This is a genomic window from Gracilibacillus massiliensis (assembly GCF_001458115.1).
Taxonomy (GTDB): Bacteria; Bacillota; Bacilli; order Bacillales; family Amphibacillaceae; genus Gracilibacillus; species Gracilibacillus massiliensis.
Genome location: NZ_CZRP01000009.1, coordinates 1 through 57671, shown reverse-complemented (window position 1 = coordinate 57671; position 57671 = coordinate 1). Strand labels below are relative to the sequence as shown.

Below are 57671 nucleotides of genomic sequence, written 5' to 3'. Positions count from 1 at the left end.
CACTGGCTCTTTTTGCACCAATGATTGCGACCATGGATGTAAAAAAAGATAATATGTATGAAGCAGTTGCAGAGGACTTTTCAAATGCAACCGACTTAGCAGATTATTTAGTGAATAAAGACTTACCATTCCGTGAGGCACATGCTGTTGTTGGTCAGGTTGTATTACACTGTATTCAGGAAAATATCTATTTATTAGACTTAAGCATTAAAGATTTCCAAAGCTTTTCAGAGTTAATTGATGAAGATATTTATGATGTATTAGCACCAAAATCTGTTGTCAATGCTCGTGATGTTGTCGGTGGTACAGCTAAGAACCGTGTCAAAGATCAAATCACACAAGCAACTAGCAGGTTATCGGATAGCAAAGAATGGATCGAAGTTCATGCAGAAAAAGTAAATGTCTTAAAATAAAGAGTAAAACGCAACTGATTGGGATCAGTTGCGTTTTTGAATTTTTAAGCAAGGAAAATATATAATCCGTAGTATCAACGCATTTTCAATCTAACCATTTTGAAATGTAGTGTATAAAAATCCATCGTTATACCTATTTTTCATTTCAAAATTACCACTAAAAGGACCGGGTGGGCATTCTCGGTTTCTCATATGGTCAGGCATTGATTTTTAAAACTTAAAAATTTTTAGCAAAATTAATGCATAAATATAAGTTTTGTAGTATAATTATAAACAATTAATAAAAAATTAAACGAAATCAATATAAATATTGCTAGATACTGGAGGAGAAGCAGAATGCAAGGATATCTTGTTTTAAACACGGGCGATGTATTAGAAGGACAATGGTTAGGTACACCTAAAGAGACAGAAGGAGAACTTGTTTTTAATACAGCAATGACGGGTTATCAAGAAGTGATGACGGATCCTTCCTATGCAGGTCAGATAGTGACAATGACATATCCGCTGATTGGGAATTACGGATGGAACGGGATCGATTATGAAAGCATTAAGCCATCACTAAAAGGCTTTATCGTATCTACTCCAAGTCATAATCCAGAACATTATGAATCAACCAATACATTAGTAGAAATGTTAGATGAGCATAATATCCCTGCTCTTTCACATATCGATACAAGAGCATTAACCCGTATTATTCGTGAACATGGTGAAGTTTATGGAAAAGTCACAACAGAACCTAGTGAAAAGCCTACGAATACTTCAGTGAACTCAGATATTGTTTCTACGGTTTCAGTAGCCCAAAAAGAAATATATAAAACGCAAAATCCCGCAAATCATCCTACTCCCCATGTAGTTGTGATGGATTTTGGTTATAAGCATTCTATTGCACATTCATTATTAGATTTAGGTTGTGATGTGACAGTGGTGCCATACAATACAACTTTTATTGAGATACAATCGATCGATCCAGACGGTGTATTATTATCAAATGGACCTGGAGATCCAAAAGCATTATCCCATCTGTCCAGTAATATTAAGAAAATATCGGAAAACTTTCCAACGATGGGGATCTGTTTAGGTCATCAGCTTGTTGCATTAGCACATGGTGCTACAACAAAACGTTTGCCATATGGTCATAGAGGAAGCAATCATCCTGTTAAAGACTTACAGACAGGAAAAGTAATGATTACCTCGCAAAATCATGGTTACGTAGTTGATTATGACTCCGTGAATATGGAAAATTGGTATGTTTCACACGTTAATGTCAATGACAAATCAGTAGAGGGCTTAAAGCATAAAAATTTAGCCTTAATGACGGTACAGTTTCACCCTGAGGCACATCCAGGCCCTATTGATACGCATCATTTATTCGTAGATTTTATACAGCAGTTTATTACTAAGGGAGAGAAACAGCATGCCTAAGAAAGACGACATAAAAAAAGTATTAGTAATTGGCTCCGGCCCTATTGTTATTGGGCAGGCAGCCGAGTTTGATTACGCTGGAACACAAGCATGTCTTGCCTTAAAAGAAGACGGCGTAGAAGTTATTTTAGTAAATAATAATCCAGCGACAATTATGACAGATGAAAATATAGCAGATAAAGTGTATTTAGAACCACTTACTTGCGAGTCAATTACAAAGATAATTGAAAAAGAACGTCCTGATGGGATCTTACCGACACTTGGAGGTCAAACAGGTCTAAATATGGCTGTTTTATTAGATGAAGCAGGCGTATTGGAGCAATATCATGTTACATTACTTGGTACTCCGCTTGAAACGATTCAAAAAGGGGAAGACCGTGAAATTTTTAAATCGATGATGAAGGATATCGAGGAACCTGTAGCCGAAAGTTTGTCTACTTCTTCCATCGATGAAGCGGTCGACTTTGCTAGTAAAATAGGTTATCCGATGATCGTTCGACCTGCCTATACTTTAGGGGGAGCTGGTGGAGGTATTGCGGATAATGAAGCTGAACTGCGTAAAATTGTTAAGAATGGCCTCCATTATAGTCCGATCAGTCAAGTTTTAATTGAACAAAGTGTAAAAGGCTGGAAGGAACTCGAATATGAAGTAATGCGTGATTCCAATGATACCTGTATTATCGTTTGTAATATGGAGAACTTTGATCCAGTTGGTGTCCATACAGGAGATAGTATTGTTGTTGCCCCATCTCAAACGTTAACAGATCGTCAGTATCAGATGTTGCGTACTTCTTCTGTTAGAGTGATTCGGGAGTTAGGTGTGATCGGTGGATGTAACATTCAATTTGCGCTTAATCCGGAAAACGATGATTATATTATTATCGAAGTAAACCCACGGGTAAGTCGTTCCAGTGCCTTAGCTTCAAAAGCTACTGGCTATCCAATTGCGCGAATTGCAGCGAAAGTCGCATTAGGTTATCATCTTGATGAAGTAATTAATCCAATCACTGGTGATACATATGCTAGTTTTGAGCCTGCCATTGATTATATCGCAGCTAAAATTCCGCGTTGGCCTTTTGATAAATTTACCCAAGCTGATCGTTTATTAGGTACACAGATGAAGGCAACAGGTGAAGTGATGTCTCTAGCTCGTAATTTCCCAACTGCCATCAATAAAGCGATTCGTTCATTGGAAATCGGTCTTGATTCGTTACACCTGCCAGGAGTCGAAAAGTTATCAGAAGAAGAGCTCCATGAGGCTCTGGACAAGGCAACAGATGAACGGTTATTCGTCGTTGCAGAAGCTTTACGACGCGGAATGACAGTAGATCAGATTCATGATATTACACAGATCAATAACTACTTTTTATATGAACTAGAAGCAATGATTAACAAAGAAAAAGAAATCCAGGCAAAAGACTGGAACGACATCGGTGCCCAAGAGTTAAAGGATGCTAAATCGTTTGGAATTTCTGATATTACGCTATCCAAGTTATTAGAGGTTGACGTAGCGGATATCCAGAAAAAAATAAAATCAGAACAATTGGCACCTTCTTATAAAATGGTCGATACATGTGCAGCAGAATTTTCTGCGGAAACGCCTTATTTCTATAGTTCATGGAATGAGTGGGATGAGGTAGAGGCCTTAGAAGGCAACAAGCGAATGGTTGTTTTAGGGTCTGGTCCAATCCGAATCGGACAAGGGGTGGAATTTGATTATTGTTCCGTGCATGCGGCGAAATCTCTGCAAGGTCAAGGGATTGATGCAGTAGTCATTAATAATAACCCAGAAACAGTGAGTACGGACTTTAATACAGCAGATCACTTATATTTTGAGCCGCTAACTGTTGAAGATGTGTTGCATGTCATCGAAAAAGAGAAAGCACAAGAAGTACTTGTTCAATTTGGTGGACAGACAGCCATTAATCTAGCAGATGGATTAGAAAAGGCTGGTGTCAAAATAGCCGGAACTGAGCTTAAAGCGATCGAAGCTGTTGAAGATCGAGATCTATTTTATCAACTTTTACAACGATTAAATATACCACATATCCCTGGTGATACGGTGATGGCGGTGGAAGATGCAAAAACAGTGGCTAAAGAAATCGGTTATCCAATCCTTATGCGTCCTTCTTATGTAATTGGTGGTCAAGGAATGGTGATTTTACACAATGAAAATCAACTTACCGAGTATCTTGCCAATTTAGAAGCAAATGCACAAGGAAATCGAATCTTCCCATTACTTATCGACCGTTATATTGAGGGATATGAAGTAGAGATTGATGCAATTTGTGATGGATCCGATATATTAATTCCAGGAATCTTTGAACATGTTGAAAAAGCTGGTGTGCATTCAGGAGACAGTGTTGCTATTTTTCCAGCACCAAATTTAACGAAAGAAATCAAACAAACAATCGAACTGTATGCTCAAAAAATCTCTAAAGCATTAAATGTTAAAGGGATTATGAATATCCAATTCGTATTAAGTGAAGATCGCAAAACGATTTATGTATTGGAAGTAAATCCACGTGCATCTCGTACGGTACCAATTGCTAGCAAGGTAACTGGTGTACCAATGGTTGATCTTGCAACTCGTGTGCAAATGGGAGAAGCCTTAGGTAATCAAGACTGGAAACTTGGTTTGCATGAAGATGTTCCATATTATGCAGTTAAAATGCCTGTCTTTTCTACCAATAAATTGCCTGGTGTAGACCCGATATTAGGGCCGGAAATGAAATCAACAGGAGAAGCAATTGGGTTGGGTTCAACGGTAGATCAAGCGATGGCAAAAGCGTTCGGCTGGAAAGAAGACAGTCTGAAAAAATTAACAAGTCAAGATAAAATTTTCTTATCCCTAACCAAACTCGATCCTTCACTAGTACACCAATTACGAGCATTGAATGTATCTATTGAAACAGATGTAGAAACCGCAAATTTATTAGCTGAGCATGAAATAACGGTTACGGAAACAATCGATTTAGCTACAGCAGAGCAAAACTGTCTCGATGAAAAATATGCATTTATTGTCGATACACATCGTACAGGTGAAAAAGATCACCATGTCACTTTGAGAGAAGCGGCATTACGTTCAGATACGATTCATTTTACTGCGAACGATACGTTAACATCCTATTTGACGTCAACAAATGTTTTATTAGAGTCTCCTTTATCGATTCAGAGTCATCGTAAAGGACAAACCGATTTGAATAAAAAGGAGCATACAATGCCATGAGTTTTAAAGAACAATTAAAAGGAAGAGATCTATTAACACTTGCAGATTACTCTAAAGCAGAAATAGCTTATCTTCTGGAACTTGCAACGAAAATTAAAAATAAGCGTAAAAACGGTGAAGTGTACCAACCACTTAAAGGCAAAACATTAGGAATGATCTTTGAAAAATCGTCAACTCGTACCCGTGTTTCTTTTGAAGCTGGCATCTATCAATTAGGTGGAACTGGATTGTTCTTAAGTTCAAACGATATTCAAATTGGACGTGGAGAGCCAATTTCGGATACCGCAAAGGTCTTATCAGGTTACTTAGATGGTATTATGATTCGTACCTTTTCTCAAAAAGATGTGGAGGATTTGGCTGAAAATGCATCGATCCCAGTCATCAATGGTCTAACAGATGATTATCATCCATGCCAGGTTTTAGCGGATCTCCAGACGATTAAAGAGAAAAAAGGCGAATTAGCTGGTTTAAAACTTGCTTACATCGGTGACGGGAACAATATGGCACATTCCTTGATGATCGGCTGTGCAAAAATGGGTATCGATGTTGCGATAGCTGCTCCTAACGGGTACCAACCGAAAGCTGAAATTACAGAGCATGCCAAAAGTTTTGCAGATGGTAGCGAAGTGCTGATTACAGATGATCCGATCGAAGCAGTAAAAGATGCCGATGTGATTTACTCTGATGTATGGGCAAGTATGGGGCAAGAGCAAGAACAAAAGTTGCGTGAAAAAGCTTTTGCAACGTATCAAGTCAACACAGAATTATTTTCTCATGCACATGATGAAGCGATTTTTATGCATTGTCTGCCGGCACACAGAGGGGAAGAGGTTACAACTGAGATTATAGATGGTCCTCAATCTGTGGTTTTTGAAGAAGCAGAAAACAGATTACACGCACAAAAAGCGCTAATGGTAGCACTTATGGGTTAATTGTTAAAGTTAGATCTCTTGGTAAAAGAGATCTAACTTTTTTTGCGTTTGCAGTTCATATTTTGTTATTGCTATAATAAAGATTAATTGTGTGCCATAAAAATTAAAGGATTGATCTTAAATGAATAAACAACTGATCTTAAAAGAATTACAACAAATTATAAATCCAGAACATATTTTAATAGATGAATATTTAAAAAATCATACGTATACCAAGCTTGGTGGGAAAGCTGACTTTTTCGTAACGCCCGCTAATATCGAAGAAGTACAAGAGCTGATCCGTTATGCTAATAAGACGGAGATTCCATTTACCTTATTAGGCAATGGTTCGAATGTGATTGTTCGAGATGGTGGAATACGTGGGATTGTCTTGAGTTTGAAACGATTTTTGAATATCCGTAGAGAAGGAAATAAAGTGGTTGCAGAAAGTGGGGCGCGAATCATTGATGCCTCTCGCTTTGCTTTGTCTGAAAAATTAACAGGGTTAGAATTCGCATGCGGCATTCCAGGAACCGTGGGTGGTGCGCTCTATATGAATGCAGGTGCTTACGGTGGGGAAGTGAAGGACTGTTTAGAAAGTGCATTAGTTGTAGATTCTACAGGTGATGTGCATCAATTGGCAGCGGCGGACTTTGACTTGGATTACAGAACAAGCAACATTGCAGAAAAAGGTTATATCGTTTTAGAAGCAACCTTTTTCTTAGAAGCGGGAGAGTATGATGACATTAAGGCGATAATGGATGACCTTACCTATAAACGCGAATCCAAACAACCATTAGAATATCCATCTTGTGGCAGTGTCTTCAAACGACCACCAGGTTATTTTGCAGGGAAGTTGATTCAAGATAGTGATTTACAAGGAAAAGGTATTGGTGGAGCAGAAGTATCAACAAAGCACGCCGGTTTTATCGTCAATAAAAGTAATGCTACTGCAACAGAGTATATTTCTGTAATTGAAATGGTGCAAAAGACGGTAAAAGCGAAATTTGATGTTGAATTAGAGCGAGAAGTACGAATTCTAGGTGAAGACGAAATTCTTACGGACACAAAATGATAAAAGTGTCTCTCATAAGCGAGATGACGGACAAAAAATGCGAAAATCCATCAAAAGTGTCCCTCATACGCGAGATGAAGGACAAAAAAGGCGAGAATCCATCAAAAGTGTCCCTCATACGCGAGATGAAGGACAAAAAATGCGAGAATCCATCAAAAGTGTCTCTCATACGCGAGATGAAGGACAAAAAGGGCGAGAATTCATCAAAAGTGTCCTTCATACGCGAAATGAAGGACAAAAAATGCGAAAATCCATCAAAAGTGTCCCTCATACGCGAAATGAAGGACAAAAAATGCGAGAATTCATCAAAAGTGTCTCTCATACGCGAGATGAAGGACAAAAAAAGCGAGAATTCATCAAAAGTATCCTTCATTTATGTGTATAATAAGTCCATTGTTTTGACCCTTTTTTTGAAAAGTGATTTACTAATAACCTTTGAATACTTTTCCTAGAATATTCTTTCCCACACCAGTCATAAACGATATTAGTCGTCACTTTTTCATCAGGAAAGAGAAGTTGAAATTCACGAATATTCCTTAACACCGCTTCATGTACATGTTCATTGCTGTGACACTGTAAGCAAACAGCGCTTCTTCCTTCTACTTTCATAGCCAAACTGCTGCACTTAAAACACCGCAATCCTTTTTTTAATTGATCATACGGAAAATTTGGAATCTGTGGATGTGGATAGGCGCCGATATCTAAGGAGATGAGTTGTTGTGCCAATTTTAACTGTGAAGAGTTTGCTGGTCGTCTTTTATTTAGGGATGAGATAAAACGAGATATTTGAGTAGGAAAGATTAAGTGCTGATTAATTGGAGCCTGATAGAGGGTGAACTCTGGATGGGTAAAAACAGTATAACTTTCCACTGGAAGGTTGAGTTTGAGTTTTTCCATTAGTTGTCGCATTAAAGTTTCATGCCGCTTTAGTTGTAAAAGAGGATTGCTAATTTCCTTATTCGGAAGCTTAAACCAGCGCTTGTCTGAAATATGATAATCACCAGGAAGATTTTTAGCATCCAGCACAATCAATTCTTCTCCAGTAAATAGAAGCGAATCAATTTGAAAGGAACTAGTGCCAATTTCGAACCGCAAATCACTTAATACATAGAGGGAATGTGTTAAACCTGTTTGTAAAGCTTGTTCTAATCTTAATTCTCCTTCATAACCGAGCTGAAGATTATGATAATATGTTTCTTCTTTCTTTGATAAGCTGATTCTCAAATGCAAAGCATCAAAAATAGTTAATTCGTAAGGTTTCTTTAATTGTTTTATAATCATCGCATTGCTCCTTTTTATTACAAGGTTTCTAGGCTAATAACCATACTTCAGTTATTGAAATGCTTACCCAAGAATGAATTACTTCCTCTCCAACCCTGATTAATACAAATTTTAACATATAATGATAAAAAATCTCAAAACTAATATTTTGCAAATCCAACAAAAATTCTATATACTTTTACATATAATTAAATAACGATGTATATTCCTTTGGGGCAGGGTGTAATTCCCGACCGACGGTGATAAAAGCGTTGTAGCTTTTTTAGTCCGTGACCCGGATCATTTTAAAAATGTGAAGGTGGATTTGGTGTGAATCCAAAGCCGACAGTGAAAGTCTGGATGGGAAAAGGAATTGGTGGAGTAGTGGCTTTTCTATACAGAAAGGCGTACTTTGTGTATTCGGCATTTTTGACACTACAAAACCAAGTTTTTCACTATGAATTAATTCAACCAAGCCCTAGGTATATGAACCTAGGGCTTTTCTGATTTTTGAGATAAAAGGTGATGATTTTGTGAGAACAAAAGAAGAATGGATGGATCTTGCATTGAATGTAGCAGAGGCAACGATCGGGCAAACTAGTCCAAATCCTTCTGTAGGAGCAGTCGTTGTAAAAAATGGAGAACTGTTAGGAATCGGTACACATCTGAAAGCTGGAGAAGCACATGCAGAAGTCCATGCTATAGCACAAGCGGGTGAAAAAGCAAAGGATGCAGAAGTATATGTCACGCTTGAACCATGTGCCCATTTTGGCAAAACGCCTCCATGTGCAGAGCTCCTAGTCAAAAGTGAAGTGAAAAAAGTATATATTGCCTGTCTTGACCCAAACCCTAAAGTAGCGGGAAAAGGGGTACAAATCTTAAAAGAGGCTGGAATAGAAGTAGAAATTGGTATCGGGGAGCTGAGAGCCCATAGGATTAACCAACACTTTTTTCATTACCAGAACAAAAAGCGTCCATTTATTACATTAAAAGCAGCGACTACGTTGGACGGTAAAACAGCAACCGTTACAGGTGATAGTAAGTGGATAACTTCTGAAAAGGCAAGGGAAGATGTTCATAAAGAGCGCCATAAACATGATGCAATCTTAGTAGGACGTCGAACTATCGAAAAAGATAATCCCAGCCTGACAACGAGATTGGCCCAAGGCGGAAAAAGTCCAATTCGGATTATTTTAGATACGGATTTAACGATTCAAGACGATTCCAACGTATTAAAAAATGACACCAATACATGGATTATTTGTGGCAAACAAGCGGACAAAGCAAGTTTTCAACAAGCTTATCCACAAATTAAAGTCATACAAATGGCGACCGATCAAATCATTCTAAGCGATTTAATGGAGATTTTAGCTGAAGAAAAGATTCAATCGCTTTATGTCGAAGGCGGTGCAACCATACATCGGTCCTTTCTAGAAGAGAGCTTGGTCGATGAATGTCATTGGTATATTGCGCCTAAACTATTGGGTGGGCAAGATGCACGTTCTGTTATTGGTGGTGAATCGCCGACATGGATGAAATCAGCGCTAGAACTCTCATTTACTGATATTAAGCAGATCGGTTCAGATCTTAAGATCATGGCTACACCAAAGGAGGATGGCTAATGTTTACCGGAATTGTTGAAGAAAAAGGGAAAATTGAATCGATTAAACAGACAAATCAAGCATTACAATTAAGAATACATGGTGAAAAAGTGACGAAAGATGTAGCGAAAGGTGACAGTATTTCAGTGAATGGTGTTTGTCTAACCGTTACAGACTTTGGTGCAAATTGGTTCACAGTCGATGTAATTCCAGAGACCTTTCGTGGATCTTCATTAGCAAAGCTCGTCAGTCAATCATCTGTTAACCTTGAAAGAGCAATGCATGCTAATGGCAGATTCGGAGGCCATTTTGTCTCAGGTCATGTTGATGCGGTTGGAACCATTGAACGAACATGGCTAGAAGATAATGCGAAATATTATTATATCAGTGTCAACGAAACACGCTATATTTCATTAAAAGGATCGGTTTCAGTCGATGGTACTTCACTCACTGTATTTGGTGTTGATGATAATGGTTTTACGATTTCACTGATTCCAGAAACGCAGCAAGCTACTATACTAGGAACCAAGCAACAAGGAGATATTGTGAACGTTGAATTCGATATGCTAGCCAAATATATGGAGCGTCTCCTTCAATCAAGCAATAACCAACCATCAGCTATAACTGAAGAAAAACTAAAACAGTACGGATTTTAAGGAGGTGCTGACAGTGAAAAGAACAGTAGAAGAAGCAATTCAAGCACTAAAACAAGGGGAGATCGTCATTGTCGTTGATGATGAAGATCGGGAAAATGAGGGCGACTTTATCGCTTTAGCTGAGCATACCAAGGCAGAAACGATTAATTTTATGGCAAAAGAAGGACGTGGGTTAATTTGTGCTCCAATGACGAAAGCATATGCGGACCGCTTTCAACTTGGAGAAATGGTAGCTCGCAACACAGATGACCACGGAACTAATTTTACAGTAAGTATTGATTTTCATTCAACACACACAGGTATTAGTGCACAAGAAAGAGCGCTGACGATTGAAAAGCTGGTAGACGAGACAACGACTGCTAATGAATTCAAACGACCTGGTCATGTCTTTCCGTTAATCGCTAAAACCGCAGGAGTATTGGAACGAACAGGCCACACGGAAGCTGCAATTGATCTAGCACGTTTAGCGGGATCGAAGCCGGTTGCTGTTATTTGTGAGATTATGAATGAAGACGGAACAATGGCACGCCAACCCGATTTAGAGAAAATAGCTGAGCAACACGATATGCCGATGGTTACGATTCAAGAGTTGATACAGTACCGCAAGCGTTATGATCAATTAATCGTAAAGGAAACGGAAATCAATTTACCGACGTCTTACGGTGATTTTAAATTAGTAGCATATACTGAAAAATATACGGGGCAAGAACATATCGCACTATATAAAGGGGAGTTAACACCAGATCAACCGACACTAGTTCGTGTTCATTCCGAATGTTTAACAGGCGATGTATTTGGCTCGGAACGCTGTGATTGTGGACCACAATTAGAAAAGGCATTAGAAGAGATCCAAACAGCAGGTCGTGGTGTCCTTGTATATATGCGTCAAGAAGGCCGAGGTATCGGTTTAATTAATAAAATGAAAGCATATAAACTACAGGAAGAGGGCTATGATACGGTAGAGGCTAATCATCAGCTCGGCTTTCCTGATGATTTGCGAGACTATGCAATTAGTGTCCAAATTTTACGTGATTTAGGAGTAGGTAAAATTCATTTGTTAACGAATAACCCTCGTAAACTGTCAAGTGTTGAAGAGTACGGGTTAGAGTTAGTAGGGAGAAAATCAATTGAGATACCAGCCAACAAAAATAACGAAAAATATTTACAAACAAAAGTGGACAAATTAGATCATTTATTACATGTTAACCATCAAAATGGGGGAGGAATTTAGAAATGACAAAAACATATGAAGGAAATTTAGTTGGTACAGGTTTAAAAGTAGGGGTAGTCGTAGGAAGGTTTAATGAATTCATTACAGGAAAATTATTGAGTGGTGCAGAAGATGCATTTCGTCGTCACGGTGTAGCTGTTGAAGATGTAGAGGTGGCATGGGTACCAGGTGCCTTTGAAATTCCACTTGTAGCCAAAAAAATGGCAGAGACAAACAAATATGACGTAGTAGTTACATTAGGTACGGTTATTCGTGGTTCTACCCCACACTTTGATTATGTAAGTAGCGAGGTTTCCAAAGGTGTGGCAAGTGTTTCAATGGATGCAGGCATTCCAGTGATTTTTGGAGTTCTTACGACTGATACGATTGAACAAGCAATCGAACGTGCAGGGACAAAAGCAGGTAATAAAGGGGCAGAAGCAGCTGTTTCTGCGATTGAAATGGCTAACTTATTGAAGGACATTGGCTGATACGGATAAACGTGAGAAAGTGGCGGAATTATATATCCGCCACTTTTTGTATTTAAAAAAGTATACTCTCGAAACCTCAACTAGTTTTAAACTGATGCACTTTTTGTGATAATGATAAGCTTTGATCTCTCATCGTGGATATTCTATTCGTAATATCTTCAATCGAAGCATCGCTTTCTCTCATCTGTTCAAAAATGGTTTCGACTTTATCGCACATCATTTGAAAGCTTAACTTTTGCTCTTGTTTGCTTTCTAGCATATGGGAGGTATCTTTACTCATGTGTTGTAAATTCTCATTAAATTCAGTCATAATATAATCGATTTGTTTTACTTCACTATCAATAAAATTAAATGTTTTGGGCATATTTGTTAACTGTTCAGATAGTGCGACTAATTTAGAAGAAAGCGTGGTGAATTCTTCTTGTCCCTCTTGTATGGTATCGACAGTACCTGTAATAATTTCTTCTATCTCTGTTGTTGATTGTTTGGATTGTTCGGCAAGTTTGCGAATTTCTTCTGCTACCACTGCAAAACCTTTGCCATACTCACCAGCATGTGCTGCTTCAATTCTTGCGTTTAAAGCAAGTAGATTAATTTGTTCCGCTATATCTTTAATGACTTTCATGACGGCGTGACTTTGGCTTGAGAATCTTTGAACTTGTTCCGTTTGCTGCTGATAGTTATGCAATGTCGTTCCAACATCCTTATTCATGTTCGAAATATCGCTTATAGTAGTTTTGATCGATTCCATTTCTTCTGTTAAATAAATGACTTTGTCACCAACTTGTTCGACAGAAGAAAAGAATTGTTGAATGGTTGCAATCACCTCATTTTCACGTTCCAATTCCTTTTCTAGTCGCTGATCAGATTCCTGAAAGACTTGATGCGTTATTTGAATCGTGTCCACTTGTTCCTTACTTTTGTTCTTTAAGCTACTCGTTATTTTGAGTAAATCATCAGCAGAATTTTCTACATAGAAAGATGCACCTTTCACTTCACTAATTAGTAGATCTAATTTTCTTACTACTTTATTAAAAGCTAGGTTTAATTCATATGTGTCTTCACCAGGTTCGACTTTAATCATATGTGTTAAATCCCCTGCTGAATTAGCGATATCATTCATCGATTGAATCGTGTCTACCATAGCAATGGAAGCATCATGTTCACTTACATTCAGTCCATCTATTTCTTCTTGGTGATCTGGTCTGATTTTCATTACAAAGCTAATACCTTTATAGACAATAAACCCGAGTAAAAACGCCCAAAGAAAGGCGACAAGTACACCTATCGATTGAATATAAATTTGCTCTAATCTTGTCTCGGCAGGGAGTAAGGACATAGTACCAAACAAACCAACAGCAATGGTGCCCCATGCGCCGCAAACCCCATGAACTGAAACAGCGCCGATCGCATCATCCACTTTACACACCTTCTCGATAAAAACAAGAGAGAAAACAACGATAATTCCACCAATAGCTCCTACTAGAATAGCTGTTAGGGGAGTTAAGACTGCAACGCCAGCTGTAACAGCTACTAATCCTGCTAATACCCCGTTTAATATATCTTCTACTTTGGGTTTTGAATATAGTATCCAACTGACGACCATCGCGAACAATCCACCCGCAGCAGCGGCTAAATGAGTGTTTAGTGCAATCATTGCAATCGAGGAATCCCCGCTTGTTGTCGAACCAGCATTAAAACCAAACCATCCTAACCATAATATAAACACACCGATTGTTGCTAATACTACATTAGAGGGTTTCATGGAATGAGCTTTTCCATCCTTGAATTTACCAATACGCGGCCCAACAACAATAGCTGCTGCGAGTGCGACCCAGCCACCGATCGAATGAACTACCGTTGATCCAGCAAAATCAACAAATCCGATGTTTTCTAACCAACCTGCTTGCTCATTGTTTAGTAAACTTCCCCAAGCCCAATGACCGAAGATTGGATAGATGATTAATACGATAAAGAATGTTCCAACTAAATATACGCCAAATTTCACACGTTCAGCTATTGCACCAGAAACAATCGTAGCCGCCGTGCCAGCAAAGACGATTTGAAAAAATAGAAACGCCCAATTCCAAGGATCCTCTTCTAATCCTTGAAAAAAGTATAAACTGGTACCGAACCATCCGCCTGCTGTATTACCAAACATAATAGCAAAACCAAAAAGTGAAAAAACCATCGAAGCTATCAAAAGGTCACTCATATTTTTAATGGCAACATTAATAGAGTTTTTTGCTCTTACAAGACCGGCCTCTAATGCTGTAAATCCAGCTTGCATAAAAAAGACTAATATGGAAGCTAAAATAATCCAAACAAAATCAATATTTAACTGCACAGTATCCATTCTCATCATCCTTTTTATAATAGTAGTTGTAAGTATGCGATGATGTAGTAACATGAAACAACGGATGTTAATAAATGAAACATCCGTTGTTATGAGTAAATAATACTATTTGATTAGAATAAAAGTCATGTTTGTTGTCAGATTATATAACAAGGTTTATTTGCTTTCTTACAATAGAAAAAGGAGATGTGAGGATTCTAATCAAAAAAATAGCATGCTCGAAGTGAACATGCTACTTTCTATTAGCTTTTTTGCAGTAATTTTTTAATATCTTCTTCTATGTCTTTAGGTTCTGTCTTAGGTGCATAGCGTTTTACTACGTTACCCTCTTCATCGATAAGAAACTTGGTGAAATTCCATTTAATCGATCCGGAAATTATACCTGGTGCTTCTTTTGTTAGGTGTTGAAACAGAGGGTGTGCATTTTTTCCGCGAACTTCTGTTTTTCCAAACATAGGGAAGCTGACTCCATAATTAATACGACAATGTTCTTCCGCTTCTTCACTTGAACCAGGCTCTTGATTCATGAACTGATTACTTGGAAACCCGAGAATTTGCAAACCATCATCTTTGTATTTTTCATATAGTTCTTGCAATCCATCAAATTGTGGAGCAAAACCACACTTACTTGCTGTATTCACAATGATCATTGCCTTGGCTTTATAATCATTTACTAATTTTTCTTCGCCTTTAGGTGTCTGGACTTTTAAATCATAGATTGACATAACACCATCACCTCCTTATCAAGAAGGATAGCATAAAGTCAAACAATGTCAGAAAAATATGCTCAAAAAATTGGAAACTACTTTATACCCATACACTACAAACAAAAAAGAGCTAGCATAAAGCTAACTCTTTCATCTGTTCATTGAATTATTTATTGCACTACGCCGTCTTCTTCCGCAATACGATCTAACCTTGCTTGTATCTCTTCTTCAGTTAGATCATGCTCTTGCACATATAAGTTACGCGGGCTAACACGACATTCGTGTGTACATCCTCGCATGTATTTATGTTCATTTTCTTCTGAGCAAAGAATCTGCTTATTACATTCAGGATTGGCGCAATTGGCATAACGTTCACATGGCTCACCGTCAAAATAATCACGACCAACCACTACATGCTCTTTACGGTTCACAGGGACAGAAATACGCTCGTCAAAAACGTATAATTGACCATCCCACAATTCACCTTGTACTTCATCATCTTTTCCATATGTGACAATCCCGCCGTGAAGCTGTCCAACATCATCGAAGCCTTTTTCTTTCATCCAACCACCGAATTTTTCACAACGAATTCCGCCAGTACAATACATTAATACTTTTTTACCTTCTAATTGTTCACGATTATCTTCTATCCACTCAGGCAGATCGCGAAAATTATCTATATCTGGATTGATGGCACCACGGAAATGACCAAGTTCATATTCATAATCATTTCTAGTATCGAGAATCACTGTGTTCTCATCTTTCATTGCTTCATAAAACTCTTTTGGATTTAAGAAGTCGGCATTCTTTTCGCGTGGATCGACATCTTCTTCACCTAAACGAAGTGTGACAAGTTCTGGTCGATGACGACAGTGCATCTTTTTGAATGCATGACCATCTGCTTTGTCAATTTTAAATACCATGTCCGCAAACTTCGGGTCATTATTCATTGCTTCCATATACTTATTTGTTTGTTCAACGGTTCCAGAAACTGTTCCATTTATGCCTTCTTCTGCAATCAGGATTCGTCCCTTTAGACCTAAGTCTTTACAAAAATCCAAATGTTCTTGGGCAAACGTTTCTGGGTCTTCGATTGTTACAAACTTATAATACAATAATACTTGGTACGTTTCTTTTGTCTCCATTTTTCTACCACCTATCAATTCATATTTGCAAGATATAAACGTGTTTAGGTTGGATATACATATAACATTGTCTCTTGCAAGCATATATTGTAACAAACTTTTCCTATTAAAATCAATAGAAACTATTACAAATCCCCTTCAAACCACTTGACCAAAGCTTGTGTACCGCGGTCTTCTAATCCTTTGTCTGCTAATTCTTCATATAATTCAAGTGATAGAGCTAGACCAGGCGTTTGAATTCCCATGTTTTTAGCATTGGTAAGGGCAATTTTCATATCTTTAATAAAATGTTTGATATAAAACCCTGGTTCAAAATCGTCATTGATCATCCGTGGTGCTAATTTAGATAAAGAAAAACTCCCTGCTGCTCCAGTGGATATGCTTTTTAACACACGTTCAGGGTCTAATCCTGCTTTTTTTGCATACATAATTGATTCTGATACACCGATCATGGTGGAAGCTATATTAATTTGATTCGCCATTTTGGTATGTTGCCCCGCTCCAGCTGGCCCTTGCAATACAATATTTTCTCCCATTATTTCAAAGAGAGGTAACATCGTATCGAAATCCTGTTGTGTACCACCCACCATAATGGCTAATTTCCCACTTTTAGCGCCAATATCACCACCAGATACAGGGGCATCTAAGCTGTGTAACTTTTTAGTTTCAGCAACTTTTGCTATTTCTTCTGCTAATTGCGGGTCGGATGTTGTCATATCAATTAAATAGGAGCCTGGTTTGGCGTTATTAATAATACCATTCTCTTCAAGGTAAAGGTTTTCAACATCAGAAGGATAACCAACCATGGTAATGATAATATCTGATTTAGTTGCAAGAGAAGCTACTGTATCTTCCCAAATGGCTCCTTGATTTAAGAGCTCAAGCGCTTTTTCTTTTGTTCTGGTGAAAAGATGTACGTGATAACCTGCATCAATTAAATGGCTCGCCATACTTTTTCCCATTACACCTGATCCAATAAAACCAATAGTTTTTGTCATCACAATTCTCCTTTTTTCTTTTACTGTATCAGAAAAAAGCGATTGAGACTAATGGTTGTTTTTATTTATTAAATAATGGGAATAAGTGGACTAAAAGGAGGATAAACATGAATCAAGAAATACTAGAGCAATGTCAAAGTTATTTAAATGAAAGAAAAGAGAAATTACAGCAGAATAATGCAGAGAGTGTCAATGAAAATAAAGCATTGGATGCAGAAGTTGGAGAATTATCAACAAGTTTTGACAATCATCCTGCAGATATGGGAACTGAATTATATGAGCGGCAAAAAGATCTGACTATACAAGAACATGAACAACAAGAATTAGAAGAAGTTGAACATGCATTAAAAGCAATTGAAAAAGGTACTTATCATCTTTGTGAGGAGTGTGGAATAGAAATTTCAGAAGATCGCTTATTAGCTATTCCAACCACTAGATATTGCATCAATCATGGTAAATAAAAAACCTAGGCTAGAGCCTAGGTTTTATTTGTCTCACTTTATAGATCTTCCTGTTTATCTAATGTCATGGTTGCAGTTTGTACGTTTCCTTCACGATAGAAGGTCACTGTAATTTCATCACCGATTTCGGTCTCGCGGTATAAATACGTTTTTAAATCAAGCATTGAACTGATTTCTTGATCATCGATTTTTGTTACGACATCGTATTGTTGCAATCCTGCTTCACCTGCTGGAGAATTCGATTCTACATCGGCAATGACAATACCGCCCTCAACACTCTCTTCTAATTTCAATGTTTCTTGAACGTGGCGAGCTGGTACTGTTGACAAGTCGACAGCGCTAATACCCATGAATGGTCGAACCACTTCACCATCTGTTTCTAGTTGCTCAATAACAGGTTTTGCATCACTAACTGGAATCGCAAAACCGATACCTTCTACTGCAGCCTGTGCAATTTTCATCGAGTTAATTCCTATTAATTGGCCATTCGTGTTAATTAATGCGCCACCACTGTTACCAGGGTTGATCGCAGCATCTGTTTGAATAACATTTGTTGTCCAGTCTGCTTGACCATCACTATTTAAATCCATATCGACTGCTCGATCTAAACCACTAATAATACCTTGTGTCACCGATCCGGCAAACTCGGTGCCAAGAGGGTTACCGATTGCAATCGCTGTTTCACCGACTGTCAATTCATCGGATGAGCCTAGTTCAGCTACAGTTGTTACTTGATCATTTGGAATTTGTAGTACAGCAAGGTCAGTTAATGCGTCTGTACCTAAGACTTCTGCTTCAACATGTTCTCCGTTCGTTAAAATAACTTCTACTTGCTCGGCTCCTTCTACTACGTGATTATTGGTTACCACATATGCGTTCTCACCATCGCTTTTATAAATAACACCAGAGCCAGTGCCCGCTGCATCTGATTCTTCCCAGAGACTAACTTGTTGCACATTCGAGATACCAACTACGGCATCTGATACTTTTTCTACCGCTCCGCTAATTGAGTTTGTATTCTCGTTAGATAGATTCGAAGTGGTTACTGCTTCCTGATCAGTAGATTGCAAACTTTCTGCTGTCTCTTCCGTCTCTACTGTATTTTCCAAAGCAACGTCTTGATTATCATCTAATTGCGTCAGAAAAATTCCTCCTGTAAATAAAGCCGCAATGACACCTCCGGCTACACCACTCATTAACATTGGGAAAGTGTTTCTTTCCTTTTTTGGTTTGGGAGTGTGTTCTTGATTAAATTCTTGATTCATATCTATTCACACCTTTTTAGAAAATTTGTTATTAATAACTTCACTTACTATATTACCCACCATTTACGGCATATTAACGGGATAAGTGTATAAAAAATGTGTAAAATGAGCTAATTATATAGCATTACTTAATTTTTTTAGATAAATGTGCGAAAATATGATAAAGCGAGACTTCAATCAGCGGAAGTTTTAAACTTTAGCTGATTGATAGCGAAACTTATCAGGAAGTTAGCGTCCGTTCACCTTTTTGTTTAATAAGAAATCTTTCAAGGGTATTACGGACGTTTACACTGTGATAAAAGAAAGATGCGGAGAGGTGGAAGGTAACATGAACCAACAAATATATATGGTAGAAGATGATCCAAATATTCGAGATATTGTGAATGCTTATTTAAAAAAAGAAGGTTATCATGTGACACTATTGGAAACAGCTGAGGACGCATGGGACTTAGCAACTAAAGGCCAGCCAGATATGTGGATATTGGATATTATGCTGCCAGGGATGGACGGGTATGAATTATGTAAAAAAATCAGGCAAATAAGTGAGGTTCCGATTATTATCATCTCTGCAAAAGATGAGGAAGTCGATAAAATACTTGGTTTAGAGTTGGGTAGTGATGACTATCTAACAAAGCCATTCAGTCCAAGAGAATTAGTGGCAAGAATAAAACGTCTCTTTAAACGAGCGGAATCACAGCCAGTACAAAAGAGCGATCAATCCAGTGTGATAGAACTTGGTGGACTTGAAGTTGATAAAGCGGCACGTATTGTTAAATGGCAACAGCAAGAAATTGATGTCACTTCAAAAGAATTTGAGATGCTAGAAATTTTTGCCAAACAACCAAATCGTGCTTTTTCAAGAGAAGAATTATTGACATTAGTGTGGGGCAACGATTATTTCGGAAGTGATCGAGCAGTAGATGATCTTGTGAAACGATTAAGAAAAAAAATGGAGAGTTTACCGATTGAAACCGTTTGGGGACACGGTTATCGCTTAGAATATGACGGAGACCAAACATGAAATTACAATACCAATTAACGATCGCTTTTACGACTTTATTAGTTATTATTATGACGGTGGCAGGTATTACGATCTATTCACAAATGTTGCAGATGTTAATTAAAGATGAACAACGTCAGTTAGAAGATAAAGGGGAATTGATCGTTAACTTTATTTTGTCACAAGACTTAAATAGCACGACAAATGTTCAAAGGTTGCTGCAAATGTTAGAACAATATAATTTACAGGTCTTTGCTTATGATGAAGGGAATGAACGTGTGATCTTTTCATCAATTCCAGATATGGACAAATTAGATGAGTGGATCGCACAGCATGATCTGACAAATGAAGAACAACCATTATGGCAAGGGGAAGATGATCGTTATGTAGTCTCTATTATCCCTTTTTATTCACCTGTTGTTACCCAACAATTAGTGTTGTTAACACCATTGGATGATTTGCAAGAAGTTCAAAGAAGTTTGGTGAATCGTCTATTTATCATCTTTTTAATCGGAATAGCAGTAGCCGTCTTATTAAGTCATTACTTAACGACCAAATTAGTGACACCTTTAACGAAATTGCGCCATCAATTAAAGAAAATTGAGAAACGCCAATTTGATGAAATGGAAGAAATACAGGCAACTGGCGAGATCAAAGAAGTAGAACAAAGTGTTGTCGAAATGGCTAATGAATTGAATAATTTTATTCAATCCCAGCATCACTTTTTCCAAAATGCAAGTCATGAATTAAAAACGCCTTTAATGACCATACAAGGTTATGCGGAAGGTATTAAAGACGGAATTTTTGAAGGTAAAGAAGCAGACCGTGGTTTAGATGTGATGGTTGCTGAGATAAATCGTCTTAAGAAAATCATTAATGAAATTATTCTTTTAGCTAAACTGGACAGTGAGGCAGATATTTATAAAGCAGATGCCATTCGTATCAAGCCATTTATAGAGAAAGTGATGGAACGCGCCATACCAATTGCAAATGATAAAAATATTACAGTGACCTTAACAAAAGTAGAGGATAGGACGATCACTTTTGACGAAGAAAAAATGTTACAAGCAGTCATGAATATTGTGACAAATGCGATCCGGCATGCAAGCAGTCAGGTAGAAATAGCTGTTATTACCGAGAATAACGAGCTTCGGTTAGAAGTTTTAGATGATGGAAAAGGAATTGATGAAGACGTCATTAAAAAATTATTCCATCGTTTTGTAAAAGGAAAAAGTGGTGAAACAGGCCTTGGTCTAGCAATTGCCAGAGCGATTGTGGAGAGATCTGGTGGTACGATAAAAGCAGAAAATGGAATACATGGTGGTGCGAAATTTAGCATATTATTTCCCGATCATGAAAAAAATAACGATTAATGATAACATTTAATGACTATTATGGTATACTAGATAAGTTGTAAAAATTGAACGTATCATTAAGAGGAGAGAATGAAATGACGCAATTAAGAGAAGACCTTCGCAATATTGCGATAATTGCCCATGTTGACCATGGTAAAACAACGTTAGTTGACCAATTACTCCATTACTCAGGAACATTTCGGGAAAATGAACAAGTAGCAGAACGTGCAATGGATTCCAATGATATCGAAAAAGAGCGTGGAATCACGATTTTAGCGAAAAACACAGCCATTGATTATAAGGATAAACATATAAATATATTAGATACACCTGGCCACGCCGATTTTGGTGGTGAAGTAGAACGTATTATGAAAATGGTAGACGGTGTACTACTTGTTGTGGATGCTTATGAAGGATGTATGCCACAAACACGATTTGTATTGAAAAAAGCTTTGGAACAAAAATTACAACCTGTTGTCGTGTTGAACAAAATTGACCGTCCTAATGCACGACCTGATGAAGTTGTGGATGAAGTATTAGATTTATTTATCGAATTAGGTGCAGATGATGAGCAATTAGAATTTCCAGTTGTTTATGCTTCTGCATTAAATGGAACGTCAAGCTTTCCAGATGAAGAGCAACAGGACACAATGGAGCCGATTTTCGAAACAATCATCGAAAAAATTCCAGCTCCTGTAGACAATGCGGAAGAACCACTACAATTCCAGGTAACGATGCTAGATTATAACGATTATTTAGGACGTATCGGAGTTGGTCGTGTATTCCGTGGATCGATTAAAGTTGGACAGCAAGTATCCTTAATGAAAACGGATGGTACGGTTAAAAACTTCCGTGTTAGTAAATTATTCGGTTTTATTGGTCTTAAGCGAATTGAGATCCAAGAAGCAAAAGCAGGTGATATTATTGCGGTTGCTGGTATGGAAGATATCAACGTTGGCGAGACCGTTTGTCCAACCGAACATCAAGAAGCTTTACCAATCTTACGAATTGACGAGCCAACTTTACAGATGACTTTTGTCGTCAATAATAGTCCATTTGCAGGTAGAGAAGGTAAATATATCACTTCTCGTCAAATCGATGAACGACTATTATCACAGCTGGAAACAGATGTGAGTCTTCGTGTAGATCCAACCGATTCACCTGATGCATGGACTGTCTCTGGTCGTGGTGAATTACACTTATCGATCTTGGTAGAGAATATGCGTCGAGAAGGATTTGAATTGCAGCTTTCGAAACCACAAGTAATCATTAAAGAGATTGATGGTGTAAAATGTGAGCCTGTAGAAAGAGTACAAATTGATGTACCTGAAGACTATACAGGTCCTGTTATGGAATCCCTTGGAGCGCGTAAAGGGGAAATGATGGACATGGTCAATCATGGAACAGGTCAAGTTCGTATGGAATTCAAAGTCCCTTCTCGTGGGTTGATTGGTTATGCAACAGAATTCATGACCCAAACGCGTGGATACGGAATTATCAATCATACATTTGAAGAGTATGCACCATTTGTCAAAGGTCAAGTAGGTGGACGTCGTGAAGGTGTACTTGTTTCCTTAGAAAATGGAAAAGCATCTACTTACGGTATCATGAACTTGGAAGACCGCGGGATCATTTTTGTCGATCCTGGTACAGAAGTATACGCAGGTATGATTGTTGGTCAACATAATCGAGAAAATGATTTAACTGTAAATATTACAAAAGAGAAACATCTAACTAACGTACGTTCAGCTAATAAGGATCAAACATCTACCATTCGTAAGACGCGTAGAATGTCGTTAGAAGAAGCGATCCAATATTTAGATGATGATGAATACTGTGAAGTAACACCAGAATCGATCCGTCTTCGCAAAAAAATCTTAAATAAAAATGAACGTGAAAAAGCATCTAAAAAGAAAAATGCTTAAAAGCGTGATTAAGCCCTGTGAGTTTCACCTCACAGGGCTTTTATCTTGCAAATTTGATCTTTTTCTTGCAGATTGAGCGTCTTATCTTGCAGAATTAGTCTTCTTCTTGCAAATCGAGCATCTTATCTTGCAGAATTAGTCTTCTTCTTGCAGATCGAGCATTTTATCTTGCAGAATTGATCTTCTTCTTGCAGATCAAACAGTCTATCTTGCATATTTAAAATATTCCTTGTTTAGGAGGTTACATTCCAATATGTAAATATAGATATGGTTTCTTTTTGTAGGCTAAGGGTATTATAATACTAGAAGTTGTAAAGAGAAGAGGTTTTCATTATGCGTTTCTTTAGCAGATTAAAATTTTTATTTCGATTTCGTAAATCGCTGCCATTTTTCAAAGAATTCTTCCTCTCGAAACAAGTGAGGATCACAGCAAAAATGGCATCATTGTTATTAATATTTGGCTATATCATTTTTCCATTTGATTTAATCCCTGATTATTTACTCCTTTTCGGTATATTGGATGATGTTATGATTGCAAGTTTAATATTACAGCAAATGGTCAAAATGGCGCCACACTCATTACGAGAGAAATATGATATAGAGAGCTAAAATTTCTAGCTCTCTATATCTCTCTTCTCATTGCCTTTAATACATCAATTTGAGTTGCCCGTTTAGCTGGTTTTAAACCAGATACGATTGTGACAAGTAAACAAATAGTAATTGAAATTAGAATTAGTGACAATGGTATGCTTGAGAATTGAAACCCTTCAGGTAACTGTTCCTCAAATGCGGACTCAATAATGATAGGTAGCGTTATATTGAGTAGGATACTAATGATAAATGCAACAACTGTACCTATTACTGCACCAATCAAACCAATATAGCTACTTTCTAATAAAAAGATTTGCTTTATCTTTTTGGGATGTGCTCCAATTGCTTTCATGATACCGATATCTGGTGTTCTTTCGGTTACCGCCATTGTCATCGTATTGTAAATGCCAATCGAGGCAATGATAATCGCAATAGTTCCAATGAAAATCAATCCGATCTTTGCTATCGTAAAGACAAGGTTGATATTCTTAATTTCATCTGCAACAGAATATACTAAATAGTTTTGTTCTTTTAATATCTCTGATATATTATTTATTTCATCCATACTATCTGCAAAACCATATACCCTATCATAACCTTTTGGATTCGATGTAGGTTGTGACTGGTCAGGCATGACAACTTCCCCACGAGGGGTATTTGTAAAGGATTCAATTTCTTTTAAAACTTCTTCTGAAATATATACTTGTTGATCTTGCATCCATCCTTTGGCAGGAGGTTCTACAATTCCAGTGATGGTTAGTGTGATCGACTCTTTTTGCTCTTTATCCTCAATATATTGGGAAACTTCCATTTCAATTTGCTTTCCTATTAAATTGTCTTCATATTGATATTCTTCTTTGATAACATTATTTTCATTATATACATCTTCTTCTTCCACATCGTTGGGAGCGAGATGATCCAGAAAATGTTGACCGACTACAATTTCGTGTGATTCTTCTGGAAGTCTACCTTCTGTTAACTCCAACCCCGCTTCAATTTCAGATGGAAAATGAGCAACGACGGTCTGATTTTGAGAAGAGTAGTTAGCTAAAGTATAACTGGGTGTTTGATAAAGGTTTTGCTGCCTTGTTACAGCTTTCACTTCGTCTAGTGCTTCTAATTCCTTAATTTCCTCGTCTGTTATAGGTTGGAAATTACCATCCTTCTCAATACCGGCAACTTCTATTTGCGTGACAGTTCGGTCTTCTAGCAAATCTTGAATAAAGGTGCTATGGAGACCAAATCCAACGGAAGCTAAGACAATAAGGAAAGCAACACTCATTGCAGTTGCCAGTACTGTCATAAAAACACGCGACTTACTTCGTTTCATATTACTTCTGACGAATCTCCATTGATCTTTAAGGTTCATAGATTCACTTCCTCCTTTACGATACGGCCATCATGGATGTGTATTTGCTTCGTTGCAACACGAGCGACTTCTTCATCGTGGGTGATAATTAAAAAAGTAATGCCCATCTCTTGATTTAAATCTTTAATTAACTTTAATATGTCCGCCTCTGTTTCACTATCTAAGCTCCCGGTAGGCTCATCTGCCAAGATAATAGGAGGTTCCATCACTAATGTTCTAGCAATACTAACTCGTTGTTGTTGACCACCAGACAATTCACTCGGATAATGATTTTTATAATCCAATAACCCCACCTTTTGTAATGTTTGTTCCGTGATATTTCTTCTTTCCTTTTCATCTAGTCCTTTCAAGACTAATGGCAGCTCGATATTTTCAAAAGCTGTCATACTAGGGATTAGTTGAAAGTTTTGAAAGATAAAGCCGATGTTTTGTAATCGGAAATCGGCAAATTCACCTTCATTAAACGTTGTAACATCGGTATTTCCGATATTAATCGAGCCGCTTGTAGGTTTCATAAACCCGCCAATAATATTTAATAATGTAGATTTACCTGATCCACTTTTTCCAGTTATAGCAACTATTTCTCCTTCTTCTATAGATAACGAAACATTATTTAGAACATGTAGATGTGTTTCGTTTTGCTTTTTTCCTAAAGTAAATGTTTGGTGTATGTTTTTAATTTCAATCATTTCAATCTCCTCCTTTTCTCTTCCATTATTAATGACGATTAAAAATAAGAAATCATTTCATTTTTTTGACAATAAGTATAAAAAGTTATGATAGAATAGAGGAAGCTTTTTAAGAGGAGTCGCATAACAATGAAGTATCGCATCTTGTGGTTCATAATAGTTATTCCAATGTTGACAGGGTGTTGGATGTCGAATCAATTGGATAGTCAAAACCATCACAACAGTGGAAAAGATCTTTCACCGAAAGAGGTAGAAGGTCCGTATCTAAGCTCTTTAAATAAAGAGATCACGGTCGCTGCGATTGGAGATCTTTTAATTCATTCGAGGGTATATGATGATGCTTGGAATGGTGAAAATTATGATTTTACATCTATGCTTGAACCGGTAGCAGAATATTTAGAACAACCAACAATAACCATGGCAAACCAGGAATCAATAATGGGTGGGGAAGAGATCGGTTTATCGAACTATCCTCAATTTAATAGTCCATTTGAATTGGCTGATAACATTAAAAAAATGGGAATTGACATTGTCACCATGGCCAACAACCATACATTAGATCGAGGCGAACAAGCGATTGATAATGCCATTGAACATTACGAGAAAATAGATATGATGTATACGGGAAGTTTTAAAAGTGAAGCTGATAAAGAAGAGATACGAGTGATCGAGACAACAGAAGGTATCTCCGTTGCCTTTCTAAGTTATACATATGGGACAAATGGGATTCCAGTACCGAATGGTAAGGATTATCTGGTAAATATGATTGATCGTAAAATAATAGAAAAGGAAGTAAATAAAGCGCAAAATTCAGCAGATGTTACCATCGTCAGTTATCATTTCGGACAAGAGTATCAACGAACACCTAATCAAGAGCAGAAGGATTTGGCGCAATTTACGGCAGATCTTGGTGTAGATGTTATTGTTGGTCATCATCCCCATGTGTTACAACCAATTGAGTGGTTGGAAGGTAAGGATGGTAATCAAACATTAGTGGCTTATTCATTAGGGAATTTCCTGTCTGGACAATATGAATTATATAGAAGAATTGGTGGTATTCTTGAATTCAAGGTCTCAAAAGAAACAAAAGGTGAATCTAATATAAAGATTCATTCACCTTCCTTTTTGCCGACGTTTGTTTCATTTGAGAGATCAGGAGAAATGTTAAGCAACATTGAAGTGTTACCTTTAAAAGATGTGGATGATAATCAACTCTCAAACGCATCAGGGTATTTTGAAGAAATGAAGAAACACCTTTCACAGAATGTAGATCATTTAAAGTTTATTGAATAAGGAGAATGAGAGATGGAATGGCGCAATATTTACCGTGGTATGTTAATGGGAGCAAGTGATGTGGTTCCAGGTGTAAGTGGTGGGACTATTGCAGTAGTTTTAGGGATATATGATCGCTTAATTGAAGCGATTAATGGTTTCTTTAGTAAAGATTATAAAAAGCATTTAATGTTTTTGGTGCCACTAGGCATAGGAGTTTTGACTGCTATTTTTTTGTTAGCAGGTCTGATTGAATGGTTATTTGAACACTATCCTAAGCAAACTCAATTAGTCTTTTTAGGTTTAATTATAGGTGTGCTACCTTTTCTTTTTAAAAAATCAGAAGCGAAAAGGACGTTTAAAACAAATCATTTCTTATTAGTCGTGATTGGCATGGTTGTTGTCGGGTCGATGGCTTTTTTTCAAACGGGTGAGCCTGCACCAGTAACAGCCTTTTCACCAACCACCTATCTTTGGTTATTTGGTTCTGGTTTTATCGCAAGTTCAGCCATGATTTTGCCTGGGATTAGCGGATCTTTTCTTTTATATGTAATCGGCTCATACACAACCATTATTAGTGCTATCAAAAATCTTGATATCATTGTTATTGCAACGGTTGGTGCAGGTATCTTATTAGGTATTCTATTAATGAGTAAAATAATTCATTATTTTCTTGAAGCATTTCCGATCGCAACTTATGCAGTAGTAATTGGAATGGTGATCGGTTCTGTTTTTGTTATATTTCCAGGTTTGATTACTATTGAAAGTGGTAGCACAATGATTAGTATGATCATGACGTTAGCAGTAAATATTATTCCTTTTATTGCTGGCTTACTTTTTGCTTATTTATTAGGTAAAATAGAGTATCGTTAAACAGAATAGTTGCGCATGCAAACAGTTCATGCTAATTTTAATGCGAAGAACAAATAGACATAAAGGAGTTATCTCAGATGAAAGCAATTAAAACAGTAGATCAATTTAATGACATTATCGCTTCTGAAGAACCGGTTATTATTAAGTTTTATGCTGATTGGTGTCCGGATTGCAAGCGAATGGATATGTTTATTGGTGATATATTAGAAAAATATAATAAATATGATTGGTATCAGGTGAATAGTGATGAAGTGGAAGGGTTGGCGGAAAAATATGAAGTAATGGGGATACCTAGCTTACTCATATTCCAAAATGGTGAAAAACAAGCACACCGTCATAGTGCTTATACGAAAACACCTGATGACGTAGAAGAATTCTTACAACAAGAGCTAGGGTAAGGGACAGTATAACAGCTGTCTCTTTTTTATGTCATTTTAGAAATTCAATCAAATGTGAAAAAATGGTTTTCTTTAATGAAGTAAGGGAATAAATCTATAGTTATCAATACATTAGGAAATCTTATCTATAAATTAATCAATATATAGAAAGGAGAGACTAAAACGAATGGAAGAAACCATACACACTTTAGGCATCGTTACACCACCGTGGTATACAGAGGCGATTGGGCAAAAATTAAAAAGGACACTGCCTAAGTTATTGAGTGCAAAAATAAATGATACCCCAAAATGGGAGATCGAATATTTGGCAGATCCCTTAACAGGTTTAACGGAAGAGTCCAATGATGTAATTGACTCTTTGAACGAGAAAAAAGAAGAAAAAGGATGGGATTTCGCTGTTTGTTTAACAGATTTACCACTTTTCAAAAATAATGATTTAGTTGTTGCATCAGCGAATAGAGAAAAAAAGGTATCACTAATTAGTATTCCCGGACTAGGGGCTTTCCCGCTAAAAAAACGAATAAGAGAATCCATTTTACAATTAGTATTAGAAATGTATGGTGAAAACCAGCAAGAATTTGAAGGTTCTGCTTCTGAAAAATGGAAAAGAAAATTACGCGTGGATCGCTTATCCCCTATATTAAAAGAAATTACAGAAAAAAATGAATCGAATATCGGGGTGCGGTTTACTGTACAGTCAAGAATAAGAGGTAGTATTAGAATGATAACCGGAATGGTGAGAGCAAATCGACCATGGCTTTTGTTTCCATCTTTTCTAAAAATCCTAATTATTGCGTTTACCACTGGGGTCTATGCCTTAATATTTCCAACACTTTGGATGTTAAGTCATAGTTATGACATTAGTCGAATGGTGATTGTATCATTCGGAGCCATTACCTCATTAGTAATGTGGATTATTGTTGCACATAAGCTGTGGGAAACTCCAAATGATGTATTCAGTGATTATTCACGTAAATTATATAATACAACTACGATTTTAACCGTTCTAACAGCTGTTATCTTATATTATACGTTTTTATTTTTCTGTTTTTTGGCAGCAGTTACCTTATTAATTCCAATCGGGATGTTAGAATCGCAAATAAATAAGCCTGTAGGTATTAGTAGTTATTTTATTATTGCTTGGATGGCAACTAGTTTCTCCACTATTATTGGTGCTGTTGGATCAAGTTTAGAAAAAGAAGAAGTTGTCTTATCAGGTACGTATGGTTATCGACAACGAGAACGATATGAGTTGATGAAGAAAGCTTCACAAGAAAAGAAAGAAGCAGCGGAAGAGAAAAAAGAAGCTGCAGAAGAGAAAGAAAAAGCAGCAGATAAAAAGGAAGAGGCTGCTGAACAGAAAGAGCAGGAAGAATCATAATGATGATCTAATATGTCGCTACTTGTGAAACCTAATCATTACTTCTTACGTATATGATAGAGAGAGGTGAGCTATGTCATGTTAGAGTTAAAACAAGTAACTGTTGAAATCGGTAAAGAACAGATCCTAGATAATATAAATATAAAGGTCCCTCAAGGCAGTATAGTAGGGCTTATCGGTCACAATGGTGCAGGTAAATCGACCGTTATGAAAACGATTATGGGATGGCAACAGAAAAAAGAAGGTTCGATTATACTAAATCAGGTAAATCAAGACCAGTCTTTTATAAAGTTTAAGAAGCAATTGTCCTATATACCTGAGGAACCTTTTTTATTACCAGAATTAACCACGATGCAACATTTTCAATTATATGGTCAAAGCTATCAGTTGGCAGAAGATACGTTCACAGACCGGGCTATACGGTTGGCAGAGCAATTTGAAATTGCAGATAAAATGGATGAATATCCTGAGTCGTTATCGAAAGGAATGAGGCAAAAGGTTCAAACTATTTGTGCCTTGCTGCCAGACGTGCCCCTTTTGCTAATTGATGAACCATTTATGGGTTTAGATATTCATGCGTCACAAGATTTACAAGAAATTTTAATAGAAAAGTCTCGAAATGGCACAAGTATCTTATTAACATCACATCAACTTGATAAAATGGAAGAAATGGCAGATTCCTATATTATGCTTCATAAAGGGAAGGTGGAAGAAGAAGGTTCCATAAAGGAGTTCCGATCTTTATCAAGGAGAAACGTCACATGAAAGATACGATTAAAATGATGAAGTTTATTCGTCAAGGGCGATCACGTAAGAAACAAAAATTATATAAACTAGCATTTGGTGTTGCTTTTGATTGGACAATAGCGATCTACACAGGATTCTTTCTTTTTATGGTATTGTTTATTTTCTATGATGTGATGAAGCAGATGGAAGCTTTATTTTTGGAATATCAAGATATTGTTGATCCATTTCTACCATTAATGATCTTTGGTCTAGTGATTGGAATGCTCATACAATCTTTTCATTTTCCAGGGGTCAAGGTTACAAGTGCAGAGTGGAAATTAACTTCATTGCCTTTTCAAATAGATAGAATCTGGCGGTATCAGTTTTTTAGAGAATTATGCAAACGGTTTGTGATCATTTCTATTATATTTAGTTTCATCTTTCTTATTACGCCGTTAAGTAATTTATTTATATTAAAGTGGTATCTTCTAATTACGGTAGTTTCTTTATTAACCATATTGCCTCAATGGTTTTTTTACCAGATTGATGGTTTCCGAAAATTGTTTATCTATCTTACAGGTATTTTTAGTTTAGCACTGATTCGAATTTTATTTTTATTTGTCGAGGAACCTACTATTTTTCTCTATGTTTTTATACTCTTATTAGTCCTTGTTAATAGCTGGATGTGGAAAAGAAAGTTAATAGATGTGAATTGGGGAAAGGTTATTGAAAAAAGCGATGAAAAAGAATGGAATATGTTCTTTATTAATCGGATGAGCAGAATGGATCAAGTAAAAAAACCACGAAAGCATTATTTTGTACAATCGCTTTTTAAATCAAAAAAAGCAAGGTTACCTTTTCCATATCAAGAACCAAGCATTCTCATGCGGAAATTATGGTTGCGCAGCATCAGACAAGAGATGGAGGGGCTAAGAACAACTATTTTCTCTATCATTGCTTGTGTGATCATATTGAGCTTGCGTGGTCCTTTACTTCAAGGGATCGGTATCATGTTATCGGTATTTATGTTTGTTCAAATGATGGTAAGTTATTTTGGTGAGATATTTAAGGATAAAATGATCCATAGTCTTCCGTGGAATATGGCTACGATGACAAAATCGTTCTGGCTTATATTGAAATGGCTCAGTATTGCGGTGCTAACCGTTATAACAAGTGTGATGATAATTGTGCAAGGGTTGAGCCTGTTATTAGTAGTTCAATTAGTATTCGTATATGTTTCTCTATTCTTTTTACTTGATAGAAAATTAGAAGAACGGGTGAAGCATCTAAACGAAAAGTGGTATGTACCTAATCCTATAGAACAAATTATGAGTATTTTAACCTACGTGACTTTAACTGCATGTATATATTATCCTATTGTAATGGTATTTTTAGTTGTAATTATCATGTATTGGATTATAAAAAAACATTATTTTCCATTATTGATTGACTAGTACTTATTGTTTGCCTATAATACGTTTCATACAAAGAATATTGGAGAAGAGGGTGAAGAAATGGATCAGGAAAGAGATCATTATTTAAATAAAAAGCAAGATCCTTCCTTAAAGTTATTCGTCGTGCTATCAAAAGCATATCGTTCTGTAGCAGATCAGGTGGCTAAAGATATAAGAAACCATGGTTTAAATACAACTGATTTTGGTGTAATGGAATTACTATATCATCAAGGGGAACAGCCATTACAAAAAATTGGCGATAAAATTTTATTAGCAAGCGGAAGTATTACATACGTTGTTGATAAATTAGAGAAAAAAGGACTAGTCAAAAGGACACCATGTCCGAACGACCGGAGAATTACATATGCATCAATTACAGAAAGTGGTCAGGAATTACTGAATGATATTTTCCCGGAGCATTGGAAGCAAATTGAGGCTATAACGGCAGGATTAAATGATGCTGAGAAAAGAGAAGCGATACAGTTATTAAAAAAAATGGGAATGTATGCAGATGATTTAGTAACGAAATAATAGAAAATGTTTGTAAGTTAGTTGGAATGGGTATAAAATACTACATAGATTAATTTGTAGGAGGATACCCATGAAACAACAAATAGAAATTTTCATTAGTGACAACTGCGCAGAATCTACGCAATTAATCGACTTTCTAAATAAAAAGAGCATTGATTTTTTTATCAAAAATACGACAGATAATAAAGATTATTTATATGAATTACACAATCAGAATATATATATAACACCAGCACTCATTATAGATAAATATTATCAAGTAATTGGCTTTCAACAGAATAAAATCGAAAAATTATTAAGAATTTGAGTTACAAAATCTTCCTTCTTGCATAGGCTGTTAGTAGATAAATTCATCCATGGAGGAGGAAGGAAATGGATTACAGATATAATGGTTATCAATACAATCCCTATCAGTATCAGCAAGAAATGTTTCCATATCAACCACCAACTTATACATCACCATTGCCGATGACGCCATTCCAGTATTACCAAAAGCCGATTGTGCCAAATCCTTATGAAGGTTTTCAAAACACTACTCCCTCCAATTTTGGTAAACAGAATAATCCGATGTTACATTATTTTCAAAATAAAAATGGTGAAATGGATTTCGATAAAGTCTTTCAGACAGTAAACCAATTAGCGAATACGTATCAACAAGTGTCTCCACTGGTGAAAAATGTAGGTAATTTTCTAAAAGTATTTCAAAAATAATAACTTGTTCTCCTTGTCGAATTAGGCAAGGATTTCTGTTTGTAAATAGGTGTAGTTTATCAAAAAAAAGGTAATATAAGAAGAGAGAAATGATTAAAACAGGGGGGTCAAACATCAATGACTGCATGTCTGATTATTCATGGTTTTACAGGAGGACCATATGAAGTAGAGCCTCTTGCATTACATTTAAAGGAAATGACCGATTGGCATGTGGTAACACCAAGCTTACCGGGACATGGACTAGGTGATGATGGAAGAGACTTGGACTTATTAGAAGTCACCTATAAAGATTGGATCGATGAAGCCGAACAAGCCTACTTGAAATTAAAGAAGCAACATCAAGATGAAACCATTTATTTGATCGGTTTTTCCATGGGTGGAATGATCGCAGCTTATTTAGCGGCAAAGTATACATGTGCAAAATTGGTATTATTGTCTACTTCACGAAAATACATAAGTATTCCAAGGATTACGATGCATTTATTCAATTTTGCTCAAAAAGCGGTACGTAAAAAATTGAAAGACGATGCTTTATATAATCATTATATGAGCAAATATGGTGCGGTGCCAATCAAGGCAACAAGAGAATTCTTAAAATGTATGAAATTCACAAAACCCTATTTAAAAGATATTTATTGTCCTGTATTTATTGCACAAGGAATCCAGGATGGGATGGTACCTTATAAGTCTGCCCATTACCTTGATAAAGAAATACCGGTTGAAGCGGAAATCATTTATTACCATGATTCCAAACATTTAATCTGTCTTGGGGAAGATAAAGATGTCGTAATCGAAGCTGTATATAAGTTTTTAACAAAAGCAAAAAATATATCATAAAACGAAGCAACGAGGCTGATTACAAATAGCTTCACGGGAATATAATTGCTGTTTACGGGAATTATTCTTCGCTAGACGGGAATTAATATTTTTTCCCGTCAAGAAGAACACAATTCCCGTCTAGCGCGTGTAGATTCCCGTGAAGAACAAAGAATGTTACTTTTCACTGATTGAAGTCTCATTTTGATTAGCTGTGGTCAATTGTTATTTTCATTTTTCTAGTTCTTCTGGTGCTAGCGATGAATAGTAATAGTCCGAATATGACAATCATGCCACCAAGCCATTGTGACCATGTAATAAATTCACCTAGAATAAAAAAGGCTAGTATAGAAGCACCTACCGGCTCAAACAGGATACCCATGGAAATGACCGATGTACTTACCCATTTTAATGCCCAATTTAACAGGTTGAGCCCCAAAATAGTAGGTACGATAGCTAGAGCTATAAAAAGTATCCACTGATTTGGTTGGTAGCCCACTAGTGGATTTGCCATTAGCAGATTATAAAAGATGATCACGATAGCCCCGATACCATAAGCAATGAATGTATAGCACATCACAGAAACCTTTGTCCGTACACCTTGACCAAGTAAAAAATAAATCGTTATGAAAATCGCACCTAAAAATGCAAGAAAATCTCCATAAAGAGCCTCGTTTGCAATTTGGAAATCTCCCCATGCGATAATGATACTACCGAATATAGCAATCAACATACTGATTATGGTTCCAGCTGAAAACTTTTCATGAAAGAAAAAGTATGTTCCAAGAAAAGCAAATATAGGCTGCAATGTTACGATCACAACGGAACTTGCAACAGAAGTATACTGAAAGGATTCAAACCAAACAATAAAATGTATGGCTAAACTAATCCCGGCTAAGATCGTAAATACCCATTCTCTACCTCCAAGTTTTTTTAATTCATCTCTTTTTTTAAACCATACATACGGAAGTAATAGGAGGCTTGCAAAAAGCAAACGGTAATTTGCCGTTACAGCCGACGGTACGTCTCCAGCTAGTTTAACTAAAACGGCTGCTGTAGAAACTGATATTACTCCGATGATGATGGCTATATATGGAATATATTGTTTGTTCACGTCATTATCACCTACATCATGATTTTGCTTCAATCGTTTTCTTTAGTATAACAATTATTTAGTTAATTCATAATAATAACTATAGAATCAAAATAAATTGTTTGAAACGATCTGAAATATTATATAGAATAATGTGGAAGAGTGTGTTATGATGTAGTAATCCATTGAGTGGTCATTTACAAGCCTCTTCCGACTTTGGAGGAAGGCTTTTTTCATTGTTATTCGTATGTATCTTAGTTTACAGAGCAAGATCTCTACGATGACGCCATAATTAATAGATAGCTTATCCTATCTTTGTGCATATTTTCTTTATGTAAATAATGAAACTTGGATACACTGATAATAACGACGAAAAAATGATAATAGATGAGATTTATATAGCAAAAAGGAGTAGAAGTTAATAGTGACAAATTTTAATGAGTTAGGTATTTCAGCGACAATTATGAAGGCATTAGAAAAAATGGGCTTTGAAGAGGCTACGCCGATTCAAGCACAAACCATTCCATTAGGTATGGAAGGAAAAGACGTTATTGGTCAAGCCCAAACAGGTACAGGTAAAACTGCAGCATTTGGAATTCCAATGATCGAAAAGATTAATCCAAAAGAGCGTAAGATACAAGGATTAATTGTAGCACCAACGAGAGAATTAGCGATTCAAGTATCTGAAGAGATGCATAAATTAGCTAAATTCAAAGGGTTACGTACACTTCCGGTGTATGGTGGACAACATATGGAGCGTCAAATTAGAGCTTTAAAGGATGGTCCACATATTGTAGTGGCTACACCTGGTCGTCTTTTAGATCACTTGCGCCGTCGCACGATTCGTGTCGATAATGTACACACAGCGGTATTAGATGAAGCGGATGAAATGTTAAATATGGGCTTTATTGATGATATCCGTGATATCTTAAAAGCTATTCCAGAGGATCGCCAAACATTACTTTTCTCTGCAACAATGCCGAAAGAAATTCGTGATATTGCATCAACACTTATGAAAAATCCGGAAGAAGTAAAAGTGAAATCAAAAGAAATGACGGTATCCAATATCGATCAATTCTTTGTAGAAGTACATGAAAAACAAAAATTCGATACATTAACGAATTTAATGGATATTCATGTACCTGAATTGGCTATTATCTTTGGTCGAACGAAAAAACGAGTAGACGAATTGACTGATGGATTACAAGCACGTGGTTTTCGTGCAGAAGGTATTCATGGGGATTTAACACAAGGAAAACGTAGTTCAGTTTTGAAGCAATTCAAAAATGGACGTATTGAAATCCTAGTTGCGACAGATGTTGCTGCACGTGGATTAGATATTTCGGGTGTGACCCATGTATATAACTTTGATATTCCACAAGATCCAGAAAGCTATGTCCACCGTATTGGTCGTACTGGTCGTGCTGGTAAGATGGGTGAGGCAATTTCTTTCATTACACCAAGAGAAGTACCACATTTACATTTAATTGAAAAAGTGACAAAAAGTAAGATGAAACGAATGACTGCGCCAAGTTACGATGAAGCTAAGCGCGGCCAACAACAACTGACTGTACAAAAACTAATCAAAACCATTGAGAAAAAGGAATTACAGGATTATCGTGAAACAGCTAGCGAAATCTTAGATGAATATGATTCCGCAACGGTTGTCGCAGCAGCATTAAAGATGTTGACGAAAGAAAGAAGATTAACACCTGTAACACTTTCTTCTGTTCAACCGGTTAGTGTGAAAAAAGGCGGAAAAGGCAAAGGAAATAGTAATAAATTCCGAAATGATAAACGTGGTGGTGGTGGATATGGCCGCAAAGGAAAACCACAAGGTGGCAGAAACCGCAAATTCCAAAACAAACGTAACAACAAAGGTAACAGATAAAAAATAAAACGTCTGTGCTAAAATATACTGTAATTAAAAAATCCAAACGATTTCGATCGTTTGGATTTTTCTGCTAGTAGGAAGATACTACGCAATAAACTGTGTGGTAATTTTGAAATAGTTTAAACTGGTTAACATCCGCTCCGGCTGTCCACTTCCCTTTTACCACGGGCACAAGTGCAACATCTACTCAAGCAAGCTTTCGTAGTGTTTTCTATGCAGTGGTTTTTTACCTTCAGCTAACTTTTTCAAGCAAAGGTCGCTCGAAAAAGTGGATCTTCAGGTAAAAAGTTACCACAGGAGTGAAAGTGGACGGCCTGCGCTATAAAAATATTCTACAATTTTTGCAACAGCTAGCATTTTGAGCTGTTACTCCAATCAACGAATTTTTTACATGAGAGGAATAGCATAATCTACCTCATACTAGCGTTGTAAAATATCAAATTAGCGTAGGCGTCCGCTTCTACTCCTACGGGATGTTTTTTCCACGTTGCCAACTGACCGTAATCCCATTCTTGAAATTTTCGTAAAGCCAAGAAATTAATCGATGGGATACGGTCAGTAACAACCTGATAAGTTTCGCTAACAATCAGTGAAAAAACCCCACTGATTGAAGTCTCACTTTATCCGAAGATCCACTTTGGTAAGCGATCTTAGCTTACCAAAGTTAGCTGAGGAGAAAAACCCGTGGAAAGGGAAGCGGACAAGCTGTAGCGGTTTCTAAGCACACACATCATGTCAAAATTACTACATCATTTGTTGCGCAGTATCCTGTTATTGCGCTACACACAACACAGCATATTTTATCGCTTGTGATTTATGTCTGAGCCCCTTATGTGAAATATCACTACATTAAAAATATCGCGACGATTGCTAAGATTGGGATGCCTAGGATGGTCATATATCCAATCAAAGATAGTGACCTTACGTAACTTTGCTCCTGAGGATTTAGTTTCTCTGCTTCTGCTACTACTTCACCTTTAGCCTTTTTGATCTCGATAAGACTGTAGATAATTACAGCCAATATAATGAGTAATGGAAATACTAGAGAAATAATTGAAGTATCCGCCTCTTCCATAAACGTAAATCCTAGGATAATTAAAAAAATTGGGATAGCTTCAATTAATGCAATTTGAATAAAAAAGCGAATTTGATCTTTTTGTAAACCTTTGTAATGAAATTCATTACGTTTAATTCGATAGGTTAATCCTTTCATCAATCGTTTAAATGCAAATAAAATTCCTAAGCCAGCAACCAATGCTGAGATCGTAAACAACCATACTGCTATCATTACCTCTCCTCCATTTCCCTAAAAAAAGTTCGATAGTAAGCCAAGTAACACCAGGATAATAAATGCCCCCAATATAATAGGTCTTAGATATGGCTTATAACGATACCTTTTTTTATTCCAACGATTGGGGTCAAATCCGATGTCGTCATCATATGTTTTTCTTCTTCGTTTATTTTTCCAAGGTGAAAAAGGTTCGACATTTTTTAACAATAGCGGTCCAAGTGCAAAACCAGCAATGAAGCCAAATAAATGTCCTGCGATATTAATGTTGCCGCGAAAAAACGTCATTACCAAACTAATCACAGAAATAATAAGGATTAATTTAGCGTTTTGCGGATCAATTAGTCGTTTTTCGAAAAATACCATAAACAAATATAAACCAAATAAGCCAAATATAGCACCAGATGCACCGACATGGGTGTACGTAATAGGTTCAACGATATAGGTTAAAATATTTGCTGCAATTCCTGCGAAAAAATAGACAACTATAAATCTTATTTTGCCTAGCATTTGTTCCAATGCGGGGGCAAATAATACTAAGGCAAAGGAATTAAATACGATATGTCCAATCCCTGCATGAAGGAAAATAGGTGTAACCAGTCGCCAGTATTCTCCTTGGCTAATTCCATAATTAAATCCAATTCCTAGCGAATAAATTACTTCGCGTAAATCAGGTATTAAACTAGTTAGTAACCAAAGACCAATTTGTATCGCAACTATAATGGATACGAGTGGGTAAAATTGCAGGAAATCTTTAAAGCTTTCAGTTCGTATAAACATAAGATTCTCCCTTTAAATGTTAATTGATTATATTTTAGCATAAGACAAATCTAGAAGGATAGTAAAAGTATCCGTTTCAATTATCATGAAAGTTAAGATATACTTGCAATTAATGGGAGTTGATTAGATGATAAAGGGAATAGGTATTGATATAGTGGAATTAGATAGAATAAAAGAAATACTAGAACGACATCCGAAAATGTTGGATCGTTTATTGACGGAAGCAGAAAAAGATAATGTAGATAAATTAACCGCACCTCAAAGAAAAATAGAGTATGTAGCAGGAAGATTTGCAGCAAAAGAAGCTTTTTCCAAAGCATGGGGTACCGGAATTGGGAAATTGCGTTTTGTCGATATAGAAATTACTAACAATCATGCAGGTGCACCTGTTTTGAAAACCAATGTGTTAAAAAATGAAAAATGTTTTATTTCGATCTCTCATAGTCAGCAGTATGCAGTTGCTCAAGTAATAATTGAAAGCGAATCTGCATATTAAGAGAGGTTGTCTCATACTATTTTAGTGCGGGTAGGAGGGAACAAGATGTACATCGTAACCGCGGAAGAAATGTACGAAATAGATCGTTATGCGATAGAAAAAGGGGGTATTGCAGGGAAGTTATTAATGGAAAATGCCGGATCACAAGTAGCGCATCAAATAAAAAAAGCTTATGACATAAACCAAAGGATAGCGATCGTTGTTGGTAGTGGTAATAATGGTGGAGATGGCTTTGTTATCGGCAGATATTTAGCAGAGTATGGTTTTGATGTAACTCTTTTTCAATTGGTGGCCGATCAGAAAATTAAAGGTGATGCAGCTTATCACAAACAGTTGTTTCTGAATCATTCAGACAAGCTTGAGCATGTGACAGAGTCAAATCAATTAAAGGATAGATTAATAGCCTACCGACTCGTGGTAGATGCTATTCTGGGAATTGGTGTCTCAGGTGAAGTTCGTGAACCAATCCGGAGTATGATCGAAGTGATTAATCAATCTGATTTGACAAGAATTTCAGTAGATATTCCAAGCGGTTTACCTGCAAATGATGGAGAAGATGTGGATATTGCAGTTAAGGCTGATCAAACGTATATTATTGAGGCGCCAAAAGTATCTACTTTTTGTGAACCTACAAGTAACTATTACGGAAACTGGGATATAGTGAAAATCGGGATACCCACTTCAGCCTATTTGGAAGTTGCCTCGAAAAGATGGAGGACGACATCAGAAGTGCAAGCCTCTTTTCCGAACAAAGGAATTTATGCTCATAAAGGTTCTAATGGAAGAGGTGTGATCATTGGTGCCCAACCAACTATGCCTGGATCGGTATTGTTATCTGCTAGAGCTGCACTTCGTTCCGGAGCGGGTCTAATCACAGTTGCGACATTAAAAGAAAATATACCAATTATCGCTAATGGCTGTGTCGAAGCCACTTATCATGTATTACCGAATTTAATGGATCGGCTATCTGAGAAGGATTTAAAAGCTTTTGAACAATTTGATGCCATCGCGGTAGGAATGGGGATGGGAAGAGCTAGATCTGAGCTGCTTTCATCGATTATCGAGAACTTAGACAAGCCGGTCTTAATTGATGCAGATGGCTTGTATCATTTGAAAACCTTTTTAGATAAAAAAGCAGAAAAGCGAGCAACCATCATCATTACACCACATTATGGTGAAATGGCAATGTTGTCGAATTTGTCTGTTTCTGATATCAAAAAAGCACCCTTTGAGGTTTCCAAACAATTTGCGATCAAACATAAACTATATATTGTCTTAAAAGGTAAAAATACCATTATCACAACACCAAATGGTACGCAAATAGTAAGTAATCAAGGTAATCCAGGGCTTGCGAAAGGTGGAACAGGTGATGTGCTGTCTGGCATTTTGCTAACGATGATCATGCAACATCCAACTATCCTGGATGGATTAGCGAATGGGGCTTATGTTCATGGCATGGCGGCTGATTTATTAATCGATCAAAAGCAGCATACCGAAATAGATTTATTAGCTACCGATGTGATTGAAGGGCTATCGCAAGTATTTCGTACATTTTCTTAACGTGTGATCGTGTTCCCTTTGTCCAGTCAGATGAGACAAAGGAGAGATGTCGCGATGAAAAAATATACAGTTATTTTACTAAGTGTTTTTTTGCTTTTTGTTTTATCAGCATGTGGTGAAAAGTCGAAAGAAGATGTGGTTGAAAAATTAGAAAATAATGCCGAAAATATGAGTGCCTATCAATCTCAAGCAATGATGACATTGAAGACCGGAAATGAAGACCAAATCTATCGTATCGAAGTTGCTCATAAGAAAAAAAATTATTACCGAGTATTGTTAAAAAATGATCAGGATGAAGAAAGTAGTCAAATCATTTTGCGAAATGATGAAGGTGTATTCGTGTTAACACCAGCACTAAACAAAAGTTTTAAATTCCAAAGTGAATGGCCAGACAATAATAGTCAGCCTTATTTATATCAATCTTTGATACAGGATCTTGTGGATGACAGTGATGCAACTTTCACCACTACTGAAAGTTATTTCGTGTTTGAAACAAAGACAAGTTATGAAAGTAACAGTAATTTGCCATATCAAACGATTTATTTTGATAAGAAAACCTATGCTCCTGCATTAGTACAAGTGATGGATCATGATAAGAATGTTTTGGTAGAGGTAGAATATACAGAATTTGAAATTGATCCAGAGCTTCCTGAAAATACATTTGATATGGAAACCAATATGACAAGTAGTATTTTTGGTGTACCGGTAATGGCACAAGAAGATTTGCCAAAACAGTTAACGGTTTTGTATCCATCGGAATTGTTTGGTGCTCAATTAGTGGAAGAGGACCAAATGGAGACGGACAATGGAAAACGAGTGATGTTGTCATATGAGGGAAATAAGAATTTTACGATTGTTCAAGAGACAATGGATGTACACCCGACAAGTACAGCGTCCCCTGAAATGGTCAACGGCGAACCGGTTGATTTAGGATTTACGATGGCTGCCCAAACGAATACGTCATTAGAGTGGCATTATCAAGGTGTCGATTACTATTTAGCTAGTGAGCAATTAACGAAAGAAGAAATGAAAGAAGTAGCACAATCTTTATCCACAGAAGAAGCAATGAAATAACAGAAAAAGCAGACTTGATCCAGAAGTCTGCTTTTTTGCGTTGTAGAACATTGACTAAATAGTAGAAAGATACTACGCAATAAATGATGTGGCCATTATGACAGTAAATATGAGCGTATCAACCGCTCCGGCTTGCCCAGGAGTAGCCGTCAAGGCTGAGAATCTAATGGAGTGAAAGTCTCCTGTCATCAATTGACCGGTTCGGATGACTAGTATATCCAATGCGTGGTGAGGTAACGAGTCACGTTCTGCTTGGAAGTAAAAGTCACTGCGGCTCAACTTTACGCAGAGAGAGTATGGGTCGGAACAGCTAGAGTGGCGAGCAAATCTAGAGGCTAGAAGGCTTTAACGAATACTGCAGCTCCGAAATCGAGCGCCCTTCAGAAGCTGTTGAAGGGATGTCTGTGATGCGCCGACCTGGTTGGGCAATGGGGAAGGCCGATGTTCTATGGGAAGTAACGGTCAAGAGCACCATAGAAGCAGCCGGAGTAGGGGTTCTGGCATCTAGAGAAAGATTTTCAGAGATAACGACGGGAAAGTCCTACTTCCAGCTGGGATGACAACAACCAGCAAAGACCAACCATATAAGTGACAAGCGAAAATGGTTAGGAGGATTTAGGATGGACGCATGAGGTCGTAGTAGCGAAGAGGAAAGGGTAATGCCTTTCTAAGCTTATGGAATGAAGCTTCTACAAAGGTAACACCAGAGTAGAGCGAAGGACCTCTGGGCGACTGGGCGTCCGTGTCAAAGAATAAACAGAACACAGAGTCTGTTGAATGATTGGCATAAGACTAGCATATAAGTAAACTTATGTATCAATGGGTGAACATGCGTGTCAGCATTTAAACCTGGGATACATAAGGAAGGCTTATATAGCGATAGAAACCCAGTGTCAGAACCGGACTCGGGAAATCCGACCGTCCGGGATCGTATGGGGGCTGCAGGAAACGTGGTTTTATTGAATGCGCGCGCCTGCCATCTACCCGACGTTCGCTTTTACCCATAGGGCATAAGTCAACATCTGTTCAAGCAAGCTTTCACAGTGTATCCTATACCGAGGGGCATGCTCTCATAGCCGTCAATTTAAGAAAAACCAAGAAAGTACACTTCTCATAAAAACATAAAAGGCTACAACTATCGTTTTATTCTCTCTATTTTCCTATTGATTCGTTTTTGTACATACAGCGCTCCCCTGTTATCCATGTTAGCTTTGTTGAGAGTTGCTTCTATGATGTACTTACCGTCTCTTTATAGCTTATGTACAAGATATCAAAAGGACTTGTGTGCCTCTTTCGATGGTCTTTTCGAGCATGCCGACAAGCCACTTGAAATACCTTTTTTACGTTCGTAACGAAAGAAGAAAAATGATAAAGCATGTTTCCCTGTGTCAATTCAATGGCTTGTTTCGCTTGATATATACACTTGTATTCACTTATTTCCATCTGATATTTCTGATGGAGGTAATACCGACACTGAAACGTAATCATGGAAGAAAGTAAAATATGAATCAGGGTGCCATATAAATGGCAATATAAACGTTCTGGTTTTAGGTGGCGTACATGATCGATATGGAAGATCGATTTCCAGGTTTTAAATAAGATTTCCACTTGCCAACGCAAGGAATAAAAAGGGTATAGCTCTTGCGCATCCAATTGTTCCTGTGTTACATTGGTGGCAAGGATTTGAATATGATTTCTTTTGTTGGCGGATTGGGTGTGACCCCCTTTTCGCCTTCTTTCTTTTAAGTACGCTTGTCGTTGGTGTTGTTGCTCTTCTGTGAGTCGCTGCACCACTACACGTGTTTGTACAATATTTTTACCTTTCTTCCCAATTTGAATGACCCCATAATCCTGCGTTTCTCCTGGTGTTAACGCTTCTCCGTCTTCTTCTAAGTCTAGCTTTACCTTTTTCCCATCTTCATCCCATGTCCAGAAAGTCTGGTTAGACGGTACTCGAGTGATGTAATAACCGCCTTCTTGATCGATTTTCTGTAAATGCTCGCCCGAAAAATAGCCAAGATCTCGTAAAATAAGATCTCCAGGTAAAATGGTGCTAGCCAATTGAGAGGCCATATCTTGATCACTAGCTCTCATTTCTTGAAGCAACGTGTGTATGAATTGGCCGCTTAACAACTCATATTCCAATTGAATTTTGGCACCACTCTCCTGATGCGGTTCCCGTTGTGGCACATGAAAAGAAGTGGCATCTAATAGGCGTATTCGCTTAAAAGGATGAGAAGATTGGATAGGAACCGTAAACCATGCTTGTTGTTCCGCCAACTGTAAGAAGATGGTTTTCAAAAAATCCACAGCTCTTGAAGTAAAACGTTGATCTAATGCCTGTTTGGATAGGTCACGATTGGATAGTTGTGCAATGGCACCACATATATAATCGAGACTTTTCTCCCCCGGCGTATAAGATAAAAAAGCACAGATATTTAAGAAATCTTCTGCTTTTAAACCTCTTTGTCGTTGAATAAATTTGGTATCTTTCGCTGTTTGACGAATGTGATCAATGGATAAGACTTGTTGAATTGCTTCTACAAAGGAACGAATCGTAGATAACATAAGTACAAACGCCTCCTCCAAATGTATTTCGTTATATACGAGCTTAACGAAAAAACAAGACGTTTTTAAACCAATATGCTTAAATTGACGGCTATGGGGCATGCTCTTCAGCTAACTTTGAAAAGAAATACACTTTTCAAAGTGGATCTTCAGATCATGCTAATCCCTCAGGAGTCGAAGTGGACGCCTGCGCTAATTTGATACTCTACAACGCTATCATGAGAAGGCTTATAGGTATTTCTGTCACTTGGAAAAAATTGGAGTAAAAGCTCAAAATGCTACTTGTCTCAGTAATTGTAGAACCTATATTAGCGTAGGCCGCCCACTTTCACTCCTGTGGGAATGTTTTACCTGAAGATCCACTTTTTCAAGCGAACTGTGCTTGGAAAAGTTAGCTGAAGGGAAAACCCCACGGAAAGGGAAGTGGGCAGCCGAAGCGGATGTTAACCAGTTAAAACAATTTCAAAATTACTACATCATTTATTGCAATTTGCTTTTTTTGAACTATGGGCAATTTTTGTAGTATGGTTTATAATGAATGGATTGAGTGAGTAGATGGATTTGAAGAGATGAGGGATTATGAACATGGATAATAAATTTTACCGTGATTCCTGGGTAGAAGTGAATTTAGATCATATTATATATAATATAGGACAATTAAAAAATAAATTAGGAAACCATACAGAAGTATACGCAGTAGTGAAGGCAAATGGGTATGGGCATGGAGATGTTGAAGTTGCCCAAGCAGCCCTAAAGGGAGGAGCAACAAGGCTTGCGGTGGCCGTTTTGGATGAAGCATTACGCCTGAGAAAGGCAGGCATTACGGCACCAATCCTTGTAATGGGCTGGATTAGACCAGAAGATGTTGTAGTAGCAGTTGAGTACGATATTACGGTCACTTGTTATCAAAAAAAGTGGTTAGAAGATGTGCAGAAATTAACGTTATCCAAACCCGTAAAAGTACATCTTAAATGGGATACAGGGATGGGACGGATTGGAATCCGTACCGAAGAGGAATTATTGGAAATCATTCCGCTCTTATCACATGCTAATCTGTATCTAGAAGCAATTTTTACCCATTTTGCTACAGCTGATGAAGAAGATAGTGAATGGTTTGCAAAGCAATTGAGTCAATTTGATCGACTGTGGCGTACTTTCAAAAAGGAATGGCAATATCATAAAATCTTAGTCCACACTGGAAATAGTGCAGCAAGCATGCGTTTCCCTGAAAAAATGTTTGATTTTGTTCGTTTTGGTATAAGCATGTATGGACTTTATCCCTCCCCATTGGTGAAAAAAGAAAAACCAATAGATCTTAAAGCGGCATTATCCTTGCACAGCCGATTGATTCATGTCAAAAAAGTGGAAGCAGGTACCCCGATTAGTTATGGTGCAACTTACGTAACAAAAGAAGATGAATGGATTGGGACGGTCCCTTTAGGTTATGCGGATGGTATTCTTAGAGCCTTACAAGGGGCAGAGGTCTTAGTCAATGGTGAACGTTGTGAAATAGTTGGCCGGATTTGTATGGACCAATTAATGGTTCGCTTAAACCAACCAGCAAACACAGGTGATAAAGTAACATTAATTGGGTCACAACAGCACCAAACTGTCGAAATGGATGAATGGGCTAAAAAATTAGACACAATCAATTACGAAATTGCTTGTATGATTAGTTATCGTGTACCGCGAATTTATCACAGCAATAACCACTCATATGTTTCAACCAATCCATAAAAAGACTGATGATTTATCGTACCAGAAACAATAATCCGTTAATTTCTGGTAATAATCAAGATATAATGTAGAAAAATATGATAAATTATCAAAAACCCCTTTGCAATGCCTGTTTGACAATGGTATGATTAGAGTGGATTATCATTATAGGCTTGTCAATGTTGGTGGAGGTGTATGGTTTTGTCTGAAGACTTACAGGAAGTTGCCGTGAGATTACCTAGAAACCTACTGAATGAGGTGGATGGCTTGATGAAAAGCGAAGATAGTAACTTAAGTGATTTTATTTGCCAAGCTACGAAAACGTATCTGCGTGAAACCAAAAAACGTCATATCCAAGAATCGATGCAAAGAGGTTATATGGAGATGGCTAAAATCAATTTGAATATTGCTTCAGAAGCTTTTCAAGCGGAAGAGGAGGCTGAAACCACTCTTGAACGCTTAGTGAGTGGGGTGTAGGTCTTGATTGTTAAAAGAGGCGACGTATACTTCGCCGATCTTTCCCCAGTTGTGGGATCCGAACAGGGCGGTGTACGTCCTGTATTAGTTCTGCAAAATGATATTGGAAATCGTTTTAGTCCCACTGTTATTGTCGCGGCTATAACGGCTCAAATTCAAAAAGCAAAATTACCAACACATGTTGAAATAGATGCGGAGAAATATGGATTTGAGCGCAACTCAGTTATTTTATTAGAACAGATTCGAACAATTGATAAACAAAGATTAACCGATAAGATAACACAGCTAGACAGTAATATGATGGAATTGATAGATAAAGGGCTAGAAATTAGCTTAGGGTTAACTGATTTCTAATGCTTTATCTTAAAAATAACCTTGCTTTTTAATAAAAGGCAAGGTTATTTTTATAGATTAGTCTATCAGGAAGTGTTGTTACAATTTCTTGCAAAAACAGCAAAAGAACAACATTTTTTAAAAAGTCAACATTTTTTGATCGTAATATGTAATATTTTAGTGTAGAATTATTTTAATGTAAACTAATATTAAGTGACTAGAAAATATAGCGGAGGTTGAAAAGATGCCCGAAGCATTAAGAAGAATTGTAGTAGAAAATAGTGATGTGATTTCAAAGAGTTGGTTAGACGAAGTAACAGAGAAGAGAAAATCTGATTACACGTCTAATATTTCTGATGCTTTATATCACTCAACCAATCAGGAGTTTATTAATGTTATTTTTTCGAGTATCAACCGTCGTGGTGATACAGCGGAAATGGACGACTTTGCAGAACGTCTCATTAATTTAGGTTGGCCGTTAAGTTATATAACGGATGGCTTACAGACGTTTAGGCGAGTGACGATAGATTTTATTTTAAGCCAATCTGATAAAGTGGATACCTATGAGTTTTCACGTATCCTAAAAATAGTAGAAGATTGGGTTGAACCCATTATTAATCAGCTTGTCAATCAATACTCAGGTAGTTGGGAGCATACGGTTTCTTTACAACGGTTGGCTTTACAAGAGTTATCTGCACCACTGATTCCGGTTATGGACAATATTACGGTAATGCCTTTAATAGGAACGATTGACACCGAACGAGCAAAGTTAATAATGGAAAACCTATTAGAGGGTGTCATGAAGCATAACTCTGAAGTTGTATTGATCGATATTACGGGTGTTCCTGTCGTGGATACGATGGTTGCACACCATATCATACAAGCTGCCGAAGCTGTACGCTTAATTGGTTCTACTTGTATTTTGGTTGGAATCCGACCAGAGATTGCACAGACGATTGTAAATCTCGGTATTGATTTAAGTAAATTCCCGACCAAAAGTTCATTGCGAAAAGGCTTTAAAAAAGCTTTAACGATAACCAATCGAGAAATAGTAGATTTAAATGATTCGAAAGATGAAGAAATTACTAATATGCTTGATTCACTAAAATAAGGAGGTGCTTTTAAATGAGAATACCGATACTAAAATTACACAATTATTTATTGGTATCCATCCAAATCGATCTCGATGATCAAACGGCAATTGATTTTCAAGAAGATTTGCTCAGTAAGATTCACAAAAGTGGCTCATCAGGAGTGGTCATCGATTTAACCTCTGTTGATATTATCGATTCCTTTATTGCGAAAGTGCTAGGTGACGTTGTATCAATGTCTGATTTAATGGGCGCAAAAGTGGTGTTAACGGGTATCCAGCCTGCCGTTGCGATGACCTTGATTGATTTAGGTATTCACATGCAAAATGTTCCCACTGCACTCGATTTGGAGCAAGGTCTGATTAAACTTCGCCAGGAACTGGAGGAGTGAGTATGAAAACAAAATCACAAGTGCAAATTAATAAAGAATGGGATATCGTCGGTGCAAGGCAAATGGGAAGAGAATTAGCAAAAGAAATAGGTTTTGGTACAGTTGATCAAGCGCGAATTGCTACAGCGATATCTGAATTAGCACGAAACATTTATTTGTATGCGGAAAAAGGCGCCGTGACATTTGAAATAGAAGAGGATTTGAATAAAAAAGGACTAAAGATTGTTGCTTCCGATCAAGGTCCTGGTATAGCTGACCTAAGTAAAGTGATGGAAGACGGTTACTCGACTTCTGGAGGACTTGGTGCCGGTTTACCTGGTGTCAAAAGATTAATGGATTATTTTGATATTGTGTCAGAACCAGAAAGCGGTACGACAATTACAACGATAAAATGGGTTCGTTAGTCAACAGAATGAAGCAATTTTGATCAAAATTTGTTTTCATAATACTCCTATATTACAATAATATTTTTTAGCCAAAGAATTAGTAGCTAACACAGTTAGGAGGTATTGAGATGGAACCCTTAGATGTTAACAACTATCGAAATTTATTAAAGGAGTACATTGAATCAGAGGACGAAACGTTTTTATACCAAGCAGATCAATTTAGTAAATTATCGATTCAACATAATATATCCCCCGAAGAAATTATTAATGTGCATATTCAAGCTTTAGAAGAGTTGTATCCAGACTTACCTAAGGAAATTAATCTCTCGATGAATTTTTTGTTAGAGACAATGATTTCCTATGGGCTTGCCTATCAGGAATTTCAGTCATTAAGAGAGAAGCAAGGTGAAATAGAATCAGAAATTTCTGTGGCTGCGAATATGCAGAAAACACTTTTATCCACAACTAAACCTGAAATTAAGGGCATGGATATTGGTGCAATTAGTGTACCAGCGCATCAGATGAACGGTGATTATCATCATTTCGTAATAGACTCATCTAACAATTTAGGGATTGCTATAGCAGATGTAATCGGCAAGGGTGTTCCTGCTGCGTTAGCGATGTCAATGATAAAGTATTCGTTAGACAGTTTCCCTGATTCACTTAGAACCCCTGATGTGATTTTAGAAAATCTAAATCGCGTAGTGGAGCGAAATGTGGATACAAGCATGTTTATTACAATGTTTTATGGCTTATTAAATCCAGAGACAGGTCTACTACAATTCTCATCAGCTGGACATGAACCGGGCTTCTATTATTGTTCCAAAAAAGATGAATTTTTTGAGATTAAAACGAAAGGCATCGTATTAGGTGTTTCTGAAAATGCTACCTATGAGCAATTTGATATTCAGATGGAAGCTGGAGACATGGTTATTTTACTAACGGATGGTGTCACCGAATGTAGGATTGGTAATCGCTTTATCGAGCCGGATGAAATGTTGAATGTGATTCGTAAGTATATGCATTTGCCCGCACAAGAAGCCGTTGAGTTAGCTTATCGTCATTTTGAACGTCTGCAGGATTTTCATTTAAGAGATGACTTTACGCTTATCTTTTTAAAAAAATAAGTTTACAACTTCATGGAAAAGGGAATAGGTGATGAAGAGCCCTATATTTGTATTGTTAGGGACCCAATCATGAATTACATAGACGGACAAATAGATAACAAATGACGAGGAGGTAACTATCTTGAACTTAGATATTGAAGTGATGGATTATAGTGAAACACAACAAGTTAAACTTATCGGTGAAATAGATGCCTATACAGCACCAAGGTTAAAGGAGACTCTTTTACCTTTAACAAAAATAAAAAACACCAAAGTTGTAGTAGACTTAGAACAGGTGAACTATTTAGATAGTACGGGGCTTGGTGTATTTATCAGCGTCTTAAAATCAACGAAAGAACATGATAGTGAATTACGTTTGGTCGCTTTACAGGATCGCGTTCAACGCTTGTTTAAAATAACAGGTTTAGATAGTGTACTAAATATTGACTCAACGGTACGAGGTGGGAAATAATATGGAACCCTTTGATTTCATTGAAATGAGAGTACCAGCAAAAGCAGAATATGTAGGAGTAGTAAGATTAAGTACATCCGGAATTGCAAATAGGATGGGCTTTAGTTATGAAGAAATAGAAGATTTAAAAGTTGCGATATCTGAAGCGATGTCCAATGCTACGGAACACGCTTATGAAAATGAAGAGGCTGGCGAAGTAACGGTTGGGTTCGCTTTATATTCAGATCGCTTAGAAGTCATGGTAGCGGATCGCGGTGAAAGTTTTGATTTGAAAAAAGTAAAAGAAGGCATTGGTCCATATCAAAATAACCAATCCATTGACGACATGCGTGAAGGAGGCTTTGGCTTATTCTTAATTGAAGCTTTAATGGATAAGGTAGAAATAAAAAATGATTACGGTGTGATCGTGTTAATGACCAAATACCTCCATGAGAATGAGGTGGATATCAATGACGACCAAATTTCGACCACACAATAATCGCGAGGATGAGGTTTACCTATGGATTCGTACCTTTCAAGAGAATCCGGACGATCACGAAACACAAGAAAAGATTGTATTAACCTACCAGAAGCTAGTGAAATCCTTAGCGCGCAAATATGCAAAAAACAATATGATTTATGAGGACTTAGAACAGGTTGGAATGTTAGGGTTATTAGCTGCAATCAGGAGATATGATCCAGATGTAGGTAGATCATTTGAATCTTTTGCAATTCCAACGATTATTGGTGAAATAAAACGTTTTATTCGTGACAAGACATGGAGTGTACATGTACCGAGACGAATAAAAGAATTAGGTCCAAAAATAAAAAAGGCAACGGAATATTTAACAACAGACAATCAAAAATCACCGTCAATCAAGGAAATTGCTGATTATCTTGAAGTTTCAGAAGAAGAAGTTTTAGAAACGATGGAAATGAGTCAAAGTTATAATGCACTATCAGTAGACCGAAAAATCGAGGCAGACTCAGATGGCAGTGAGGTTTCTATATTAGATTTAATTGGTAATCAAGAATCGGGTTATGAAGATGTAGATCGACAACTTTTATTAAAGAAGATTATGCCTATTTTAAATGAGAGAGAACAACAAATTCTTCGTTATACCTACTTTGACAATATGAGTCAAAAAGAAACAGGAGAGTTATTAGGCATATCTCAAATGCATGTGTCCAGAATACAAAGACACGCATTAAAAAAACTCCGCGAAGCACTACAAGCTGAAAATATGGGGGCTATTCGCTAATGTCTGGTAAGCAACAAATAGAAGTATCTGTTTTTCAAAAAGCAAAAAAAGGTAACTATTATTGTGGTGACAGTTATTTCTATTCTGAAACGGACGATACTTTTACATGCGCTATAGCCGATGGGCTTGGTAGTGGTGAACTTGCTAAAGAGTCCTCACAGGTTGTCATGGATGTTATTCGAGATAATGTCGATGACACAGTAACTGAGATGATAAAAAAAAGTAATGAGCAATTAGTAGGGAAACGCGGTGTTGTGCTAGGGATTCTGCAAATAGACCTAAATTCCAAACAATATTTCTATTCATCTATTGGCAATATTGGTTTAATGACCATTACATCCAATTCCATTAAAAAAAGAAATATACCTCAAGTTGGTTATTTAAGTGGTTACCACCGTCCATTTAAAGTAGTGAAGGACATTTTGGAGGATGATCTAATTTTCATTATGTTTTCGGATGGTGTGGATCCAAAAGAAATATCCAATTCTTACTTTCTCCATGATAATGTCACACACATTACCGATACGTTTAAACATTTGTACAGTCATAAATTAGATGATGATACTACATTAATAGCAATGAAATATAACAAGGAATCTCTTTCATAACTAAGAGGTTCCTTTTCTAATGCAATAAATCTTTATAACGATTGAGCGTTAAACTAAACTGCTGCGAAGTAAACGATTGTTGTAGAGTCTCTTCACGGGAATTGTTTGCTTCTTCACTGGAATAAACGATAATTCCCGTGAAGATCAGTATAATTCCCGTCTACAGCAGCACTTTTCCCGTGAAGAAGATCAGAAGTAACTTATCCACGTTAAACGAACTTACAAAATTATCAATACTTATGGGTTTGTGTCAACTCAGTATTAGATCTAAAAAATTTGGGATTGTTTTGTGCTATTGCTTGGGCATTTCTTATTTTCCTGCTTTTTGTTAAAATAAAGGAGGATTAGTATGAAGGAGGAAATACATTGCCAAATAGTGAAGACCATTTACAGTTAATTAATAATGTCGCAGAAAGAACAAAAATTAATCAAAAGTCAGTAACAAGTGTTATTAACCTTTTAGAAGAGGGAAATACAGTTCCATTCATCGCACGTTATCGTAAGGAAATGACCGGTTCCTTAGATGAGGTGCAAATCAAGGATATTCAAGATGCATGGAATTATGTCAATACATTAGCAGATCGCAAACAAGAAGTGATCCGATTAATTGATGAACAAGAAAAACTTACACAAGAATTGCAACAAGAGATAGAGAAAGCTACTCAATTACAGAAAGTAGAAGATTTATACCGTCCATACAAACAAAAACGTCGTACCAGAGCAACGGTTGCAAAAGAAAAAGGATTAGAACCATTAGCTGAACGAGTATATCAACAGCAAAACATTTCATTAAATGAAGAAGCAGTCGATTACTTTTCAGAAGAAAACGAACTACATACAGTGGAAGATGTACTTGCTGGAGTTCAGGATATTATAGCAGAATGGATCGCCGATGAACCGAAATTCCGTGAACAAATAAGAAAACTAACACATCAAAAAGGTGTATTTTTTTCTAAAGCTAAGAAAGCAGATATTGACGAAAAGAAAATTTTCGAAATGTACTATGACTATAGTGAAGCGGTAAATAAAATTGTATCCCACCGAATTCTAGCATTGAATCGCGGCGAAAAAGAAGATGTACTTAAAGTTTCTATTGAAGCTCCAGTTGAAGCTATTACAGAATATATTCAAAAGCAAGTTGTGAAACAAGCAAGCAACAAACAAACGACAGAATTTTTAGAGGTAGTAATTGAAGATAGTTATAAGCGTCTTATTCAACCATCTGTAGAACGGGAAATAAGGTCAGCTCTAAGTGAGAAAGCAGAAGAACAGGCAATTGATATTTTCTCAAAAAATTTAAAAAGTTTATTATTACAACCTCCGTTAAAAGGCAAGTATGTGTTAGGAGTCGATCCAGCTTTTCGTACTGGCTGTAAATTAGCGGTTGTTGATGATACTGGAAAAGTAAAAGCGGTAGATGTGATGTATCCAACAGCACCAAAGCATGACACAGCTGGTGCAGAGAAAAAGGTCTTAAAATTTCTAAAAGATTATCCAATTGAATTAATTGCGATTGGAAATGGAACGGCTTCTAGAGAAACAGAACAATTCATTGCTAATGTAATTGAAAATCACCAATTAGATATAGCTTATATTATTGTCAACGAAGCAGGTGCAAGTGTGTACTCTGCTTCTAAGTTAGCACGTGAGGAGTTCCCGGAATTACAAGTAGAAGAAAGAAGTGCGGTGTCGATTGCTAGACGTGTCCAGGATCCATTAGCAGAACTTGTAAAAATAGAACCAAAAGCAATAGGAGTGGGACAATACCAACATGATGTTAGTCAAAAAAGGTTAACAGAATCATTAACGTTCATAGTAGAAACAGCGGTAAACCAAGTAGGAGTCAATGTTAATACAGCCTCATCATCTTTACTCCAATATGTCTCAGGTCTTAACAAAACCGTTGCGAATAATATTGTGAAATACCGTGATGAGTTTGGTAAATTTACCAATCGTAAGCAATTAAAAGATATACCAAGGTTAGGTAATAAAACGTATGAACAGAGTATCGGATTTTTACGGGTGACAGAAGGAGAAGAGCCGTTAGATCGCACGCCAATTCACCCTGAATCATACAAAGCAACAAAGCAACTATTAGCAGAAGTTAATTCAAGTTTGGATAACTTAGGTTCAGAGCAATTAAGAGAAGTAATAAAAGATTTGAACAAAAGAGAATTAGCTCATACATTGGATATCGGTTTGCCGACATTAGAGGATATTTTAAAAGCGTTAATTAGTCCAAACCGTGATCCTCGTGATGACTTACCTCAACCATTATTAAAAAAGAATGTGTTATCTATGGAAGATCTGCAAAATGGAATGGAATTACAAGGAACGGTTCGGAATGTCGTTGATTTTGGTGTGTTTGTCGATATTGGCGTCAAACAAGATGGGCTAGTTCACATTTCAAAACTGTCGAATCAATTTGTGAAACATCCAATGGATATTGTCTCTGTTGGAGACGTTGTAACAGTTTGGGTCGATCAAGTAGATCAACAAAAACAACGAATAGCTTTAACTATGATTCAAGCATAAGAAGTTTAGATTTTGCGGATGCATAAAACCTGTAAAATAGAGTAAAGGGTACAACTTGTACCTTTTACTCTTCTTGATTATTTTCTGTTTTGCAATAAAAAAACCAACATTGGTTTAATAATCGAATTTGATACGTGTTTTTTTGATGGAAAGCACCAGTCAATTGTCTAATTAACCAAGAAGGCATTTTGATTCCTCCTTTTTAAGTATGTTGGTATAATGTATGAATTATTTGAGATAGGTGTGAACGTATGTCACTGATAAGCCAAAGAGAATTAGAAAAGTTAACGAATGATCTTTCTTTACAATTTTTTGATAAACCATTTGTAGATGTCGTTACATTCAATCATCGCCTCAGGACAACAGGAGGACGATATATACCAGCTAAACGAATAATAGAACTAAACCCTAAGTATTATAATGAACTAGGTTATGAAGAATTTGTGGGAATTATTAAACACGAACTAGTGCATTACCATTTGCATATTGAAGGGAAGGGTTACCAGCATCGTGATCCTGAGTTTAAAGAGTTGTTAAAGAAGACAAATTCGCCAAGGCATTGTAATCCGTTGCCTTCTATGGAATATGATTTTAAGTATCATTATTATTGTAAAGAATGTAATCATGTATATAAAAGAAGAAAGCGACTGGATGTAAAAAAATATCGTTGCGGAAGGTGCAAAGGAATGCTAGCACTAGATATGTCTAATCAAAAATAATTTATATAATACTATTGACTATGATTATGATAGTGTGGTAAATTATATTGGCGCTACTTTGAAAAGCGTCGATTATAAGATCACATTATTTCTTTAATAGAAACAATATTAAAAAACAGTTGACATTAGTTTTAAATTGATGTAATATATTCTACGTCGTCAACATGAGTTATTCATTATTCCACAGTAGCTCAGTGGTAGAGCAATCGGCTGTTAACCGATCGGTCGTAGGTTCGAATCCTACCTGTGGAGCCATGGAGAAGTACTCAAGTGGCTGAAGAGGCGCCCCTGCTAAGGGTGTAGGTCGTGTAAGCGGCGCGAGGGTTCAAATCCCTCCTTCTCCGCCATTTTTTTATCTTTTATTTTAACATGGCCCGTTGGTCAAGTGGTTAAGACACCGCCCTTTCACGGCGGTAACACGGGTTCGAATCCCGTACGGGTCATCTTTACAAAAATTAAATAGGTCCGGTAGTTCAGTTGGTTAGAATGCCTGCCTGTCACGCAGGAGGTCGCGGGTTCGAGTCCCGTCCGGACCGCCATTTGTTGGGCTATAGCCAAGCGGTAAGGCAACGGTTTTTGGTACCGTCATGCGCTGGTTCGAATCCAGCTAGCCCAGCCATTTTTATTAGAAATAAACAGAACATTCGTCTTAAGGACGAATATACTATTCTTAGTACTTGATCGATACTTCACAAAGTATAAGGTTATAAAAAGAATAGTGATGCCGTCAGGGATGCTTTTATAAAAAATCTCTACTTATAGTTAATTTCAAATTTGTAGAGAAGATAGAGCTAACGCCATGATTTATTAAACAGCAAGAGCCATTAGCTCAGTTGGTAGAGCATCTGACTTTTAATCAGAGGGTCGGAGGTTCGAATCCTCCATGGCTCACCATTCATATCTGATAGATAGTGAGCGGTCGTGGCGGAATGGCAGACGCGCTAGGTTGAGGGCCTAGTGGGAGGTAATCCCGTGGAGGTTCAAGTCCTCTCGACCGCATCAAAAAATGATTGAAATACTATTGACTTAGTTAACTGATACGTGTTATATTAATAGATGTCGCTTTTATAAAGCGCCCGTAGCTCAATTGGATAGAGCGTTTGACTACGGATCAAGAGGTTAGGGGTTCGACTCCTCTCGGGCGCGCCATAACCGGGAAGTAGCTCAGCTTGGTAGAGCACTTGGTTTGGGACCAAGGGGTCGCAGGTTCAAATCCTGTCTTCCCGACCAGTCGAAGGTTTAAATTAAATATGCGGGTGTAGTTTAGTGGTAAAACCTCAGCCTTCCAAGCTGATGTCGAGGGTTCGATTCCCTTCACCCGCTCCATAATATTAATATAAATGGGCCTGTAGCTCAGCTGGTTAGAGCGCACGCCTGATAAGCGTGAGGTCGGTGGTTCGAGTCCACTCAGGCCCACCATTTATTACATTGATCTTTGAAAACTGAACAAAACAACCAGTATGATAAAAACATGAAACAAGCCAGTTTGATAAACTGTGCGCAAGACAACTTTATTGAGAGTTTGATCTTGGCTCAGGACGAACGCTGGCGG

54 protein-coding genes, 11 tRNA genes and 1 riboswitch (1 of these 66 running past the window's edge) are annotated in these 57671 nt (G+C 37.1%); of the genes, 52 read left to right on the top strand and 13 right to left on the bottom strand.

Going from position 1 to position 57671, the window contains the following annotated elements:
* The 5 genes from argH to murB form a co-directional block, all read left to right on the top strand.
* A protein-coding gene (argH, locus tag BN3107_RS01205) for an argininosuccinate lyase (RefSeq protein WP_058305818.1) crosses the window boundary here: on the top strand, window positions 1–413 show its 3' end. 1009 nt of this gene lie to the left of the window's left edge; the window shows 413 of its 1422 coding nt (coding positions 1010–1422); its start codon lies beyond the left edge, outside the window; its stop codon occupies window positions 411–413.
* Between the two features lie 336 nt (window positions 414–749).
* Window positions 750–1835: a carbamoyl phosphate synthase small subunit gene (locus tag BN3107_RS01200; protein ID WP_058305817.1), complete on the top strand. Its 1086-nt coding sequence runs from the start codon at window positions 750–752 to the stop codon at window positions 1833–1835.
* Complete coding sequence (gene carB / locus BN3107_RS01195; protein WP_058305816.1) at window positions 1828–5064, top strand: carbamoyl-phosphate synthase (glutamine-hydrolyzing) large subunit; 3237 nt, start codon at window positions 1828–1830, stop codon at window positions 5062–5064. The genes BN3107_RS01200 and carB overlap by 8 nt, the downstream gene beginning before the upstream one ends.
* Window positions 5061–5996 (top strand): ornithine carbamoyltransferase, encoded by a 936-nt coding sequence (gene argF, locus BN3107_RS01190; protein ID WP_058305815.1) that lies wholly within the window; start codon window positions 5061–5063, stop codon window positions 5994–5996. The genes carB and argF overlap by 4 nt, the downstream gene beginning before the upstream one ends.
* A 121-nt stretch (window positions 5997–6117) precedes the next feature.
* Window positions 6118–7050 (top strand): UDP-N-acetylmuramate dehydrogenase, encoded by a 933-nt coding sequence (gene murB / locus BN3107_RS01185; protein ID WP_058305814.1) that lies wholly within the window; start codon window positions 6118–6120, stop codon window positions 7048–7050.
* A 369-nt stretch (window positions 7051–7419) separates the two neighbouring features.
* Here the strand turns inward: murB and BN3107_RS01175 are convergent, their stop codons facing one another.
* Window positions 7420–8331 carry a nuclease-related domain-containing protein gene (locus BN3107_RS01175; protein ID WP_058305812.1) on the bottom strand — a complete coding sequence of 304 codons (912 nt, stop codon included), beginning with the start codon at window positions 8329–8331 and terminating at the stop codon, window positions 7420–7422.
* Between the two features lie 202 nt (window positions 8332–8533).
* Window positions 8534–8686: riboswitch (FMN riboswitch) on the top strand.
* Between the two features lie 157 nt (window positions 8687–8843).
* On the opposite strand from BN3107_RS01175, the gene ribD reads away from it, so the two are divergent.
* The 4 genes from ribD to ribH are packed head-to-tail and all read left to right on the top strand — an operon-like array spanning window position 8844 to window position 12268.
* Window positions 8844–9932 (top strand): bifunctional diaminohydroxyphosphoribosylaminopyrimidine deaminase/5-amino-6-(5-phosphoribosylamino)uracil reductase RibD, encoded by a 1089-nt coding sequence (gene ribD / locus BN3107_RS01170; protein ID WP_262359927.1) that lies wholly within the window; start codon window positions 8844–8846, stop codon window positions 9930–9932.
* The gene (ribE, locus tag BN3107_RS01165; RefSeq protein WP_058305811.1) at window positions 9932–10567 is read left to right on the top strand and encodes a riboflavin synthase; all 636 of its coding nucleotides are present in this window, start codon (window positions 9932–9934) and stop codon (window positions 10565–10567) included. The genes ribD and ribE overlap by 1 nt, the downstream gene beginning before the upstream one ends.
* Window positions 10568–10580: 13 nt before the next feature.
* Entirely contained in the window at window positions 10581–11798 is a 1218-nt protein-coding gene (locus BN3107_RS01160) for a bifunctional 3,4-dihydroxy-2-butanone-4-phosphate synthase/GTP cyclohydrolase II (protein ID WP_058305810.1), read from the top strand.
* A gap of 2 nt (window positions 11799–11800) precedes the next feature.
* Window positions 11801–12268: a 6,7-dimethyl-8-ribityllumazine synthase gene (ribH, locus tag BN3107_RS01155; RefSeq protein WP_058305809.1), complete on the top strand. Its 468-nt coding sequence runs from the start codon at window positions 11801–11803 to the stop codon at window positions 12266–12268.
* Window positions 12269–12344: 76 nt separating this feature from the next.
* Here ribH and amt read toward each other — a convergent pair whose 3' ends face one another.
* The 4 genes from amt to BN3107_RS01135 all read right to left on the bottom strand — a co-directional run bounded on the left by amt (window position 12345) and on the right by BN3107_RS01135 (window position 17474).
* Window positions 12345–14624 (bottom strand): ammonium transporter, encoded by a 2280-nt coding sequence (amt, locus tag BN3107_RS19685; RefSeq protein ID WP_058305808.1) that lies wholly within the window; start codon window positions 14622–14624, stop codon window positions 12345–12347.
* Window positions 14625–14866: 242 nt separating this feature from the next.
* A complete protein-coding gene (locus BN3107_RS01145; protein WP_058305807.1) occupies window positions 14867–15349 on the bottom strand; it encodes a glutathione peroxidase in 483 nt (160 codons plus the stop codon).
* A 152-nt stretch (window positions 15350–15501) separates the two neighbouring features.
* Window positions 15502–16476 carry an oxygen-dependent tRNA uridine(34) hydroxylase TrhO gene (gene trhO / locus BN3107_RS01140; protein WP_058305806.1) on the bottom strand — a complete coding sequence of 325 codons (975 nt, stop codon included), beginning with the start codon at window positions 16474–16476 and terminating at the stop codon, window positions 15502–15504.
* A gap of 125 nt (window positions 16477–16601) precedes the next feature.
* Window positions 16602–17474, bottom strand: coding sequence for an NAD(P)-dependent oxidoreductase (locus tag BN3107_RS01135; protein WP_058305805.1), 873 nt, complete (start codon window positions 17472–17474; stop codon window positions 16602–16604).
* A gap of 107 nt (window positions 17475–17581) precedes the next feature.
* Here BN3107_RS01135 and BN3107_RS01130 point away from each other — a divergent pair, with 107 nt between their 5' ends.
* Window positions 17582–17935, top strand: coding sequence for a TraR/DksA C4-type zinc finger protein (locus BN3107_RS01130; protein ID WP_058305804.1), 354 nt, complete (start codon window positions 17582–17584; stop codon window positions 17933–17935).
* Window positions 17936–17973: 38 nt separating this feature from the next.
* Here BN3107_RS01130 and BN3107_RS01125 read toward each other — a convergent pair whose 3' ends face one another.
* Entirely contained in the window at window positions 17974–19200 is a 1227-nt protein-coding gene (locus BN3107_RS01125) for a S1C family serine protease (protein ID WP_058305803.1), read from the bottom strand.
* A gap of 328 nt (window positions 19201–19528) precedes the next feature.
* On the opposite strand from BN3107_RS01125, the gene BN3107_RS01120 reads away from it, so the two are divergent.
* The 4 genes from BN3107_RS01120 (at window position 19529) to BN3107_RS01105 (ending at window position 24089) form a co-directional block, all read left to right on the top strand.
* Entirely contained in the window at window positions 19529–20221 is a 693-nt protein-coding gene (locus tag BN3107_RS01120; RefSeq protein WP_058305802.1) for a response regulator transcription factor, read from the top strand.
* Window positions 20218–21573: a sensor histidine kinase gene (locus BN3107_RS01115; RefSeq protein ID WP_058305801.1), complete on the top strand. Its 1356-nt coding sequence runs from the start codon at window positions 20218–20220 to the stop codon at window positions 21571–21573. The genes BN3107_RS01120 and BN3107_RS01115 overlap by 4 nt, the downstream gene beginning before the upstream one ends.
* A gap of 77 nt (window positions 21574–21650) precedes the next feature.
* A complete protein-coding gene (typA, locus tag BN3107_RS01110; RefSeq protein WP_058305800.1) occupies window positions 21651–23480 on the top strand; it encodes a translational GTPase TypA in 1830 nt (609 codons plus the stop codon).
* A gap of 333 nt (window positions 23481–23813) precedes the next feature.
* Window positions 23814–24089 carry a YkvA family protein gene (locus BN3107_RS01105; protein WP_058305799.1) on the top strand — a complete coding sequence of 92 codons (276 nt, stop codon included), beginning with the start codon at window positions 23814–23816 and terminating at the stop codon, window positions 24087–24089.
* Window positions 24090–24102: 13 nt separating this feature from the next.
* Here BN3107_RS01105 and BN3107_RS01100 read toward each other — a convergent pair whose 3' ends face one another.
* Both BN3107_RS01100 and BN3107_RS01095 read right to left on the bottom strand, forming a co-directional pair.
* The gene (locus BN3107_RS01100) at window positions 24103–25440 is read right to left on the bottom strand and encodes an ABC transporter permease (RefSeq protein WP_058305798.1); all 1338 of its coding nucleotides are present in this window, start codon (window positions 25438–25440) and stop codon (window positions 24103–24105) included.
* Window positions 25437–26129 carry an ABC transporter ATP-binding protein gene (locus BN3107_RS01095; RefSeq protein WP_058305797.1) on the bottom strand — a complete coding sequence of 231 codons (693 nt, stop codon included), beginning with the start codon at window positions 26127–26129 and terminating at the stop codon, window positions 25437–25439. Before BN3107_RS01095 ends, BN3107_RS01100 begins: the two co-directional genes overlap by 4 nt.
* A 129-nt stretch (window positions 26130–26258) precedes the next feature.
* On the opposite strand from BN3107_RS01095, the gene BN3107_RS01090 reads away from it, so the two are divergent.
* The 10 genes from BN3107_RS01090 to BN3107_RS01045 all read left to right on the top strand — a co-directional run bounded on the left by BN3107_RS01090 (window position 26259) and on the right by BN3107_RS01045 (window position 34312).
* On the top strand, window positions 26259–27422 hold the full coding sequence (locus BN3107_RS01090) for a CapA family protein (protein WP_058305796.1): 1164 nt from the start codon (window positions 26259–26261) through the stop codon (window positions 27420–27422).
* Between the two features lie 12 nt (window positions 27423–27434).
* The gene (locus tag BN3107_RS01085) at window positions 27435–28274 is read left to right on the top strand and encodes a DUF368 domain-containing protein (protein WP_058305795.1); all 840 of its coding nucleotides are present in this window, start codon (window positions 27435–27437) and stop codon (window positions 28272–28274) included.
* 77 nt (window positions 28275–28351) lie between these two features.
* On the top strand, window positions 28352–28672 hold the full coding sequence (locus BN3107_RS01080; protein WP_058305794.1) for a thioredoxin family protein: 321 nt from the start codon (window positions 28352–28354) through the stop codon (window positions 28670–28672).
* 166 nt (window positions 28673–28838) lie between these two features.
* Window positions 28839–30053: an MFS transporter gene (locus tag BN3107_RS01075; RefSeq protein ID WP_058305793.1), complete on the top strand. Its 1215-nt coding sequence runs from the start codon at window positions 28839–28841 to the stop codon at window positions 30051–30053.
* Between the two features lie 78 nt (window positions 30054–30131).
* Entirely contained in the window at window positions 30132–30818 is a 687-nt protein-coding gene (locus BN3107_RS01070; RefSeq protein WP_058305792.1) for an ABC transporter ATP-binding protein, read from the top strand.
* On the top strand, window positions 30815–32233 hold the full coding sequence (locus BN3107_RS01065; protein ID WP_058305791.1) for an ABC transporter permease: 1419 nt from the start codon (window positions 30815–30817) through the stop codon (window positions 32231–32233). Before BN3107_RS01070 ends, BN3107_RS01065 begins: the two co-directional genes overlap by 4 nt.
* Window positions 32234–32293: 60 nt before the next feature.
* On the top strand, window positions 32294–32764 hold the full coding sequence (locus BN3107_RS01060) for a MarR family winged helix-turn-helix transcriptional regulator (RefSeq protein WP_058305790.1): 471 nt from the start codon (window positions 32294–32296) through the stop codon (window positions 32762–32764).
* 70 nt (window positions 32765–32834) lie between these two features.
* Window positions 32835–33071, top strand: coding sequence for a thioredoxin domain-containing protein (locus BN3107_RS01055; RefSeq protein WP_058305789.1), 237 nt, complete (start codon window positions 32835–32837; stop codon window positions 33069–33071).
* A gap of 65 nt (window positions 33072–33136) precedes the next feature.
* Window positions 33137–33475 carry a YppG family protein gene (locus BN3107_RS01050; protein WP_058305788.1) on the top strand — a complete coding sequence of 113 codons (339 nt, stop codon included), beginning with the start codon at window positions 33137–33139 and terminating at the stop codon, window positions 33473–33475.
* Between the two features lie 117 nt (window positions 33476–33592).
* Window positions 33593–34312 (top strand): alpha/beta hydrolase, encoded by a 720-nt coding sequence (locus tag BN3107_RS01045; protein ID WP_058305787.1) that lies wholly within the window; start codon window positions 33593–33595, stop codon window positions 34310–34312.
* 187 nt (window positions 34313–34499) lie between these two features.
* Here the strand turns inward: BN3107_RS01045 and BN3107_RS01040 are convergent, their stop codons facing one another.
* Window positions 34500–35405, bottom strand: a complete 906-nt coding sequence (locus BN3107_RS01040; RefSeq protein WP_058305786.1) for a DMT family transporter — start codon at window positions 35403–35405, stop codon at window positions 34500–34502.
* 403 nt (window positions 35406–35808) lie between these two features.
* On the opposite strand from BN3107_RS01040, the gene BN3107_RS01035 reads away from it, so the two are divergent.
* Entirely contained in the window at window positions 35809–37275 is a 1467-nt protein-coding gene (locus BN3107_RS01035) for a DEAD/DEAH box helicase (RefSeq protein WP_058305785.1), read from the top strand.
* 847 nt (window positions 37276–38122) lie between these two features.
* Here BN3107_RS01035 and BN3107_RS01030 read toward each other — a convergent pair.
* Window positions 38123–38566, bottom strand: coding sequence for a hypothetical protein (locus BN3107_RS01030; protein ID WP_058305784.1), 444 nt, complete (start codon window positions 38564–38566; stop codon window positions 38123–38125).
* Between the two features lie 18 nt (window positions 38567–38584).
* Window positions 38585–39346: a rhomboid family intramembrane serine protease gene (locus BN3107_RS01025; protein ID WP_058305783.1), complete on the bottom strand. Its 762-nt coding sequence runs from the start codon at window positions 39344–39346 to the stop codon at window positions 38585–38587.
* Between the two features lie 127 nt (window positions 39347–39473).
* Between BN3107_RS01025 and acpS the strand changes: the two genes are divergently transcribed.
* The 3 genes from acpS to BN3107_RS01010 are packed head-to-tail and all read left to right on the top strand — an operon-like array spanning window position 39474 to window position 42476.
* A complete protein-coding gene (acpS, locus tag BN3107_RS01020; protein WP_058305782.1) occupies window positions 39474–39842 on the top strand; it encodes a holo-ACP synthase in 369 nt (122 codons plus the stop codon).
* A gap of 45 nt (window positions 39843–39887) precedes the next feature.
* A complete protein-coding gene (locus BN3107_RS01015; protein ID WP_058305781.1) occupies window positions 39888–41402 on the top strand; it encodes a bifunctional ADP-dependent NAD(P)H-hydrate dehydratase/NAD(P)H-hydrate epimerase in 1515 nt (504 codons plus the stop codon).
* 54 nt (window positions 41403–41456) lie between these two features.
* The gene (locus BN3107_RS01010; RefSeq protein WP_058305780.1) at window positions 41457–42476 is read left to right on the top strand and encodes a LolA family protein; all 1020 of its coding nucleotides are present in this window, start codon (window positions 41457–41459) and stop codon (window positions 42474–42476) included.
* A gap of 1227 nt (window positions 42477–43703) precedes the next feature.
* On the opposite strand, the gene BN3107_RS01005 is transcribed toward BN3107_RS01010, so the two are convergent.
* The gene (locus BN3107_RS01005; RefSeq protein ID WP_058305779.1) at window positions 43704–45044 is read right to left on the bottom strand and encodes an IS4 family transposase; all 1341 of its coding nucleotides are present in this window, start codon (window positions 45042–45044) and stop codon (window positions 43704–43706) included.
* A gap of 585 nt (window positions 45045–45629) precedes the next feature.
* Between BN3107_RS01005 and alr the strand changes: the two genes are divergently transcribed.
* From alr to BN3107_RS00945, 12 genes are all read left to right on the top strand, one after another.
* Window positions 45630–46781 (top strand): alanine racemase, encoded by a 1152-nt coding sequence (gene alr, locus BN3107_RS01000; RefSeq protein ID WP_058306019.1) that lies wholly within the window; start codon window positions 45630–45632, stop codon window positions 46779–46781.
* A 174-nt stretch (window positions 46782–46955) separates the two neighbouring features.
* Window positions 46956–47237: a CopG family ribbon-helix-helix protein gene (locus BN3107_RS00995; protein ID WP_058305778.1), complete on the top strand. Its 282-nt coding sequence runs from the start codon at window positions 46956–46958 to the stop codon at window positions 47235–47237.
* Window positions 47238–47240: 3 nt separating this feature from the next.
* On the top strand, window positions 47241–47591 hold the full coding sequence (locus tag BN3107_RS00990) for a type II toxin-antitoxin system PemK/MazF family toxin (RefSeq protein WP_058305777.1): 351 nt from the start codon (window positions 47241–47243) through the stop codon (window positions 47589–47591).
* A gap of 223 nt (window positions 47592–47814) precedes the next feature.
* Window positions 47815–48681: an RsbT co-antagonist protein RsbRA gene (locus tag BN3107_RS00985; RefSeq protein ID WP_058305776.1), complete on the top strand. Its 867-nt coding sequence runs from the start codon at window positions 47815–47817 to the stop codon at window positions 48679–48681.
* Between the two features lie 14 nt (window positions 48682–48695).
* Window positions 48696–49052: an STAS domain-containing protein gene (locus BN3107_RS00980; protein ID WP_058305775.1), complete on the top strand. Its 357-nt coding sequence runs from the start codon at window positions 48696–48698 to the stop codon at window positions 49050–49052.
* A 2-nt stretch (window positions 49053–49054) separates the two neighbouring features.
* Complete coding sequence (locus BN3107_RS00975; protein WP_058305774.1) at window positions 49055–49456, top strand: anti-sigma regulatory factor; 402 nt, start codon at window positions 49055–49057, stop codon at window positions 49454–49456.
* Between the two features lie 110 nt (window positions 49457–49566).
* Window positions 49567–50565 carry a PP2C family protein-serine/threonine phosphatase gene (locus BN3107_RS00970; protein WP_058305773.1) on the top strand — a complete coding sequence of 333 codons (999 nt, stop codon included), beginning with the start codon at window positions 49567–49569 and terminating at the stop codon, window positions 50563–50565.
* 121 nt (window positions 50566–50686) lie between these two features.
* Window positions 50687–51016, top strand: coding sequence for an STAS domain-containing protein (locus BN3107_RS00965; RefSeq protein ID WP_058305772.1), 330 nt, complete (start codon window positions 50687–50689; stop codon window positions 51014–51016).
* A gap of 1 nt (window position 51017) precedes the next feature.
* Window positions 51018–51494 (top strand): anti-sigma B factor RsbW, encoded by a 477-nt coding sequence (gene rsbW / locus BN3107_RS00960; protein WP_058305771.1) that lies wholly within the window; start codon window positions 51018–51020, stop codon window positions 51492–51494.
* The gene (gene sigB / locus BN3107_RS00955; protein WP_058305770.1) at window positions 51466–52257 is read left to right on the top strand and encodes an RNA polymerase sigma factor SigB; all 792 of its coding nucleotides are present in this window, start codon (window positions 51466–51468) and stop codon (window positions 52255–52257) included. Before rsbW ends, sigB begins: the two co-directional genes overlap by 29 nt.
* On the top strand, window positions 52257–52865 hold the full coding sequence (locus tag BN3107_RS00950; protein ID WP_058305769.1) for a PP2C family serine/threonine-protein phosphatase: 609 nt from the start codon (window positions 52257–52259) through the stop codon (window positions 52863–52865). The genes sigB and BN3107_RS00950 overlap by 1 nt, the downstream gene beginning before the upstream one ends.
* Before the next feature lie 366 nt (window positions 52866–53231).
* On the top strand, window positions 53232–55400 hold the full coding sequence (locus tag BN3107_RS00945; protein ID WP_058305768.1) for a Tex family protein: 2169 nt from the start codon (window positions 53232–53234) through the stop codon (window positions 55398–55400).
* Window positions 55401–55464: 64 nt separating this feature from the next.
* Here the strand turns inward: BN3107_RS00945 and cmpA are convergent, their stop codons facing one another.
* The gene (gene cmpA / locus BN3107_RS19680) at window positions 55465–55587 is read right to left on the bottom strand and encodes a cortex morphogenetic protein CmpA (RefSeq protein ID WP_148434606.1); all 123 of its coding nucleotides are present in this window, start codon (window positions 55585–55587) and stop codon (window positions 55465–55467) included.
* A gap of 64 nt (window positions 55588–55651) precedes the next feature.
* Between cmpA and BN3107_RS00940 the strand changes: the two genes are divergently transcribed.
* The 12 genes from BN3107_RS00940 to BN3107_RS00885 all read left to right on the top strand — a co-directional run bounded on the left by BN3107_RS00940 (window position 55652) and on the right by BN3107_RS00885 (window position 57538).
* A complete protein-coding gene (locus tag BN3107_RS00940; protein WP_058305767.1) occupies window positions 55652–56119 on the top strand; it encodes a SprT family protein in 468 nt (155 codons plus the stop codon).
* A 180-nt stretch (window positions 56120–56299) separates the two neighbouring features.
* Window positions 56300–56374, top strand: a tRNA-Asn gene (locus tag BN3107_RS00935).
* A gap of 1 nt (window position 56375) precedes the next feature.
* A tRNA-Ser gene (locus BN3107_RS00930) sits at window positions 56376–56466 on the top strand.
* Window positions 56467–56490: 24 nt separating this feature from the next.
* A tRNA-Glu gene (locus BN3107_RS00925) sits at window positions 56491–56562 on the top strand.
* Window positions 56563–56581: 19 nt separating this feature from the next.
* Window positions 56582–56658: transfer RNA gene (locus tag BN3107_RS00920), tRNA-Asp, on the top strand.
* A 5-nt stretch (window positions 56659–56663) separates the two neighbouring features.
* Window positions 56664–56738: transfer RNA gene (locus BN3107_RS00915), tRNA-Gln, on the top strand.
* A gap of 199 nt (window positions 56739–56937) precedes the next feature.
* Window positions 56938–57013 (top strand) — tRNA-Lys (locus BN3107_RS00910).
* A 21-nt stretch (window positions 57014–57034) separates the two neighbouring features.
* Window positions 57035–57118 (top strand) — tRNA-Leu (locus BN3107_RS00905).
* 73 nt (window positions 57119–57191) lie between these two features.
* Window positions 57192–57268: transfer RNA gene (locus BN3107_RS00900), tRNA-Arg, on the top strand.
* Window positions 57269–57272: 4 nt separating this feature from the next.
* Window positions 57273–57349, top strand: a tRNA-Pro gene (locus BN3107_RS00895).
* Between the two features lie 22 nt (window positions 57350–57371).
* Window positions 57372–57445: transfer RNA gene (locus tag BN3107_RS00890), tRNA-Gly, on the top strand.
* A gap of 16 nt (window positions 57446–57461) precedes the next feature.
* Window positions 57462–57538: transfer RNA gene (locus BN3107_RS00885), tRNA-Ile, on the top strand.
* The last annotated feature ends 133 nt before the right edge of the window (window positions 57539–57671 follow it).

Excerpts from the sequence above, each read along its gene's own strand:
- BN3107_RS01200 (WP_058305817.1), top strand. The coding sequence starts at position 750 with ATGCAAGGATATCTTGTTTTAAACACGGGCGATGTATTAGAAGGACAA.
- carB (WP_058305816.1), top strand. The coding sequence starts at position 1,828 with ATGCCTAAGAAAGACGACATAAAAAAAGTATTAGTAATTGGCTCCGGC.
- argF (WP_058305815.1), top strand. The coding sequence starts at position 5,061 with ATGAGTTTTAAAGAACAATTAAAAGGAAGAGATCTATTAACACTTGCA.
- murB (WP_058305814.1), top strand. The coding sequence starts at position 6,118 with ATGAATAAACAACTGATCTTAAAAGAATTACAACAAATTATAAATCCA.
- BN3107_RS01175 (WP_058305812.1), bottom strand. The coding sequence starts at position 8,331 with ATGATTATAAAACAATTAAAGAAACCTTACGAATTAACTATTTTTGAT.
- ribE (WP_058305811.1), top strand. The coding sequence starts at position 9,932 with ATGTTTACCGGAATTGTTGAAGAAAAAGGGAAAATTGAATCGATTAAA.
- ribH (WP_058305809.1), top strand. The coding sequence starts at position 11,801 with ATGACAAAAACATATGAAGGAAATTTAGTTGGTACAGGTTTAAAAGTA.
- amt (WP_058305808.1), bottom strand. The coding sequence starts at position 14,624 with ATGGATACTGTGCAGTTAAATATTGATTTTGTTTGGATTATTTTAGCT.
- BN3107_RS01145 (WP_058305807.1), bottom strand. The coding sequence starts at position 15,349 with ATGTCAATCTATGATTTAAAAGTCCAGACACCTAAAGGCGAAGAAAAA.
- trhO (WP_058305806.1), bottom strand. The coding sequence starts at position 16,476 with ATGGAGACAAAAGAAACGTACCAAGTATTATTGTATTATAAGTTTGTA.
- BN3107_RS01135 (WP_058305805.1), bottom strand. The coding sequence starts at position 17,474 with ATGACAAAAACTATTGGTTTTATTGGATCAGGTGTAATGGGAAAAAGT.
- BN3107_RS01130 (WP_058305804.1), top strand. The coding sequence starts at position 17,582 with ATGAATCAAGAAATACTAGAGCAATGTCAAAGTTATTTAAATGAAAGA.
- BN3107_RS01125 (WP_058305803.1), bottom strand. The coding sequence starts at position 19,200 with ATGAATCAAGAATTTAATCAAGAACACACTCCCAAACCAAAAAAGGAA.
- BN3107_RS01120 (WP_058305802.1), top strand. The coding sequence starts at position 19,529 with ATGAACCAACAAATATATATGGTAGAAGATGATCCAAATATTCGAGAT.
- BN3107_RS01115 (WP_058305801.1), top strand. The coding sequence starts at position 20,218 with ATGAAATTACAATACCAATTAACGATCGCTTTTACGACTTTATTAGTT.
- typA (WP_058305800.1), top strand. The coding sequence starts at position 21,651 with ATGACGCAATTAAGAGAAGACCTTCGCAATATTGCGATAATTGCCCAT.
- BN3107_RS01105 (WP_058305799.1), top strand. The coding sequence starts at position 23,814 with ATGCGTTTCTTTAGCAGATTAAAATTTTTATTTCGATTTCGTAAATCG.
- BN3107_RS01100 (WP_058305798.1), bottom strand. The coding sequence starts at position 25,440 with ATGAACCTTAAAGATCAATGGAGATTCGTCAGAAGTAATATGAAACGA.
- BN3107_RS01095 (WP_058305797.1), bottom strand. The coding sequence starts at position 26,129 with ATGATTGAAATTAAAAACATACACCAAACATTTACTTTAGGAAAAAAG.
- BN3107_RS01090 (WP_058305796.1), top strand. The coding sequence starts at position 26,259 with ATGAAGTATCGCATCTTGTGGTTCATAATAGTTATTCCAATGTTGACA.
- BN3107_RS01085 (WP_058305795.1), top strand. The coding sequence starts at position 27,435 with ATGGAATGGCGCAATATTTACCGTGGTATGTTAATGGGAGCAAGTGAT.
- BN3107_RS01080 (WP_058305794.1), top strand. The coding sequence starts at position 28,352 with ATGAAAGCAATTAAAACAGTAGATCAATTTAATGACATTATCGCTTCT.
- BN3107_RS01075 (WP_058305793.1), top strand. The coding sequence starts at position 28,839 with ATGGAAGAAACCATACACACTTTAGGCATCGTTACACCACCGTGGTAT.
- BN3107_RS01070 (WP_058305792.1), top strand. The coding sequence starts at position 30,132 with ATGTTAGAGTTAAAACAAGTAACTGTTGAAATCGGTAAAGAACAGATC.
- BN3107_RS01065 (WP_058305791.1), top strand. The coding sequence starts at position 30,815 with ATGAAAGATACGATTAAAATGATGAAGTTTATTCGTCAAGGGCGATCA.
- BN3107_RS01060 (WP_058305790.1), top strand. The coding sequence starts at position 32,294 with ATGGATCAGGAAAGAGATCATTATTTAAATAAAAAGCAAGATCCTTCC.
- BN3107_RS01055 (WP_058305789.1), top strand. The coding sequence starts at position 32,835 with ATGAAACAACAAATAGAAATTTTCATTAGTGACAACTGCGCAGAATCT.
- BN3107_RS01050 (WP_058305788.1), top strand. The coding sequence starts at position 33,137 with ATGGATTACAGATATAATGGTTATCAATACAATCCCTATCAGTATCAG.
- BN3107_RS01045 (WP_058305787.1), top strand. The coding sequence starts at position 33,593 with ATGACTGCATGTCTGATTATTCATGGTTTTACAGGAGGACCATATGAA.
- BN3107_RS01030 (WP_058305784.1), bottom strand. The coding sequence starts at position 38,566 with ATGATAGCAGTATGGTTGTTTACGATCTCAGCATTGGTTGCTGGCTTA.
- BN3107_RS01025 (WP_058305783.1), bottom strand. The coding sequence starts at position 39,346 with ATGTTTATACGAACTGAAAGCTTTAAAGATTTCCTGCAATTTTACCCA.
- acpS (WP_058305782.1), top strand. The coding sequence starts at position 39,474 with ATGATAAAGGGAATAGGTATTGATATAGTGGAATTAGATAGAATAAAA.
- BN3107_RS01015 (WP_058305781.1), top strand. The coding sequence starts at position 39,888 with ATGTACATCGTAACCGCGGAAGAAATGTACGAAATAGATCGTTATGCG.
- BN3107_RS01010 (WP_058305780.1), top strand. The coding sequence starts at position 41,457 with ATGAAAAAATATACAGTTATTTTACTAAGTGTTTTTTTGCTTTTTGTT.
- BN3107_RS01005 (WP_058305779.1), bottom strand. The coding sequence starts at position 45,044 with ATGTTATCTACGATTCGTTCCTTTGTAGAAGCAATTCAACAAGTCTTA.
- alr (WP_058306019.1), top strand. The coding sequence starts at position 45,630 with ATGGATAATAAATTTTACCGTGATTCCTGGGTAGAAGTGAATTTAGAT.
- BN3107_RS00995 (WP_058305778.1), top strand. The coding sequence starts at position 46,956 with ATGGTTTTGTCTGAAGACTTACAGGAAGTTGCCGTGAGATTACCTAGA.
- BN3107_RS00985 (WP_058305776.1), top strand. The coding sequence starts at position 47,815 with ATGCCCGAAGCATTAAGAAGAATTGTAGTAGAAAATAGTGATGTGATT.
- BN3107_RS00980 (WP_058305775.1), top strand. The coding sequence starts at position 48,696 with ATGAGAATACCGATACTAAAATTACACAATTATTTATTGGTATCCATC.
- BN3107_RS00975 (WP_058305774.1), top strand. The coding sequence starts at position 49,055 with ATGAAAACAAAATCACAAGTGCAAATTAATAAAGAATGGGATATCGTC.
- BN3107_RS00970 (WP_058305773.1), top strand. The coding sequence starts at position 49,567 with ATGGAACCCTTAGATGTTAACAACTATCGAAATTTATTAAAGGAGTAC.
- rsbW (WP_058305771.1), top strand. The coding sequence starts at position 51,018 with ATGGAACCCTTTGATTTCATTGAAATGAGAGTACCAGCAAAAGCAGAA.
- sigB (WP_058305770.1), top strand. The coding sequence starts at position 51,466 with ATGACGACCAAATTTCGACCACACAATAATCGCGAGGATGAGGTTTAC.
- BN3107_RS00950 (WP_058305769.1), top strand. The coding sequence starts at position 52,257 with ATGTCTGGTAAGCAACAAATAGAAGTATCTGTTTTTCAAAAAGCAAAA.
- cmpA (WP_148434606.1), bottom strand. The coding sequence starts at position 55,587 with ATGCCTTCTTGGTTAATTAGACAATTGACTGGTGCTTTCCATCAAAAA.
- BN3107_RS00940 (WP_058305767.1), top strand. The coding sequence starts at position 55,652 with ATGTCACTGATAAGCCAAAGAGAATTAGAAAAGTTAACGAATGATCTT.